Annotated in this window: 45 protein-coding genes, 1 tRNA gene and 1 riboswitch (1 of these 47 running past the window's edge); of the genes, 22 read left to right on the forward strand and 24 right to left on the reverse strand. The window is 73.8% G+C overall.

Going from position 1 to position 57671, the window contains the following annotated elements:
- Positions 1 to 347: 347 nt before the first annotated feature.
- The 11 genes from KBZ10_RS22440 to KBZ10_RS22490 all read right to left on the reverse strand — a co-directional run bounded on the left by KBZ10_RS22440 (position 348) and on the right by KBZ10_RS22490 (position 11389).
- Positions 348 to 1319 carry a Ppx/GppA phosphatase family protein gene (locus KBZ10_RS22440; protein ID WP_210989506.1) on the reverse strand — a complete coding sequence of 324 codons (972 nt, stop codon included), beginning with the start codon at positions 1317 to 1319 and terminating at the stop codon, positions 348 to 350.
- Positions 1316 to 1906: a DUF501 domain-containing protein gene (locus KBZ10_RS22445; RefSeq protein ID WP_210989507.1), complete on the reverse strand. Its 591-nt coding sequence runs from the start codon at positions 1904 to 1906 to the stop codon at positions 1316 to 1318. The genes KBZ10_RS22440 and KBZ10_RS22445 overlap by 4 nt, the downstream gene beginning before the upstream one ends.
- Positions 1907 to 2034: 128 nt before the next feature.
- Entirely contained in the window at positions 2035 to 2487 is a 453-nt protein-coding gene (locus KBZ10_RS22450) for a septum formation initiator family protein (protein WP_210989564.1), read from the reverse strand.
- A gap of 197 nt (positions 2488 to 2684) precedes the next feature.
- Positions 2685 to 3965: a phosphopyruvate hydratase gene (gene eno, locus KBZ10_RS22455; RefSeq protein ID WP_210989508.1), complete on the reverse strand. Its 1281-nt coding sequence runs from the start codon at positions 3963 to 3965 to the stop codon at positions 2685 to 2687.
- Between the two features lie 292 nt (positions 3966 to 4257).
- Positions 4258 to 4983 (reverse strand): transglycosylase family protein, encoded by a 726-nt coding sequence (locus tag KBZ10_RS22460; protein ID WP_210989509.1) that lies wholly within the window; start codon positions 4981 to 4983, stop codon positions 4258 to 4260.
- A 4-nt stretch (positions 4984 to 4987) separates the two neighbouring features.
- Positions 4988 to 5150: riboswitch (cyclic di-AMP (ydaO/yuaA leader) on the reverse strand.
- A gap of 301 nt (positions 5151 to 5451) precedes the next feature.
- Entirely contained in the window at positions 5452 to 6342 is an 891-nt protein-coding gene (locus tag KBZ10_RS30105) for a transglycosylase family protein (RefSeq protein ID WP_210989510.1), read from the reverse strand.
- Positions 6343 to 6457: 115 nt separating this feature from the next.
- Positions 6458 to 7771 (reverse strand): cytochrome P450, encoded by a 1314-nt coding sequence (locus tag KBZ10_RS22470; protein ID WP_210989511.1) that lies wholly within the window; start codon positions 7769 to 7771, stop codon positions 6458 to 6460.
- Between the two features lie 419 nt (positions 7772 to 8190).
- Positions 8191 to 8961 carry a lysoplasmalogenase gene (locus KBZ10_RS22475; protein ID WP_247702806.1) on the reverse strand — a complete coding sequence of 257 codons (771 nt, stop codon included), beginning with the start codon at positions 8959 to 8961 and terminating at the stop codon, positions 8191 to 8193.
- Positions 8962 to 9099: 138 nt separating this feature from the next.
- The gene (locus KBZ10_RS22480; RefSeq protein WP_210989512.1) at positions 9100 to 9534 is read right to left on the reverse strand and encodes a DUF6479 family protein; all 435 of its coding nucleotides are present in this window, start codon (positions 9532 to 9534) and stop codon (positions 9100 to 9102) included.
- Between the two features lie 28 nt (positions 9535 to 9562).
- A complete protein-coding gene (locus KBZ10_RS22485; protein ID WP_210989513.1) occupies positions 9563 to 10672 on the reverse strand; it encodes a MazG family protein in 1110 nt (369 codons plus the stop codon).
- Between the two features lie 75 nt (positions 10673 to 10747).
- Complete coding sequence (locus tag KBZ10_RS22490) at positions 10748 to 11389, reverse strand: SurA N-terminal domain-containing protein (protein ID WP_210989514.1); 642 nt, start codon at positions 11387 to 11389, stop codon at positions 10748 to 10750.
- Positions 11390 to 12199: 810 nt separating this feature from the next.
- Here KBZ10_RS22490 and KBZ10_RS22495 point away from each other — a divergent pair.
- From KBZ10_RS22495 to KBZ10_RS22505, 3 genes are all read left to right on the forward strand, one after another.
- Positions 12200 to 13276: an acyltransferase gene (locus KBZ10_RS22495; protein ID WP_210989515.1), complete on the forward strand. Its 1077-nt coding sequence runs from the start codon at positions 12200 to 12202 to the stop codon at positions 13274 to 13276.
- A 217-nt stretch (positions 13277 to 13493) separates the two neighbouring features.
- The gene (locus tag KBZ10_RS22500; protein ID WP_210989516.1) at positions 13494 to 14459 is read left to right on the forward strand and encodes a glycosyltransferase family 2 protein; all 966 of its coding nucleotides are present in this window, start codon (positions 13494 to 13496) and stop codon (positions 14457 to 14459) included.
- Between the two features lie 2 nt (positions 14460 to 14461).
- On the forward strand, positions 14462 to 15865 hold the full coding sequence (locus tag KBZ10_RS22505) for a polysialyltransferase family glycosyltransferase (protein WP_210989517.1): 1404 nt from the start codon (positions 14462 to 14464) through the stop codon (positions 15863 to 15865).
- Positions 15866 to 15985: 120 nt separating this feature from the next.
- Here KBZ10_RS22505 and KBZ10_RS22510 read toward each other — a convergent pair whose 3' ends face one another.
- Together KBZ10_RS22510 and KBZ10_RS22515 are read right to left on the reverse strand one after the other, a co-directional pair.
- Positions 15986 to 17587 carry a serine/threonine-protein kinase gene (locus KBZ10_RS22510; RefSeq protein WP_210989518.1) on the reverse strand — a complete coding sequence of 534 codons (1602 nt, stop codon included), beginning with the start codon at positions 17585 to 17587 and terminating at the stop codon, positions 15986 to 15988.
- Positions 17584 to 18321 (reverse strand): hypothetical protein, encoded by a 738-nt coding sequence (locus tag KBZ10_RS22515; RefSeq protein WP_210989519.1) that lies wholly within the window; start codon positions 18319 to 18321, stop codon positions 17584 to 17586. The genes KBZ10_RS22510 and KBZ10_RS22515 overlap by 4 nt, the downstream gene beginning before the upstream one ends.
- Before the next feature lie 404 nt (positions 18322 to 18725).
- On the opposite strand from KBZ10_RS22515, the gene KBZ10_RS22520 reads away from it, so the two are divergent.
- From KBZ10_RS22520 to KBZ10_RS22530, 3 genes are all read left to right on the forward strand, one after another.
- Positions 18726 to 19559 carry a DUF4190 domain-containing protein gene (locus KBZ10_RS22520; protein WP_210989520.1) on the forward strand — a complete coding sequence of 278 codons (834 nt, stop codon included), beginning with the start codon at positions 18726 to 18728 and terminating at the stop codon, positions 19557 to 19559.
- 51 nt (positions 19560 to 19610) lie between these two features.
- Complete coding sequence (locus KBZ10_RS22525; protein WP_210989521.1) at positions 19611 to 19883, forward strand: hypothetical protein; 273 nt, start codon at positions 19611 to 19613, stop codon at positions 19881 to 19883.
- A 432-nt stretch (positions 19884 to 20315) separates the two neighbouring features.
- Positions 20316 to 22394, forward strand: coding sequence for a neutral/alkaline ceramidase (locus tag KBZ10_RS22530; protein ID WP_210989522.1), 2079 nt, complete (start codon positions 20316 to 20318; stop codon positions 22392 to 22394).
- A gap of 138 nt (positions 22395 to 22532) precedes the next feature.
- Here KBZ10_RS22530 and KBZ10_RS22535 read toward each other — a convergent pair whose 3' ends face one another.
- On the reverse strand, positions 22533 to 25316 hold the full coding sequence (locus KBZ10_RS22535) for a cation-transporting P-type ATPase (protein ID WP_210989523.1): 2784 nt from the start codon (positions 25314 to 25316) through the stop codon (positions 22533 to 22535).
- 266 nt (positions 25317 to 25582) lie between these two features.
- Positions 25583 to 29128, reverse strand: a complete 3546-nt coding sequence (gene mfd / locus KBZ10_RS22540; protein WP_210989524.1) for a transcription-repair coupling factor — start codon at positions 29126 to 29128, stop codon at positions 25583 to 25585.
- A 196-nt stretch (positions 29129 to 29324) separates the two neighbouring features.
- Here mfd and KBZ10_RS22545 point away from each other — a divergent pair, with 196 nt between their 5' ends.
- Entirely contained in the window at positions 29325 to 29555 is a 231-nt protein-coding gene (locus tag KBZ10_RS22545) for a hypothetical protein (protein ID WP_210989525.1), read from the forward strand.
- The gene (locus KBZ10_RS22550; protein WP_210989526.1) at positions 29552 to 29953 is read left to right on the forward strand and encodes a type II toxin-antitoxin system VapC family toxin; all 402 of its coding nucleotides are present in this window, start codon (positions 29552 to 29554) and stop codon (positions 29951 to 29953) included. Before KBZ10_RS22545 ends, KBZ10_RS22550 begins: the two co-directional genes overlap by 4 nt.
- A 165-nt stretch (positions 29954 to 30118) precedes the next feature.
- Here KBZ10_RS22550 and KBZ10_RS22555 read toward each other — a convergent pair whose 3' ends face one another.
- From KBZ10_RS22555 to KBZ10_RS22565, 3 genes are all read right to left on the reverse strand, one after another.
- Complete coding sequence (locus KBZ10_RS22555; RefSeq protein WP_210989527.1) at positions 30119 to 30535, reverse strand: hypothetical protein; 417 nt, start codon at positions 30533 to 30535, stop codon at positions 30119 to 30121.
- Positions 30536 to 30809: 274 nt separating this feature from the next.
- Positions 30810 to 33374 (reverse strand): ABC transporter permease, encoded by a 2565-nt coding sequence (locus KBZ10_RS22560; protein WP_210989528.1) that lies wholly within the window; start codon positions 33372 to 33374, stop codon positions 30810 to 30812.
- Positions 33374 to 34204: an ABC transporter ATP-binding protein gene (locus KBZ10_RS22565; RefSeq protein ID WP_210989529.1), complete on the reverse strand. Its 831-nt coding sequence runs from the start codon at positions 34202 to 34204 to the stop codon at positions 33374 to 33376. Before KBZ10_RS22565 ends, KBZ10_RS22560 begins: the two co-directional genes overlap by 1 nt.
- 491 nt (positions 34205 to 34695) lie before the next feature.
- On the opposite strand from KBZ10_RS22565, the gene KBZ10_RS22570 reads away from it, so the two are divergent.
- Positions 34696 to 36420: an MFS transporter gene (locus KBZ10_RS22570; protein ID WP_374223401.1), complete on the forward strand. Its 1725-nt coding sequence runs from the start codon at positions 34696 to 34698 to the stop codon at positions 36418 to 36420.
- A 65-nt stretch (positions 36421 to 36485) separates the two neighbouring features.
- Here the strand turns inward: KBZ10_RS22570 and KBZ10_RS22575 are convergent, their stop codons facing one another.
- Complete coding sequence (locus KBZ10_RS22575; RefSeq protein ID WP_210989530.1) at positions 36486 to 37013, reverse strand: SUKH-3 domain-containing protein; 528 nt, start codon at positions 37011 to 37013, stop codon at positions 36486 to 36488.
- Between the two features lies 1 nt (position 37014).
- The gene (locus KBZ10_RS22580) at positions 37015 to 37539 is read right to left on the reverse strand and encodes a YwqJ-related putative deaminase (RefSeq protein ID WP_210989531.1); all 525 of its coding nucleotides are present in this window, start codon (positions 37537 to 37539) and stop codon (positions 37015 to 37017) included.
- Positions 37540 to 37955: 416 nt separating this feature from the next.
- Between KBZ10_RS22580 and KBZ10_RS22585 the strand changes: the two genes are divergently transcribed.
- From KBZ10_RS22585 to KBZ10_RS22595, 3 genes are all read left to right on the forward strand, one after another.
- Complete coding sequence (locus KBZ10_RS22585) at positions 37956 to 38963, forward strand: SMI1/KNR4 family protein (protein WP_210989532.1); 1008 nt, start codon at positions 37956 to 37958, stop codon at positions 38961 to 38963.
- Positions 38964 to 38968: 5 nt separating this feature from the next.
- Positions 38969 to 41488 (forward strand): SUKH-4 family immunity protein, encoded by a 2520-nt coding sequence (locus tag KBZ10_RS22590; protein ID WP_210989533.1) that lies wholly within the window; start codon positions 38969 to 38971, stop codon positions 41486 to 41488.
- 275 nt (positions 41489 to 41763) lie between these two features.
- Positions 41764 to 42957, forward strand: a complete 1194-nt coding sequence (locus KBZ10_RS22595; protein ID WP_210989534.1) for a cellulose-binding protein — start codon at positions 41764 to 41766, stop codon at positions 42955 to 42957.
- 228 nt (positions 42958 to 43185) lie between these two features.
- Here KBZ10_RS22595 and KBZ10_RS22600 read toward each other — a convergent pair whose 3' ends face one another.
- Positions 43186 to 44769: a sensor histidine kinase gene (locus tag KBZ10_RS22600; RefSeq protein ID WP_210989535.1), complete on the reverse strand. Its 1584-nt coding sequence runs from the start codon at positions 44767 to 44769 to the stop codon at positions 43186 to 43188.
- 154 nt (positions 44770 to 44923) lie between these two features.
- Between KBZ10_RS22600 and KBZ10_RS22605 the strand changes: the two genes are divergently transcribed.
- The 7 genes from KBZ10_RS22605 (at position 44924) to KBZ10_RS22635 (ending at position 50795) form a co-directional block, all read left to right on the forward strand.
- A complete protein-coding gene (locus tag KBZ10_RS22605; RefSeq protein ID WP_210989536.1) occupies positions 44924 to 45817 on the forward strand; it encodes a hypothetical protein in 894 nt (297 codons plus the stop codon).
- Between the two features lie 29 nt (positions 45818 to 45846).
- A tRNA-Gln gene (locus tag KBZ10_RS22610) sits at positions 45847 to 45918 on the forward strand.
- A gap of 115 nt (positions 45919 to 46033) precedes the next feature.
- Positions 46034 to 47497 carry a bifunctional UDP-N-acetylglucosamine diphosphorylase/glucosamine-1-phosphate N-acetyltransferase GlmU gene (glmU, locus tag KBZ10_RS22615; RefSeq protein WP_210989537.1) on the forward strand — a complete coding sequence of 488 codons (1464 nt, stop codon included), beginning with the start codon at positions 46034 to 46036 and terminating at the stop codon, positions 47495 to 47497.
- A 95-nt stretch (positions 47498 to 47592) separates the two neighbouring features.
- Positions 47593 to 48570 (forward strand): ribose-phosphate diphosphokinase, encoded by a 978-nt coding sequence (locus KBZ10_RS22620; protein ID WP_210989538.1) that lies wholly within the window; start codon positions 47593 to 47595, stop codon positions 48568 to 48570.
- Between the two features lie 261 nt (positions 48571 to 48831).
- A complete protein-coding gene (locus tag KBZ10_RS22625; RefSeq protein ID WP_210989539.1) occupies positions 48832 to 49425 on the forward strand; it encodes a 50S ribosomal protein L25/general stress protein Ctc in 594 nt (197 codons plus the stop codon).
- Between the two features lie 156 nt (positions 49426 to 49581).
- Positions 49582 to 50172: an aminoacyl-tRNA hydrolase gene (pth, locus tag KBZ10_RS22630; protein WP_210989540.1), complete on the forward strand. Its 591-nt coding sequence runs from the start codon at positions 49582 to 49584 to the stop codon at positions 50170 to 50172.
- 92 nt (positions 50173 to 50264) lie between these two features.
- Positions 50265 to 50795 carry a hypothetical protein gene (locus tag KBZ10_RS22635; protein WP_210989541.1) on the forward strand — a complete coding sequence of 177 codons (531 nt, stop codon included), beginning with the start codon at positions 50265 to 50267 and terminating at the stop codon, positions 50793 to 50795.
- A gap of 121 nt (positions 50796 to 50916) precedes the next feature.
- Here the strand turns inward: KBZ10_RS22635 and ppc are convergent, their stop codons facing one another.
- Positions 50917 to 53658, reverse strand: coding sequence for a phosphoenolpyruvate carboxylase (gene ppc / locus KBZ10_RS22640; protein WP_210989542.1), 2742 nt, complete (start codon positions 53656 to 53658; stop codon positions 50917 to 50919).
- 193 nt (positions 53659 to 53851) lie between these two features.
- Here ppc and KBZ10_RS22645 point away from each other — a divergent pair, with 193 nt between their 5' ends.
- Entirely contained in the window at positions 53852 to 54856 is a 1005-nt protein-coding gene (locus KBZ10_RS22645) for a fatty acid desaturase (RefSeq protein ID WP_210989543.1), read from the forward strand.
- Complete coding sequence (locus KBZ10_RS22650; protein ID WP_210989544.1) at positions 54853 to 55542, forward strand: TetR/AcrR family transcriptional regulator; 690 nt, start codon at positions 54853 to 54855, stop codon at positions 55540 to 55542. Before KBZ10_RS22645 ends, KBZ10_RS22650 begins: the two co-directional genes overlap by 4 nt.
- A gap of 81 nt (positions 55543 to 55623) precedes the next feature.
- On the opposite strand, the gene KBZ10_RS22655 is transcribed toward KBZ10_RS22650, so the two are convergent.
- Complete coding sequence (locus KBZ10_RS22655) at positions 55624 to 56451, reverse strand: trans-aconitate 2-methyltransferase (RefSeq protein WP_210989545.1); 828 nt, start codon at positions 56449 to 56451, stop codon at positions 55624 to 55626.
- A 155-nt stretch (positions 56452 to 56606) separates the two neighbouring features.
- Between KBZ10_RS22655 and KBZ10_RS22660 the strand changes: the two genes are divergently transcribed.
- On the forward strand, positions 56607 to 57104 hold the full coding sequence (locus KBZ10_RS22660) for a MarR family winged helix-turn-helix transcriptional regulator (protein WP_210989546.1): 498 nt from the start codon (positions 56607 to 56609) through the stop codon (positions 57102 to 57104).
- A gap of 40 nt (positions 57105 to 57144) precedes the next feature.
- Here KBZ10_RS22660 and KBZ10_RS22665 read toward each other — a convergent pair whose 3' ends face one another.
- Positions 57145 to 57671: the 3' portion of a TetR/AcrR family transcriptional regulator gene (locus KBZ10_RS22665; protein ID WP_210989547.1), read on the reverse strand. It continues 136 nt past the right edge of the window; only the last 527 of its 663 coding nucleotides appear in the window; its start codon lies off the right edge, out of view; its stop codon occupies positions 57145 to 57147.

The raw sequence follows: 57671 nt of genomic DNA on the forward strand, positions 1-57671 counted from the left end.
AACCGCAGTTCACGAACATCGCTGGAGAGCCCGTTGCGGTTAACGCCGCACGACGGGTTCGGGAGGAGGCCGCTGGGAAAAGGACCAGCCCTGCGGGCTGGCACCTCGCCCGGCGGCCCACCTCACGGTGAAGGTGACATGACCGCACCGAGGCCGGGCACCGTACGCTCACCGCCGGGTAGGCGCCGCACTGCGGTGCAGCGGACGCACGCTCACGCCCCCCATGACCGCCGCGCCGCCCCCGGTCCTCGCCGGACGCACGGTCGACACGGGCATCCCGCTTTCCCGAGCAGGGCCGGCCGGGCCGTCGCGCGTCCGGGCCCGGCGCGCCGGCACGGATCGACGGATCAGTCGCCCTGCCGGTTCTCCTCCACCAGGGACCAGGCGATGCCGTCCAGGATGTCGTGTTCGCTGACGACGACCTCCGCGGCGCCGGTCCGCTCCATGATCGCGAGCAGTACCAGGGCGCCCGCGCCGATGACGTCCACCCGGCCCGGGTGCATCACCGGGATCGCGGCGCGCTCGGCGTGCGTCGAGGCCAGCAGCCGCTCGGTGACCTCCCGCACCCGCTCCACGGGGATGCGGGAGTGGTGGATGGCCGCCGGGTCGTACTCGGGCAGGCCCAGGGCGATCGCGGCCACGGTGGTGACGGAGCCGGCCAGCCCCACCAGCGTGCGGGCCTCGCGCAACGGGACCGTCTCCCCGGCCAGGTCGAGCGCGGCCTCGATGTCGGCCCGTATGGCCGCGACCTGCTCCCGGGAGGGCGGGTCGGCGGCCGCGCCGTCCCGCACCAGATGGCGCTCGGTCATCCGGACGCAGCCGATGTCGACCGAGCGCGCCGCGCGGACCCGTTCGGCGCCGACGACGAACTCGGTGGAGCCGCCGCCGATGTCCACCACCAGGTACGGGACCTCCAGGTCCGGCCGCCCGGCCAGTTCCCGGGTGGCGCCGGTGAAGGAGAACTGCGCCTCCTGGTCCCCGGTGACGACCTCCGGTTCGACGCCGAGGATGTCGCGGACCCCGCGCACGAAGTCGTCCCGGTTCTCGGCGTCGCGGGAGGCGGAGGTGGCGACGAAGCGGAGCGGCCCGGCGCCGTGCGAGCGGATGACCTCGGCGTACTCGCGGCAGGCGGCGAAAGTGCGCTCCAGGGCCTCCGGCGCCAGCCGGCCGGTGCGGTCCACGTCCTGGCCGAGCCGGACGATCGTCATCCGCCGGTCCAGGTCCGTGAGGGCACCGGTGGCGAGGTCGATGTCGGCGACCAGCAGCCGGATGGAGTTCGTGCCGCAGTCGATGGCGGCCACACGGGTCGTGCCGGTCATGCGGTCTCTCCCTCGGCGGCGGTCTCCGGCCCCTGCCGCTCCGGGCCGGCGGCGGCCGGTTCGCACGGGCTCACGCACGGGCTCACGCACGGGCCCTTGCGCCACCACTCCGGGAGCAGGGCGATGGCCTCGTCACCCAGCGGGTTGACGCCCGGGCCGGCGGCCAGCGAGTGGGCGACCAGGACGTGCAGGCACTTCACCCGGTCCGGCATGCCGCCCGCGCTGGGGAAGCCCTGGAGGACCTCGACGGCGTCACGGCGGGCGATGTAGTCCTCGTGCGCGGCGCGGTAGGCGGCGGCCAGCTCCGGGTCCTCGGCGAGCCGGGCCGTCATCTCCTTCATCACGCCCTCCGCCTCCAGGGTGCCGATCGCGGAGGCGGCGCGCGGGCAGGTCAGGTAGTACAGCGTCGGGAACGGGGTGCCGTCCTCCAGCCGCGGCGCCGTCTCGACCACGTCGGGCTGCCCGCAGGGGCAGCGGTGCGCGATGGTGCGCAGGCCGCGCGGCGGGCGGCCGAGCTGTTCGCGGAACGCCGCGATGTCGGCTTCGGTGGGCGCGGTGGGCGCGGTCTGGGGAGGGGGCGTGTCCATGCCTGTGCGGATCTCTTCGGTCGGTTCGGGTGGGGAGGTTCGCCGGTGGGCGGGGCGGGAGGCGGGCGGGAAACGGCCGGGGCCGGCGCCCGGTGCGGGAGGACGGCCCCGCGCGTACGTCCGGTGCGTCAGCCGCCGGAGTCCGCCCGGTCGATGCCGCTCCACAGCTTCTCGTACCAGGGGAGGTCGTCGACGGCGTCCTGCCCGGTCTTCCCGCCGGCGCCGTCCGTGCCCCGCGGCACGACGTAGCCGGTCTCGCCGGGGCGTACGTAGTGCAGCCGCTCGCGCAGCTGCCGCTCGGCGTAGGCGTCGTCCTGCCAGCGCGCCTTGAGGTCGCGCAGGTCCTCGACCGCCGCGCGCGCCTCCTCGGCGCGGCGCTGCTGCTCGGCGATCTCCGACTGCTGCGAGACCCACTGCCGCATCGGATAGGCGAGGGCGACGACCAGCGAGCACACGACCAGCGCCAGCAGCGCCGCCCGGCCCGTCAGCCGGTTGCGGCGCTGGGGCCGGGCCCGGTAGACGCGGGCGGCGGCCTGCTCGCCGAGGGCCCGGAGCCGGGTCGCCGTCGAGCCCTGGGGCAGCCGGGAAAAGGCGGACGGCCTCGCCCCGCCACCGGCGGGGCCGCCCCTGTCGCGGTCCGTGGCCACGCTCGCCTCCCCTGTCGTCCGTTGCGTCACGTCCCCGGCCACGGTACGGGACCGGGCCGGGGACGTGACGCACTGACGTACGGCGGGCGGACGGCGCCGCCCTCCGCCGGAGCCGGGGCCGGGGCCGGGCCCTAGCGGCGGAACCGCGGGAACGCGGAGCGGCCGGCGTACACCGCCGCGTCGTCGAGGATCTCCTCGATGCGCAGCAGCTGGTTGTACTTGGCGACGCGCTCGGAGCGGGCCGGGGCGCCCGTCTTGATCTGACCGCAGTTGGTGGCGACGGCCAGGTCGGCGATGGTGACGTCCTCGGTCTCGCCGGAGCGGTGGGACATCATGCACTTGTAGCCGTTGCGCTGGGCCAGCTCGACGGCGTCCAGGGTCTCGGTGAGCGAGCCGATCTGGTTGACCTTCACCAGGAGCGCGTTGGCGGTGTCGCTCTCGATGCCGCGGGCGAGGCGCTCGGGGTTGGTGACGAACAGGTCGTCACCGACGATCTGCACCTTGTCGCCGAGCTTCGCGGTCAGGGTCTTCCAGCCCTCCCAGTCCTCCTCGTTCAGCGGGTCCTCGATGGAGACCAGCGGGTACGCCTCGACCAGCTCGGCGTAGTAGTCCGTCATCTCGGCGGCCGAGAGGGACTTGCCCTCGAAGGTGTAGGCGCCGTCCTTGTGGAACTCGGTGGCGGCCACGTCGAGCGCCAGCGCGATGTCCTGGCCCGGCTCGTAACCGGCCTTGCGGATGGCCTCCATGATGAGGTCGAGGGCCTCGCGGTTGGAGCCGAGGTTCGGCGCGAAGCCGCCCTCGTCGCCCAGGCCGGTGGAGAGCCCGCGCTCCTTGAGGACGGTCTTGAGGGTGTGGTAGACCTCCGCGCCCCAGCGCACCGCCTCGGAGAAGGACTCCGCGCCGATCGGGGCGATCATGAACTCCTGGATGTCCACGTTGGAGTCGGCGTGCGAGCCGCCGTTCAGGATGTTCATCATCGGGACCGGCAGCAGGTGGGCGTTCGGGCCGCCGAGGTAGCGGAAGAGCGGCAGGTCGGACGCCTCGGAGGCGGCGTGCGCGACGGCGAGCGAGACGCCGAGGATGGCGTTGGCGCCGAGCGAGGACTTGTCGGGGGTGGCGTCCAGGTCGAACATCGCCTGGTCGATCAGCCGCTGCTCGGTGGCGTCGTAGCCGACGAGCTCCGGGCCGATCTGCTCGATGACCGCGAGGACGGCCTTCTCCACACCCTTGCCGCCGTAGCGGTTCTTGTCGCCGTCACGGAGCTCGAGGGCCTCGAAGGCACCGGTGGAGGCACCGGAGGGGACGGCGGCACGGCCGGTGCTGCCGTCGTCGAGGCCGACCTCGACCTCGACCGTTGGGTTGCCTCGCGAGTCGAGGATCTCCCGGGCTACGACGACGTCGATGGACGGCACGAGCATCTCCTTCTGGGAATGTGACGCTGGATCGCAGTGTCTTCTCGCCGCGAACGGCTCTGCGGCACGAGCCTAACGGGCCCGGGGGCCGGGGTCGGCCGACCGCCCGTCCGGCGAGACGAAAAGACATCCGAAAACCGGCATTACGGGGGCAATCACCCCGGAGGCGGTGGCCCGAAGTGACACCCGGGAGAGCCGTGGCGGGCAGGACGGAAAGGCACCGGCCCGGCGCCACTGGGGTACGCCGGACCGGTGCCGTGCCGCCCGGAGCGGGCGGCCCTGCGGGAGCGGGTCAGCTCAGCCGGAGGAGCTGGCCGGGGTAGATGATGTCCGGGGCGTCGATCTTGTCCCGGTTCAGGGCGTAGAGCTTCTGCCAGCCGCCCTTGACCTCCAGGGCCTCGGCGATCTCGGAGAGAGTGTCGCCCTCGACGACCTCGTACTTGCCGTCGACCAGCTGGGGGGCGGGCCGTTTCTCCGCCCCGGCGGTCTCCGGCGTTCGGGGCGCCCCGTCCTCGTCCGGCTGCCCGGCTCGGGCGGGCGCGCCGCCGGCCCCTTCCCCGGGCGCTGCCTGCTCCTGCTCGCCGGCGTTCCGGTCGAGTCCGGTGAGCGGGGCGACCCCGGGGGCGGGGCCGCCGGCCTTCAGCCCGCCCGCCCCGGCGCAGGCCCAGGCGCCCGGCCCCTGCATGGCCAGCAGCCGTTCGGCGGTCGCGATCTGCTCTTCCTTGGTGGCCAGGTCGGCGCGCGGCGCGAACCGCAGGCCACCCGCGGCCTTCCAGCTGGACTGCTTGAACTGCAGTCCGCCGTAGTGGCCGTTGCCGGTGTTGATGTCCCACGTGCCGCTGGACTCGCACTGGGCCACGGCCTCCCAGGTGTCGACGGAGGCGGCGGACGCGGAATCGGCGGTGCCCACGAGCGGGATGGCCGCGGCGGTGCCGGCGGCGCCGGCGAACGTGACGATACGACGTGACTTGGGCGGGGCGGGACGGCGGTGCCTGCCCTTGTAACCGGTACGCAGCATGAAACGTCTCTCTCACCGACGCCTGCGAGGTGAGCTGTCGGGTTCGGGCTGTGAGCGGCCCTGCCGAGTGCTCCCGCACTGGGCTTCACCCCTAGCCGGTCGGCCCGCCGGGCGGTCTCGCGGCACTTACCTGGGTCCCCCGCTCCTGCCTACGGCGCTTGCGCGGCGACTGCCCTCCGGCCGCCGGCAGGACTCGGCGTGGCGGTCGGGGGTGCCCGCTGGCGGCGAGCGATAAGACGTTAAGCACATCGTCGCTGACGACGCATAACCCGACACACCGTCACTTTTCCCGCCGGAGGCCGCCCGTGCCGCTCGTTGTCGCAGGTAGCGGCCGACAACGGGCCAGGAGCCGAAGCCGGGGCCCGGGTTCATCCGAAGGGACGCAGCAACGCGCGCCGCTCCGGCCGGAGCGGGCCCCGCGTCGCGGAGAGCGGCCCGTCCGCGGGCCCGGGGTGGCGGAGGCGCGGGTCAGACCAGGGGCCGTGCGGACCACGTCGCGGCGTTCGCCGAGTACGTCCACTCCCCGGACACCGAGCGGTCGTCGGCCGCCCCGCCGTACACGGCCTCCGGCAGCACGGCGTAGGGGCCGGGCCGCTCCTCCGACGGGCGCTCCGCCCCGCGGTCGGCCGGCGCGTCGTCACGCGTGGCGTGGCGCCCGGCGCCCCGCTCACCGTCCCCGTCCCCGTCCCCGGCCTCCGCCGCGCTCTCCTCCGGTGCGGGCTCACCGCGGTGCTTGCCGCTCTTGGACGGGGCCTTCTCCCCGTCCGCCCCGGACAGTCCCAGATCGAGGAGGCCGCCCGCACCGGCCGCCTCCTCGTCCGAGGGCGCGGCGGACGGGGAGGACCCGCCGGACGCGGAGTCCCCGGCGCCGTTCGCACCGTCATCGGAGCCGCCGGTCTCCAGCAGTCCGCCGAGCAGACCGCCCGACTGCCCCCGGCCCTGCTCCTCGGCGGCCGCACCGGAGCCGGCGTCGGCCGCCTCGGCCTTCCCCGTGAGGCCCGCGTCCGCCCCGCACTTGGGCCAGGCGCTCGGGCCGACGGCCGCGAGCACCTTCTCGGCGACGGCGATCTGCGCGTTGCGGCTGGCCTGGTCGGCGCTCGGCGCGTAGTCCAGGCCGCCGTACTGCTCCCACGTCTCCTGGGTGAACTGCAGTCCGCCGTAGTAGCCGTTGCCGGTGTCCGCGCTCCACAGGCCGCCGCTCTCGCACTCGGCGACCTTGTCCCAGGTGGCGGCGTCGGCCGCCTGCGCGCCCGTCGCGCCGAGCAGCGGCATCGCGATCCCGGCGCCGGCCACGCCCGCCGTGACGAACAGGGCCGGGGCCTGGCGGGGCTTGCGGTGTCTGCCGTTGCCGGAAAGCATGGAGGGCCTTTCGTCGAGGGCCGAAGGTCGGGTCCCGCCGAAAAATAGCCGGACCCGGAGGCGCGTCACAAGTCGATGTAGTGGAGATCACGCGAAGATCACGAATGATGCCGCGTCAGGTCGAGTGCGTTTCCCCGGGGTCCGGTAGGGGCAGAGGGGCAAACTTCACCGGCAGGGTGCGCAGGCCGCGCATGATGAGTCCGCCGCGCCACCTCAATTCGGCCGGGTCGGCCGCCAGTCGGAGATCCGGGAGCCTGCGCAGCAGGGTGGCCAGCGCGATGCGCGCCTCCAGCCGCGCGAGCGGTGCACCCAGGCAGTAGTGGATGCCGTGCCCGTAGCCGAGGTGCGGGTTGTCGGCGCGGGAGAGGTCGAGGGTGTCCGGGTCCGTGAAGCGCGCCGGGTCGCGGTCGGCGGCGGCGAGCACCACCAGCACGGGATCGCCGGCGGCGACGCGCTGCCCGCCGATGACGACGGGCTCACTGGCGTAGCGCCAGGTCGCCAGCTCCACCGGGCCGTCGTAGCGCAGCAGTTCCTCCACCCCGGTCGCCAGCAGTTCCGTCTCGCCGGCCGCCAGCGAGCACTGGAGCCGGGCGCGCGGGCCGGGTTGGCGGAGCAGGGCGTACATGCCGTTGCCGATGAGGTTGACGGTGGTCTCGAAGCCGGCGAAGAGGAGGATGAAGGCCATGGCGGCGGCCTCCCCCTCGGTGAGGTGCTCGCCGTGGTCGCTCGCCCGGATCAGACCGGAGATCAGGTCCTCGCCGGGGCGGGCCACCGGGCCGAGCGCGGCGCGCTTGCGGTGGATCAGCTCGGCGAGGTAGTCGCGCATCCTCCGCACCGACCGGCCCACACCGCCGCGCGGCGCCCGGCCGCCGCCGGGTCCGGAATGGCGCATCATCATGCCCGCCCAGTCGCGGAAGTCGTCCTGGTCCTCGCGCGGAACACCCAGCAGGTCGCAGATCGCGTAGATGGGCAGCGGGAACGCGAACTCGTGGATGAGATCGGCCTCCCCGCGGGCGGCGAAACCGTCGATGAGCCGGTCGGTCAGCTCCTGGACGCGCGGCTCGAAGGCGGCCACCCGGCGCGGTGTGAACGCCTTGGAGACGAGGCGGCGCAGCCGGGTGTGGTCGGGCGGGTCGATGTTCAGCAGATGCGTCATCAGGTCCGCGCCGCGCTCCCCCGGAATGCCCGTCTTGCCCTTGGCGCGCGCCGTCCCGGTGTGGTGTGCGGGGTTCTTCGACAGCCGGGCGTCGGCGAGGGCCTGCCGCGCGTCGGCGTACCGGGTCACGAGCCAGGCCTCCACCCCGCTGGGCAACGTGGTGCGGTGCACCGGACTGTGCTCCCGCAGCCAGGCGTACACCGGGTACGGATCGTCGGCGAACTCCTTGGTGAACAGTTCCGGCGGGGACGGGACGGCGGTCTTCTCGGGCACGTGTCCGACCGTACCCGGCGCCCGGGCGGGGTCCGCGTGGTCCCTGCCCGGGGGGGGGAGCGGGGGCCGCCGCGAAGCGGGCTCGGCGCACACCCGGCCGTCCCGCCGCTGCGCGCGGCCGTGCCGACTGCGGCCTCCGCCACCGCCCGGTTCCCCCGGCGCGGACGGAGAGGCGCAAGCGGGGCGGGGCGGGACCGGCACCGGGCGGGACCGGCACCGGGCGGGGCCGGCAGCGGGTGGCCCGGCCCCCCACCCGCGGCCGGGGCACCGCCCGGCGGGGGCCGCTCCGGTGGGGAGGTGCCGTGGACGACGGAGCCCGCGACGGGGCGGGGCCGGCGAACCGCCGCGCCACCGCGGCGGGACCGCCGACCGCGTCAGCCGCGGCGGCCGCGGCGGTCACGTCGGCCGCGGGGGTCACGTCAGCCGGGCAGGGTGCGCTCCCGCTCCTCCCGGCGTTCCAGCCAGCCGGTGGTGATCAGGTACTGGCCCGCGAGATAGCCCGCCATGATCATGAGTTCCTGGCCCGGCACCTTGCGGCCCGCGGCCTGGAGACCGATCAGCAGGTCGGAGCCGACGAAGGCCACCGCCCCCGCGCCCACCTTGCCCCCGACCCCGAGACCGGCCGCGCCCATCGTCATCAGCGCCAGGCTGTAGCCGGCGACGGGCAGGCGCAGCTTCTTCTCCAGCCCCGGGGAGATGACCGCGTTGGCGGCCGCCCAGGCGGCCAGGCAGCCCAGGGCGGGCAGGGGCCGTTCGCGGATCGCGCGGAAGGCGCCGAGACCCGCGTAGCCCGTGGTGTAGCTGACCTGGGTGCCGAGGAAGGCCGCCATGCCGAGGAGGAAGGCGGGCTCGTGCTCGTCGAAGAGCAGGGCGGTGTCACCGGCGGTGGCACAGGCGAGGCCCGCGACCAGCGGTGCCGGCGCGGGCGTCTTCCCGTCGGGCCTGCGGCGCAGGGCGTGGGCCGCGAGGGCGGGCATCAGCAGCGGCTTGGCGGCGCGCTCCCAGCCGCGGGGGCCGCGCGCCACGGCTATCAGATCGGCGGCGGCCAGCGCGCCGAAGGCGGCGAGTGCGCCGCGCCCGTGGCCGTCGGGCCGGGTCATCCGGGCGGCGGCCCCGGCGGCCCGCCGCAGCAGTCCGGGCCGCCGGCCCGGCCGGCCGCCTCGTACATCGCTCCCACCGGTGATCGTCATGCCGGGCAGTCTCGCCGCCGGTAGACAGGGCGTCAACAGTCTCTACCGACGAGTAGGGGTCCGGTCGGCCGGTTCCGGCGGGCCGGCCCGCGCCCGCCCGGCTGCCGATGCCCGGCAAGGCAGCCGGACCGCGGGCTGTCAGCCCGTGCCGTGGCCGCTGCCGCCCCGGTCCCAGGTGGGACGCTGCGGCTCGGGCCCCCCGGCCTCGCCGGTGCCGGGAGCCTCTTCCTCGACCCCGTACGGGCCCAGCTCGTGCGGAAGATAGCGATGGCCGTCCCGGGGCAGTTCGGGCGAGTGGTCGCGATGCCCCTCGACCGCCTCGCCGTCGCCGGGGGCGTCCTGATGCCCCGGCCCGTGGTCCGGTGGCGTGGTGTGGCCGTACTCCTGGCGGGTCTGCCAGGCGCCGGCCCGCTGCTGCGGGCCCTTGGGAACGCCGGGCTCGCGTGCCTTCATCCTCCGGCCGAACCACACGGCCGCGATCAGGGCCGCCACGAGTGCCAGCCCGATGAACAGCGGACCGAGGCCCACCAGGAAGTCGTCCTCGACCGCGAATTCCAAGCTCAGCAGGTTCATGGCCGCCGGGTACCCCTGCGGAGGGGGATCAATCGGACGGCTCGGCCGCCCGGATCGCGTCCCGGTAGGCCCGGGCCACGGCGCGGAGCGCGGACTCGGGATCGGTGCCGGCCGCCTCGGCGCGCACCGCCAGGGCCAGCAGCGCCTCGCCGAATCCGTCCCCGTCACCGGCGGCGGACGGGAGGGGCACCTCCAGCCCGGCGGTCCGGACCCGGGAGGCCAGCTTGGCGGCCAGCGCCAGCGCGGGCTGCCCCAGCGGAACGCCCTCGGTCACGGACGCGCGCCGCTTCTCGGCCGCCTTGGTGCGCAGCCAGTGCGCCTTGACGTCCTCGGGGGTCTCGGCGGCCTCGTCGCCGAAGATGTGCGGATGGCGGTGGACGAGCTTCTCCACAATCGTGCCCGCCACGTCATCGATGGAGAACGGCTCCTCCTCGTCCTCCTCGGCGATCCGCGCGTGGAAGACCACCTGGAGCAGCACATCGCCCAGTTCCTCGCGCAGCGCCTCCCGGTCGCCCTCCTCGATGGCCTCGACCAGTTCGTACGCCTCCTCGATGCCGTACTTGACCAGGCCCTCGCTGGTCTGCCGGCTGCTCCACGGGCACTCGGCGCGGATGGTGTCCATGACCTGCACCAGGTCCAGCAGCCGGGCGCCCGGCAGGTCGTACGAGGCGGGCAGCAGTTCCAGCTCCGGCATCCGGACGCGGCCGGAGCCGGCCAGCCGGGCCAGCCCGTCGGTCAGCCGCGGATCGCCCTCACCGGACGGGACGACGACGACCGTGCGGCCGCCCGCCCCGGCCCCGGCGGCGGCACCCGTCCCGGCAGCGGCGTCGTCACGGGCGCCGCGCGCACCGGCACCCCTTGCCTCGTCCCCCGTGCAGTAGGCGACCAGCTCCTCGGCGGCCGGCGGCTCCCCGCCCGCCTCCACGGCGATGCCGGCCTCCCGCAGATACGGCAGCTGGGGGTGGTCCGGATCGGGGCAGAGCACGCGGTCGGCAGTGCGCAGGGCGCTCCAGGCGGGCCAGGACAACAGCCCGGGCGCCACCCGGTGGCTGGTGGTCAGCAGGACGATACGGCCGGGGGCCGCGCTCTCGGAGGGGGCCGGGGCGCCGGGCCCGGCCCCCGTTGTCGCGTCGTTCACGGAACCGAACGTAACGCACCGCCCGCACCGCCCACCGGGCCTCCCCCGCACCGCCGGCGGCGGGGACCCCGGCGCTCAGGACTGGCGCGCCGCCTGCTGCTCCGGCCGCAGCCAGGGCTCCTGGACACTGTCGAGCAGGACCTGCTCGTCGTTCCACGTGCCGAAGCGCGGGTTGACGTCGATGCCCATGCTCTCGGACGCCTTCCGCAGGGCCCCGACGACCTTCTCCTGCCCCTCCGGGGTGGTCCGGTCCGCCCCCAGGCTCTCCGCCAGCTTGTCCATCAGGACCTGGTTGCGGAGCGTGTCCTCCAGCTGGTCCGGGCCGATGGAGTACTGCTGGAGCCACATCTCCCGCAGCCGCTCCGCACCCCCCGCGGCCCTCTCGGCCTGCGTCCTGATCCGCTGGACGTCGGCGCGGCTCGCGCTCACCCCGGCGTCCTGCGCGGCCCGCGCCAGCACCTTGTCGAAGATCATGCTGTTGAGGGTGGAGCGGCTGAGCCGGCCCGTCCCCTTGATCAGCTGGTCCGCGTCCTCGGACGCGCGCTGCGCCTCCCGGACGTCCCGGGCCTGCGCCTGTACCTGGGACACCGTGATCCTGTCGCCGTCCACCACGGCCGCGGCCCCCGGATGAGCGTCACTGCCGCACCCGGTGAGCAGCGGAGCCGCGGCGAGCAGCGCGACGGCGGTGACGGACAGCGCGGACCTGCGGCGGTGCATTGTGCCTCCCGGCGGTGGGGCTCCCGGCGCCCGTCGGGCGGGGAGCGTGGGCCATGCGGCGGTGCGTGGGCGGTGGGCGTGGGCGGTGCACGGTCGGTGCGGTGATCGATATTAGGCAGTCGGGGCGGCGGGAACCAGCACTTCTTCCGGACTGCTCCGGCGGCGGCCGACCGCTCCGGGGCCACCGCCGGAGGCGATCGCGCCGCGGTCGTCCCGCGGGCGGGGCGGCGGTACGGCGGACTCGGGCACATGGCAGCGGGCCACGCGGGGCCGGGGCCGGTTGGCGTGTGCCGGGGCCGGGGCCGGGGGCCGGGGCCGGGGGCCGGGGCCGGAGCCGGGGCCGGAGCCGGGGCCGGAGCCGGGGCCGGAGCCGGGGCCGGAGCCGGTTGGCCGGAGCCGGAGCCGGTTGGCCGGGGCCGGGGCCGGTTGGCCGGAGCCGGTTGGCGTGTGCCGGGTCCGGGGGCCGGGGCCGGGTCGCCGGGAGTTCGCCCGGTGTTCCCCTCCGCGTCCGCCGGCCGTCGCCCGGGGGTGGGAGTCTCGCCCTTCGGCGTGACCCCACGGGCCCGGCGGGCGCCGTGAGCCGCCGGCCCCCCTATCTCCGCCCCGCTTCCCTCCAGGTGATCCGTGCCCTCCAACGATGTGACGTCCGGCCGCGCCCCCGCACCGCGCCCCGCGGCAGCCGCGGTCGCCGCCGCGGTCGCGGAACCGTCCGGGCGAGCGGAAGAACAGCCCGGGCCCGGGCCCGGCCCGGGCGGAACGGCCGTCGCGTCCGGCGGCCCCGCCGGGTCCGCCGCGCCGGGCGGGTCCGCGGTGTCCGGCGCCCCCGGCACGGCTTCGGCCGCGCCCGCGGCGGCCGCGTCTCCCGCGGCCCGCGAGCACCGGTACGACATCGACCTGATCCGGCTGCTCTGCTCCTGCGGCGTGATCCTCGGCCATGTCGGCTCCGCCTTCATCGCCGCCGTGGGCCGCCAGGAGGCCGGAGGGCCCGCCGCGTACTGGGCGGGGATGAGCGCCGACGCCGTCAGCCGGTTCGCGGTGCCCATGTACTTCGCCATCGCCGGCTGGGCCGTGCTGGTCGGCGCGCCGCCCCGGGACGGCCGCCGCGTCCGGCAGCGGATCGTCAAGATCGGTGTGCCGCTGGCCGTCTGGACCGCGGTCTACCTCGCCTGGGGACGGTGGCGCGGCACCAACGAGGACCCCATCGGGGAACTGGCGCTGGAGTCCGTCTTCGCCTCCGTACGGCCCGCGTACCACCTCTGGTACCTCTACACCTACCTGCCGGTGATCACCCTGCTGGCCTGCGCCGCCCTGGTGCGGTCGGGCCGGCGCCCGTGGGGCCTGGGGGCGGGGCTGCTGGTGCTGGCCGCGGCACCGCAACTGATGGCGGACATCGGCGAGTTCACGGGGTGGGAGATGCCCCGGTTCGGCTGGGGGTTCGTGGTCTACCAGCTCGTGTACGCCGTCCTGGGCGCCCTGCTGTTCGCCCTGCCCGCGGGTGCCCTGGGCAGGCGGCGGGCCCCGTGGGTGGTGCTGGCCGTGCTCGCGCTGTCCGGCATCCTCTGGTACCAGCACGCGGTGCACTACGTCATCCCCAACGCCCATCTGCTCGTCGCCCTGTTCATGGGCGGGGTGCTGCTCTCGCTCCACCGGGTCCGCGTCCCGGAGCGGCTGCGGCCCGCGCTGGGGAAGCTGGCCGCGGCGGCGTACGGCGCGTACCTGGTGCACGTGCTGGTGATCGACGTGCTGGCGCACCCGTTCGTCACGGCGGGGCCGGGCCCGCTCCGCGCCGGTGCGCTCACGGTTGTGCTGACCGCGGCCACCATCGTGCTGTCGTTCGGGGCGAGCCTGCTCTGGGGACGGCTGCGGCTGCGGCGGTGGCTCGGCTGACCCTCTCCGCCCCGCGGGGTGCCGCACCGCACGCCCCCGTACGCGGCGGCCGCACCCGTTCCGTCCACCGGCTCCGCCACCTCGGCCGCACCCGGCGCACCCGGCGCACCGATCCGACACCCGGCGTTCACGCCGCGCTCCCCCGGAGGCCATCCGGGAGGGCCGCCGTTTCCCCTACCGTCCCGCTGACGACACCCGATCGCGACAAGGCAGACAGGTGACCAAGCTCTCCGTCATAGTTCCCTGCTACAACGTCCAGCAGTACCTGCCGGACACCCTGCGCAGCCTGGCGAACAACGCCGGGGAGCACATCGAGTTCATCCTCGTCGACGACCACTCCACCGACGCCACCGCGGAGATCCTCGACCGCGCGCGGCGTGAACTGCCCCGCGCGACGGTCATCCGGCAGCCGGAGAACGGCGGCATCTCCCGGGCCCGCAACACCGGGCTGGAGGCGGCGAGCGGCCAGTGGATCACCTTCCTCGACGGCGACGACTGGTACGGCCGCGGCTACCTCGGCGATCTGCTGGCCGCCGCCGAATCCCTCGGCTGCGACTTCGTCCGCACCGACCACGTCCAGTCCACGGGGAAGGACCGGGTGGTGCGCCGCGCCCCCGCCGCCGTGCGGAACGCCGTCGGCAGCCCCCGGGACGCCGTCAACCCGCCCCATATGGAGACGATGGTCGACTACCCGTTCGTCTGGGCCGGGATCTACCACCGCCGGCTGTTCGAGAACGGGGCCCTCCGCTTCGACACGGGGCTGCGCACCGCCGAGGACCGGCTGTGGACCTGGCGGCTCCACCTCGCCGCCGAGTCCTGCGCGACCGTCGGCCTGCTCGGCGTCTTCTACCGGCGCGGCCTCACCACCTCGCTCACCCAGATCCTCGACGAGCGCCAGCTCGATTTCCTCCCCGCCCACGACGCGATGCTCGACCTGGTGCTCGCCGACCCGGAGCGGGACCGCTTCCTCCCCAAGGTGGTGCGCACCTACTGCGCGCTGATCGCCTTCCACCTGGCCAAGGCGGACCGGTACGAGCCCCGCGTGGCGCGGCGGCTGAAGCGTGAGGCCGCCGCCGCGCTGGGCCGGATGCCGGCGGACGTCCTGGAGCGGACCCTCGCCGGCATGGGCCCCGAACGCGGCCGGCTGCTCGGCGCCCTGCGCCCGACCCGGAAGGCCGCCTGACCGTGAGCGCCACGACCACCCAGCTCTTCCAGGTCTCCACGCTCTACGGCGCGGCGACGCTCGTCGCGGCCCTGGAGGGCGGCCAGTTCGGCCCCCGGGAGGACGTCCGCCGGGTGCTGCTCGTCTCCCACAACGCGGCGGTGCCGGAGACGGCCGTGCGGCTCCCGGAGATGCGCGGCTGGGACCGGCTGGCGGCCCGCTTCGACGACGTCGTCGACTGGAACGCCGCCATCCGCCCGCACCATCCCAGCAGTTGGTCGCCGGCGGCGAACGACGCCGAGATCTGGCAGCGCCTCTTCCGCCACTCCTGGCGGCTGGGGGACGGGCCGGTGGAACTGGCCGTGGAGTCGGTGCAGGTCAGCCCGGCCCGGGCGCTCGCCACGATCTTCGCCGAGAGCACCGTCGACGTCTACGCCGACGGCTTGATGAGCTACGGCCCCACCCGCAACCCGCTGCCGGGCCCGCTCGCCCGCCGCATCCGGCGGCTGCTCCACCCGGACCTGGTGCCGGGGCTGCGGCCGCTGCTGCTCTCCGAGTACGGGGTGCCGGCCGAGCTGGTGCCGACCGGGGTGCTGAAGAAGGTGATCGCGGAGACCGGCGGGCCGGAACCGGGCGCCGGGCCGGGGTCCGCGGCCGCGGACCCCGCGGCTCCGGGCGCCCCCACGGCCGTCCTGCTGGGCCAGTACCTCGCCGCGCTGGACATCCTCACCCCCGCCGAGGAGGAGGCGCTGCACGAGCGGATGCTGCGCGGTGCCGCCGCGGCCGGGCACCGCTCCGTGCTGTTCAAGCCGCATCCCACGGCCCCCGCCCGCTACTCGAGGGCGCTGGAGAAGGCCGCCGCGGAGGCCGGGGTGCGGCTGACCGTCACCGACACCCCGATGCTTGCCGAGGAGTTGTTCCGCGGCGGCGGGCTCCGGCTGGTGGTGGGCTGTTTCTCCACCGCGATGTTCACCGCCGCCGTCTGCTACGGCATCCCGGTCGCCCGGGTCGGCACCGAGTTGCTGCTCGAACGGATCGCCCCGTACGAGAACAGCAACCGCGTGCCGCTGACGATCACCGACCGGCTGATCCCGGAGATCGGCGAGTTCGCCGCCGGGGCGCCCGAACCCCCGGGCGCGCGCCCGGACACATGGGACGTGGACGGGCTGACGCCGCTGATCCGCACGGTCGGGTTCTGCATGCGCCCGGAGGCATATCCGTGGCTGCGGGCGGAGAGCGCGGCCTGGCTGGAGGCCCGGCTCGGGGAGGACACCGGGCGGTACTTCAAACGCCGCCGGCTGACCGCCCTCGGCCTGCCCGGGAGGACGGAGCATTCCTGGCCGGGCCGGCAGCTCCGGCGGGTCGCACGGGTGGCGAGAGCGGCGCGGGGGGCCCGCCCCGCGCGGGGCCGGCGTCCCCGGCCGTAGCGGCGCCCCGGGCGCGGGCGGAACCGAGGGGGCCCGTGCACCCGCCCGGGACGCGGGCGGGCGGACCCGGGGCCGGTCGCCCCGCCGGAAGCCGCCCCGCCGGAAGCGGCCGCGCAGCGGTCAGCCGAGCCGCACCTGGCGCTGGCGGTCGAGCACGCGGCGCAGTTCGCCGGCCATCGGGTGGTACGGGCCGTACATCCGCTCCACGTCACCGAGCAGCCGCGACTGGGTCTCGTGCGCCTCGCGGTGGGCGCCGACCGCGTGGAGCAGGGCGCCGATGCGGGAGCGGATCTCCAACGGGAGGGCGGGCGCGGCGGCGTCCTGCTCGAAGTACGGGAGTACGGCACGGTATTCGGCGATGGCGGCGGAGGCCTCGCCGAGCTGCTCCAGGCACTGCGCGGCCTCGTAGCGGAACTGCAGCGCCTCGCGGTGGGCCTCCGCCCCCGGTCCGGCGGAGGTCTCGGCGGCGAGCCTGCGCAGCTCGGGCAGGGCGCGGCGGTACTGGCCGTCGTCGAGGAGTGTCGCGGCGTACTGCTTGCGCAGGCTGCGGACGACGGGCGAGTGCTCGCCGTGGTGCGCGACGGCCAGCGGGAGGACGGAGCCGAGGACGTCCACGGCCTGGGTGAGGCGGCCGGCGTCCAGCAGCCGCTTCACCTCCTCGACGGCGTCCGCGATGGCGGTGCGGCCGGTGCGCTGCGGGGCCGGTGCGCCGGCCGTTCCGCCGCCGGGCGCGCTGCGCGGGTCGGGGATCGCGGCCGCGGGCGCGGGCAGCCCGGCCGGCGGGGCGGGGAGGGCGCCGGCCCGGTCGGGCCACGGGGCGTGCGGGCGGAGGAAGGGGCGGGTGGGGTCGAGCGGTCCGGGCGGGCCCGCGGGCGCCGCGGGGCCGGCGGCCGGCAGCAGCGGCGCGAGGGCCTGGTAGACCTCCTGTGCTGCGGAAGGCCGGTGGCGCGGGTCCTTGGCCAGCAGCCGCAGCACCAGCGCCTCCAGCGGCTCGGGGACCTCGGCGCGCAGCTGGCGCACCGGCACGGGCGCGTCGTAGAGGTGCCGGTGGAGGACACCGAGCGAGGTGGACGCCTCGAAGGGGACCTGACCGCTGAGCAGTTCGTGCAACAGCACACCGAGGGCGTAGAGGTCGGTGTACGGGCCGACGGCGCCGCCCATCGCCTGCTCGGGCGCCATGTAGGCGGGGCTGCCGATGGGTGAGCCGGTGTGGGTGAGGCGGGTGGTGTCGGTGTCGACGGCGGCGGCGATGCCGAGGTCGAGGACGCAGACCGTGCCGTCCTGGCGGAGCATCACGTTCCGCGGTTTGAGGTCGCGGTGGACGATGGGTGCCGCGTGCACGGCGGAGAGCACGGAGCAGAGCTGGGCGGCCACGGAGACGGCCCACTGCCAGGGGTACGGCTCGTGCTCGGCGAGGTGGTCGCCGAGGTCGGCGCCGTCGATGTGCTGCATGACGAGGTAGAGGTCGTCGCCGTCGCTGCCCGCGTCGTGGACCGTGACCAGCCCCGGGTGGTCGACCCGGGCCGTGACCCGGCACTCGCGGAGGAAGCGGCGGCGCAGCTCCTCGGCCTCGGGGGCCCCGGCCATGCGGTCGGGGCGGAGCAGCTTCACCGCGATCCGGCGGTCCAGCCGCCGGTCGTAGCCCATCCACACCTGGCCCATGCCGCCCTGGCCGAGCAGCGTGGAGAGTTCGTAACGCCCGGCGATCACACGGCCGTTCACCGCGGGCCGCTCCCGTCGCCGGTGGCGTCGCCCTCTTCTCTGCGGAGCAGGTCACTGAGTTCGTCCAGCTCGGCTCGGACCCGTTGGATGCGCTGGGGCTGCGGGCGGACGCCCGGGGAACCCGCCGGAGGGCTCTGCGGGGGCGTGACCGCACCGGCGGGGCCCGGGACCGCGGGGCGGGCGGCGGTCGGTCCGGAGGCTGCGGGCGGCTGCGGGAAGCCGTACCCGGACATGCCGGGCGCGTGCTGCGGCGGCTGCTGCTGCGGCGGCTGCTGCTGCTGCTGCTGCGGAATGCCACCGGGGCGGGTCGGCATCCCGGCGGCCGGATAGGTCTGCGCCCCGGTCCCGGGCGGGCCGTAGGGGCCGGGCCCGGGGAGGCCGCCGGGCCCGGCCACGGCGACGGGCCGCCGGTGGTACTGGATATCGGCGACGAGGTAGTGGGCGACGACGGCGACGGTCATGACCAGCAGCCCGAGGGTCGCGACGTCCGTCCGCCAGTCCGTCTCCGGGTAGACGTCGACGATCACGAACCATGTGATCGTGAGCAGCAGCACCCCCCAGAACAGCGCCCAGTCCAGTGCCCTGCGGCGGAGGATGGCGATCCGCAGCATGGCCACCCACGCCAGCATCCCGAAGAGCAGCAGCGTCACCGCCACGAAGAGGACCCGCAGCGCGATCACGTTCCCCCCGTCCGGGGGGCGCGGCTGCGGCGGCACGGGAACGGGGCCGTACATGAATGCTCCTGGGGACGGGTGCCGGGAAGCGGCTCGAATTGAGCGTATACGGGGACTCCGACAACGCGGCACCGGTTGTAGAGATCCGGCTCACGATCCGGTCACGGCTGTGGCGTCCCCGGGACGGGCGGGCACCGCGGGCGGCCCGGACGGGCAGGGGGAACCGGACGGTCCGGTCCCGGACGGGACCGCATCCGGGCAGTTCGCCTTCCGGCGGCCCCTTCCCCCCGGGCCACTCGCCCCCGGCTCCCGGTCCCGGTCCAGGTCGCACCGTGAGGAGACGTGGAGAAGTACCCGCAAAGCAACAGGACAGAAACAGACATTGACCGAGTTCACAAACATCTGCTGTGATGACGCCACCACTTGATGAGCGATCGGCGCTCGTCGTGTTGAAAGGCTTCGCCATGTCTCAGCAGATGTACGGACCCCCGCCGCAGGCAGGCGCGCCCATGGCTCCGCTGCCGCCCCGCAACGGGCTCGGCATCGCGGCCCTGGTCCTGGGCCTCGTCGGCCTCGTCATGGGCGTCATCCCGTTCATGTTCTGGCTCGGCGCGATCCTCGGCGTCATCGCCCTGGTCCTGGGCCTCACGGGGCGCGGCAAGGCCAAGCGGGGCGAGGCGACCAACAAGGGCATGGCCACCGCGGGTGCGGTCCTCGGCCCGGTCGCCGTCGCCCTGTCGGTCGCCATGGGCGCGGTCACCGTCATGGCCGTCGACGACGCGGTGGACGAAATCAACAAGTCGGTCTCGGAGAGCAGGGGCAAGGGCGCCACCGCGAAAGACACCGGAAGCGGCGGCAAGGACAAGGCCGGGAAGGACGACGCGGCCGGTTCCGACGCCTCTGACGCCGAGACCTACGCGGCCGGTGACACGGTGGTCTACGACGACGGCGTCCAGGTGACCGTCTCGCGGCACACCGCCTACTCACCCGGCGAGTTCTCCATCGGCCACGAGAAGGGCAACAAGGCCTACAAGGTCACGGTGACCGTCGTGAACAAGGGCAAGGAGAAGTTCGACACCGCGCTCCTCACCGTCGACGCCCGCGCCGGCAAGGACGGCAAGACCGCCGAGAGCATCTTCGACGACAAGGTCGGCGAAGGCTTCAACGGCACGGTCGTGCCCGGCAAGACGGCGTCGGCGGAGTTCGCCTTCGACGCCCCGGCCGCGGCGAAGACCCTGGAGATCGAGGTCAGCCCCGGCTGGGCGTACAACAGCAGCCACTGGAACCTGAAGCTCTGACCCCCGTCTTCCCGCCGCAGGGAGCGGCGATCCCACTCCCCGGAGGGCTCCGTGCTCACCTCGCACCGGCCGTACACCGAACGCGTCACCATGGCGGTCCTGTGCGTCGCCGCCGCGGCGGGTCTGACGGCGCACGCCCCCGGCGGCGGGCCGGAGACGGTCCGCTCCCCCGCCTCCGGGCACGAGGACTCGCGGCACGGGGGCTCCGGGCCCGCGCACCGGGTGGACGGGCACCACCACTCCCCGTCCCCGCCGCCCCGGACGGCCGGGAACACCACCGGGAGAACCCGAGCCGGGCCGCCGCCGACGGCTCACACCCCGTGAGCGCGGACACAGCGGATACAGCGGACGCGGCGGACGCGGCGGACGCGGCGGACGGGCGGCGGAGACGGCGGCCAGGACGGACGGGGCGGAGCGGGGCGGCGAGCGGGACGCCGCGGCGGCTCCGGCCCGGGAGCCGTCCGTCCCGCTGCGGCGCCCGCCGGATGGCCGCCCCGCCCGCCGGCCCGACCGCGGCCGGGCGGCAGCCGGCGGCACCGGAGTCCGCGGAAGGGCCGGATCACGGCCCGGCGGCCGGTCTCCGGAACAGCCCGGCGACCCAGGGGTGTTACCGCGCGTAAGCCAACTCGGTCCTCCCTATTGACCCGCCAGTAACCACAGCCCCATTCTGAGCCCCAACCCTGGTGTGACGGGGCGCCGGACCGCCCCCGGCCGCCGGACCACCTCCCTCCCCACACTCCCCCGGGGGCTTGACGCATGCCGATACGGACCACTCGCTCCGCAGACCGCCACCCGCGCCCCGCGCGCCGCCCGCGCCGTGCCCGGGCGGTCGCCCTCACCGCCGCCGCGGCCACGCTCGGCTCGCTCCTCCTCGGCTCCGCGACCGCCGCCCCAGCGAGCGCCGCGGCCGACGGCTACCGCGTCGGGGTGGGCATCGCCGACATCACCGGCGAGGCCGCCGAGGTCGGCATGATGGGCTACGCCCGGCTCGACCAGGAGACCTCCGGCATCCACTCCCGCCAGTGGGCGCGCGCCTTCGCGGTCGCCGACGGCAGCGGCGGCCGCACCGTCTTCGTCTCCACCGACCTCGGCATGATCATGCAGGGGGTGCAGCAGGAGGTGATCCGCCGGCTCGGCGAGCGCTACGGCTCCCGCTACACCGACTCCAACGTCGTCCTCTCCGCGACCCACACCCACGCGGGCCCCGGCGGTCACTCCCACCACCTGCTCTACAACCTGACGATCCTGGGCCACAAGAAGAAGACGTACGAGGCCATCGTCTCCGGCATCGTCCGGGCCGTCGCCGCGGCCGACGCCGATCTCGCCCCCGGCACGGTGAAGATCGCCACCGGCGAGCTGGACGGCGCCAACGTCAACCGCTCCCAGGAGGCGTTCCGGCGCAACCCGGCCGAGGACCGGGAGCGCTTCCCGGACGGCGTGGACCGCTCGATGACCGTGCTCCGCTTCGAGCAGGAGGGCCAACCGGTCGGCATGGTGAGCTGGTTCGCCACCCACGCCACCTCCATGACCCCGGAGAACACCCTCATCAGCCCGGACAACAAGGGCTACGCCCAGTACCGCGTCGAGCACGACGTGAACGGCGTCGGCTGGGGCGAGCGCGGAAGGTTCGTCGCGGCCTTCCCGCAGTCCAACGCCGGTGACATGTCGCCCAATCTGCGCGAGGGCGGCGCCAAGGGCCCCACCGACGACGAGTTCGAGAACACCGAGATCATCGGAAAGCTCCAGGCCGACAAGGCCGTCGAGCTCTTCAACGGGGCGAAGGAGGAGCTGACCGGCCCCATCGCCCACCGCCAGCGCTACATCGACTTCTCCGGAGTGGAGGTCGGCCCCGCGTACACCGGCGACGGTCAGCCGCACACCACCTGCCCGGCGGCGCTCGGCCAGGGCTTCACCGCCGGCGCCGAGGACGGACCCGGCCCCGACATCGCCGACGAGGGCGAGCTCAAGCCGAACCCCCTGCTCACCGTCGCCGGAACGGTCGTCGCCCCGACCCCCGCCGCGGTGCGCGAATGCCAGAAGCCCAAGCCCGTCTTCATCACCACCGGCGTGCAGAAGCCGTCCTGGACCCCGCAGATCCTGCCCCTCCAGCTCGTCCGCATCGGCCAGCTGACGCTGACCGCCGCACCGGCCGAGTTCACCGTCGTCGCCGGGCACCGCGTGCTAGACACCGTCGCGGAGAAGCTCGGCCCCTCCTCCCGGCACACCGTCTTCGCCGGCTACTCCAACGCCTACTCCGGCTACGTCACCACACCCGAGGAGTACGACGCCCAGCACTACGAGGGCGCCTCCACCCACTTCGGCCGCTACACCCTCCCCGCCTACCAGCAGGAGTTCGCGAAGCTCGCCGCCGCCCTGCGCGCGGGCGAGCCCACCCCGAGCACCGTGCGGCCGCCGTGGCTGGGCGGCACCCAGCTCGACGTGAAGCCCGGCGTCGTCCTGGACTCCCCGCCGCTGGGCAAGCAGTTCGGCGACCTCGCCGAGCAGCCGGCCGCGGAGTACGCGCGCGGTGAACGCGCCGAGGCCGTCTTCTACACCGGCCACCCGCGCAACAACCTCCGCACCGAGGGCACGTTCCTGGAGGTGCAGCGGCAGACCGGCAGCGGCTGGCGGACGGTGGCGACCGACAACGACTGGTCCACCACCTACCGCTGGAAGCGCTCCTACGCGGCCGTCTCCACGGCCACCACCGGCTGGGAGATCCCGGCGGACGCGGAACCGGGCACGTACCGGATCGTCCACCGCGGCGACACCCGCGACCTCCTCGGGGAGATCGACGGCTTCACCGGTGTCTCCCGCACCTTCACGGTGAACTGACCCGCGCCCGGCGGCCCGCACGGCCCCTCCCGGGGCACGGCGCCCGCACTCCCGCCCGACGCGGGGGCGCGGGCGCCATGGCGTGCGCGCCCCGGCGCTCACCGGGGCGTGAACGCGGGACACGGCTTCTTCCGGCGGCTACACCCACTGCCGCCGCAGACGTTTGTCGACCGCGACGACAAGCGAGGCCAGGACGGCGATGCCGAGAATCCGGAGCCAGGTCTCCAGGCCGATCGGGGTGGTCTCGAACAGAGCGTTCATGCCCGGCACATACGTGATGGCGAGCTGGCCCAGCGCCTGCGCCGTGACACCGCCGACGATCCACTTGTTGCTGAACACGCCGATGTGCCACATGGAGCGGGTGAGCGAGCGGCAGCTGAACAGATAGAACAGCTCGACGACGACGAAGAGGTTCAGCGCGGCGGTGCGCGCCTCCGCGAGTCCGGCGCCCTCCCCCAGCTCCCAGGTGAAGAGCCACCAGGAACCGGCCACGAGAAGCGTGGAGACCAGCAGGACGCGGAAGGCCAGCGCGCCGGTCAGCAGCGGCCTGTCCGGATCGCGCGGCGGCCGGCCCATGATGCCGGCCTCCTTCGGTTCGAAGGCGAGCATCAGGCCGAGTGCCACGGCCGTGGTCATGTTGATCCACAGGATCTGGGTGGGGAGGATCGGCAGCGCGGAACCGAACAGGATCGCCGCCAGGATGACGAGCCCCTCGCCCATGTTCGTCGGCAGCGTCCACACGATGAACTTGGTGAGGTTGTCGAACACGCCGCGGCCCTCTTCGACGGCGGCCTCGATGGTGGCGAAATCGTCGTCGGTGAGCACCATGTCGGCCGCCTCCTTGGCAACCTCGGTGCCGCCCCGCCCCATGGCGATGCCGATATTGGCCTGGCGCAGGGCGGGCGCGTCGTTGACCCCGTCCCCGGTCATGGCCACCACATGGCCGCGCGACTGCAGCGCCTCGACCAGCCGGAGTTTCTGCTCCGGCGAGACCCGGGCGAAGACCCGCGCGCGATCCACCGCCTCCGGGTACTCCTCCGCGCTCAGCAGGTCCAGATCCGCTCCGGTGAGCACCTCCGCGGCGCGGCGGGAGCCGGCGTCCCCGGCACCGCCCGCGTCACCCCCGTCACCCCCGTCACCCGCGCGACCGGCGTCACCCGCCTCGCCGAAGAGACGGAGCCGCTCGGCGATGGCCGCGGCCGTCGCCGCGTGGTCCCCCGTGATCATCTTGACGGTGATCCCGGCGGTGTGGCACGCCCGTACCGCCGACGCGGCCGCCGGGCGCGGCGGATCGAGCATCGCCTGCAGCCCGGTCAGGGTGAGCCCGCCGTCCAGCGTCTCCTCCCCGAAGCCGTCCGGGTCCGCGTCCGCGCGCACCGCGGTGGCCAGCACCCGCAGCCCCCGGCCCGCCAGCTCCTCCGCGGCGCGCAGCACGGTGGCCGCGTCCAGCTCCCGCGTGGTGCCGCCCGCGGCCACCTGCCCGGTGCACAGCGGCAGAACCCGTTCCGCCGCTCCCTTGACGAGCACGACATGACCGCCGCCACCGCCACCGGCACCGGGATCGCGGTGCAGGGTGGCCATGAACTGCCGCTCCGAGCTGAACGGGACGGTGTCGGCCCGGGGGTACTCCCGCGGCAGCCCCGCCGGGTCGAGCCCGCCCTTGGCCGCGACGACGAGCAGCGCGCCCTCGGTCGGATCGCCGGCCAGCCCCCACCGCCCCTCCTCGTGGACCAGGGCCGCGTCGTTGCAGGCCGCCCCGGCCAGCAGAGTCCACCACAGCGCCGAGCGGGGCTCCGGGACGACCGCGGTGCCGTCCATTCCGTGGACGATCTCGCCCCGGGGCGCGTAGCCGGAGCCGGTCACCTCGTACGCGGCCCCGTCCGGGGTCCACACCGCGCGGACCGTCATCTGGTTCTCGGTCAGCGTGCCGGTCTTGTCCGAGCCGATGACCGTGGTGCTGCCCAGCGTCTCCACCGCCGGGAGCTGACGGACCACCGCCTTGCGCCGCGCCATCCGCGACACCCCGATGGCCAGCGTGATGGTCACCGCGGCGGGCAGTCCCTCGGGGATGGCGCCCACGGCCAGGGCGACCGCGGCCGTGAAGGTCTCCGCCCCGTCCTGCCCGCGCGCCAGGCCGATGCCGAAGGTCAGCACCGCCAGGGCCAGGATGGCCACCGTCAGCACCTTGCTGAACTGGTTGAGCTTCGCCGTCAGCGGGGTGAGCAGCGTCTCGGCGGAGCCCACCAGCCGGTGGATCGCCCCGAGTTCCGTCTCCGCGCCGGTGGCGACCGTGACACCGGTGCCGCCGCCCGCCGTCACCAGGGTCCCCGAGTAGAGCATGTTGCGCCGGTCGGCCACCGCCGCCGTGACGGGCAGCACCGTCTCGTCCTTGGCCACCGGCACCGACTCGCCCGTGAGCGCCGACTCGTCCACGCGCAGCGACACCGGCCGGATCAGCCGTACGTCGGCCGGGACCTTGTCCCCCGCCTCCACCAGCACCAGGTCGCCGGGGACCAGCTCCGACGAGGGCACCATCCGCTCACGGCCGCCGCGCACCACCCTGGCCCGGGTCCGCACCATCGACCGCAGGGCGTCCAGCGCCGCCTCGGCCTTCGACTCCTGCACGAAACCCACGATCGCGTTGACCACCACGACCCCGAAGATCACCGCGGAGTCCGTGTACTCGTGCAGCAGGGCCGTGATGGTGCCGGCGGCCATCAGCACATAGACCAGCGGGTGGTGGAACTGCCGCAGCATCCGCGTGAGCACTCCGCCGCGGGCCGCGGCGGGCAGCACGTTCGGGCCGTAGCGCTCCTGCCGCCGGGCCGCCTCCTCCTCGGCCAGCCCCCGGTGGGGGTCCGTCTCCAGCAGCATCACCACTTCGTGGGCCGCCAGTCCGTGGTGCGCCTCCGTGGGAGTCATCGCCGTCCCTCATGCCACGCCGCGGTACGGCCCGCGGGGCCACCGAGGCCCCGGTGCCGCCCCTGCCGCTTCCGGGTCCCTGATCCTTCGCCCCCATGCCCTTTCTACCCGCCCAAGCCCGGGAATCCCGGCAGCGGCCGGTGGCGCGCGTCACGGACACGGCCCGGGAAGGAGCCCGGCAACGGGACTGCCCGGCACGCGGGTTCGGCACCGGGCCACACCGCAGCTCCGTGCCGGGCAGCTCCGCCGTCACGGAAGCGCGGCCCTCAGGACAGCACCGTCGTCAGGAACTCCCCCGTCCACGCGAGCAGTTCACGGCCGGTCAGCGGCTTGCCGCCGATCCGGGCCGTCGCCGGGCGCGGTACCAGGACCTGCTGCGTGGCCGGTTTGATCACCGCGCGGGGGTGGAGCCGCTTCAGCCGCAGCTCCTGCGACTCCCGCAGCTCCACCGGGCCGAAGCGGATGCTGGAGCCCTGGAGCGTGATGTCCGTGACCCCGCAGGAGCGGGCGAGCATCCGCAGGCCGGCGACCAGCAGCAGGTTCTCCACCGGCTCCGGAAGCTTTCCGTACCGGTCCGTCAGCTCCTCGCGGACGGCGGCGATGTCCTCCTCGGAGTTGGCGGAGGCGATCGCCCGGTACGCCTGGAGGCGCAGCCGCTCGCCGGGCGCGTAGTCGTGCGGGACGTGGGCGTCCACCGGCAGCTCGATCTTGACCTCCAGCGGCGGCTCCTCCTCCACACCGCCCTCCAGGGAGGCGCGGTAGTCGGCGACGGCCTCACCCACCATCCGCACGTACAGGTCGAAGCCGACGCCCGCGATGTGCCCGGACTGCTCACCGCCGAGGAGGTTGCCCGCGCCGCGGATCTCCAGGTCCTTCATGGCGACGTACATCCCGGCGCCCATCTCGGTGTGCTGCGCGATGGTCGCCAGCCGCTCGTGGGCGGTCTCGGTGAGCGGCTTCTCCGGCGGGTAGAGGAAGTAGGCGTAGCCGCGCTCGCGGCTGCGGCCGACGCGGCCGCGCAACTGGTGGAGCTGGGAGAGGCCGAAGGTGTCGGCGCGCTCCACGATGAGGGTGTTGGCGTTGGCGATGTCGATGCCCGACTCGACGATCGTCGTGGACACGAGCACGTCGAACTTCTTCTCCCAGAAGTCGACCACGACCTGCTCCAGCGCGGACTCCGACATCTGGCCGTGCGCGGTGGCGATCCGCGCCTCGGGCACCGCCTCGCGCAGCCGCGCGGCCGCCCGGTCGATGGACTCCACCCGGTTGTGGATGTAGAACACCTGGCCCTCGCGGAGCAGTTCGCGGCGGATGGCGGCGCCGATCTGCTTGGTGTCGTACGGGCCGACGAAAGTGAGGACCGGGTGCCGCTCCTCCGGCGGGGTGGTGATCGTGGACATCTCGCGAATGCCGGTGACGGCCATCTCCAGAGTGCGCGGGATGGGCGTCGCGGACATGGTCAGCACGTCGACGTTGGCGCGGAGCTTCTTCAGCTGCTCCTTGTGCTCGACGCCGAAGCGCTGCTCCTCGTCGACGATGACGAGCCCGAGGTTCTTGAACTTCGTCTCGGAGGAGAACAGCCGGTGGGTGCCGATGACGATGTCGACGGAGCCCTCCCGCATCCCCTCCAGCACGGCCTTCGCCTCGGCGTCGGTCTGGAAGCGGGACAGCGCCTTCACCGTGACCGGGAAGGCGGCGTAGCGCTCGGTGAAGGTGCCCATGTGCTGCTGCACCAGCAGGGTCGTGGGCACGAGCACCGCGACCTGCTTGCCGTCCTGGACGGCCTTGAAGGCGGCCCGGACCGCGATCTCCGTCTTGCCGTAGCCCACATCGCCGCAGATCAGCCGGTCCATCGGGACCGACTTCTCCATGTCCTCCTTGACCTCGGCGATGGTGGTGAGCTGGTCGGGGGTCTCCGCGTACGGGAAGGCGTCCTCCAGCTCCCGCTGCCAGGGGGTGTCGGGGCCGAAGGTGTGGCCGGGGGCGGCCATCCGGGCCGAGTAGAGCCGGATGAGGTCGGCGGCGATCTCCTTGACGGCCTTCTTGGCGCGGGCCTTCGTCTTCGTCCAGTCGGCGCCGCCGAGCCGGTGCAGCGTGGGGGCCTCGCCGCCGACGTACTTGGTGACCTGCTCCAGCTGGTCGGTGGGGATGTAGAGGCGGTCTCCGGGCTGGCCGCGCTTCGCGGGGGCGTACTCCACCAGCAGGTACTCGCGGGTGGCGCCCTGGACGGTGCGCTGCACCATCTCCAGATAGCGGCCGACGCCGTGCTGTTCGTGGACGATGTAGTCGCCCGCCTCCAGGGTCAGCGGGTCGATGGTCTTGCGGCGGCGGGCCGGCATCCGGGCGCCGTCCTTGCCGGCGGTCTTCTGGCCGGTGAGGTCCGTCTCGGTGAGCACGGCCAGTTTGAGGCCGGGGTCGGTGAAGCCCTGGTCGAGGGTGCCGCAGGCGACGTGGACGACCGACGGGGCGATCGCCCCCGGTCCGTCGCCCAGCCCGTCCGCCAGCCGGGCGGGGATGCCCTCGCCGCTCAGCACCTCGGCCATCCGGGCCGCCGTGCCGTGGCCCTCGGTGAGGTAGACGGCGCGCCAGCCGTCGGCCAGCCAGCCCTTGGTGTCGGCCAGCGCGCGGGCGGTGTCGCCGCGGTAGCTCTCGGCGGCGCGCAGGCCCAGCTTGACGGTGTCCCCGCCGGCCTCCTCGTCGGCGGCGAAGGGGCTGACCGACCACCAGGGCATCCCGAGCTCCCGGGCCCGCTCCCGGACCTCGGCGATGCTGCGCAGGGAGGCCGCGCCGACGTCGATGGGCGCCTCGCCGGTGTCCGCCATGGCGGTGGCCGCCCAGGACGCCTGGAGGAACTCCTGGCTGGTGGCGACGAGATCGGCCGCGCGGGTGCGGACCCGCTCCGGGTCGCAGACGACCGCCATGCTGCCCTCGGGGAGGACGTCGACCAGCAGTTCCATCGCGTCGACCAGGACCGGCGCCAGGGACTCCATGCCCTCCACCGCGATCCCCTCGGCGATCTTCCCGAGGAGCTCGCCCAGCTCCGGGCGGGCTTCGGCGAGCTCCGCGGCCCGCCGCCGGACGTCCTCGGTGAGCAGCAGCTCGCGGCAGGGGGGTGCCCACAGGCCGTGCTCGGCGACCTCCAGGGAGCGCTGGTCGGCGACCTTGAAGTAGCGGATCTCCTCGGCCTCGTCGCCCCAGAACTCCACCCGCAGGGGGTGCTCCTCGGTGGGCGGGAAGACATCGAGGATGCCGCCGCGGACGGCGAAGTCACCGCGCTTCTCGACCAGTTCGACCCGGGCGTACGCGGCGGCGGACAGCGCCTCGGTGATCTCGGCCAGATCGGCGCTCTCCCCCTGCCGCAGGCTGACCGGCTCCAGCTCCCCGAGCCCCTTGACCTGCGGCTGGAGCACGGAGCGCACGGGGGCGACGACGACCTTCACGGGCCCCGCGGACGGGTCGTCGGCCGAGGGATGGGTGAGGCGGCGCAGCACGGCCAGGCGGCGGCCGACGGTGTCGGAGCGGGGCGAGAGCCGCTCGTGCGGCAGCGTCTCCCAGGACGGGTACTCCACGACCTCGTCCGGCGGCAGCAGGCAGCGCAGGGCGGCGGCCAGGTCCTCGGCCTCGCGGCCGGTGGCGGTCACGGCCAGCACGGTGCGCCCGGCGTCCCGGGCGAGGGCCGCCACGGCGAAGGGGCGGGCGGCCGGGGGGCCGACGAGATCGACGTGCGGACGCCGGCCGTCGGAGGCGGACCGCACCGCTTCGGCGAGCGCGGGGTCGCGGACGACGGCGTCGAGCAGACCGTGCAGGCTCATGGGGGCTCTTTCCGTCCCGGGAGGAGATGGGCAACGCGAAGGGCCCGGCACATCGCCGCTGCCGGTTGGGTACGGGCGGGCGGACGGTCCGGGTGAGGCTCTCAGCCTACGTCGCCGCACGGACAGCCGTGGCCGCGCGGTGGCGGGGGCGGGGGCGGGGTGGACACACCGGGCCGCATGGCACCACAATGGCGCCATGAAGCGGATCAATCTCCGGGATGTTCCCGACGAGACGTACCAGACGCTCGTCCGATGCGCCGAGGCCAACCGCCAGTCCCTCAACGCTTTCGTCGTCGACCAGCTGGAGGACCTCGCCAAGACCGCGAACCTGACCACCTTTCTGGACCTCTACGAGCCCCCCGCGGGCACCGGCATCAGCATCGAGGACGCCGTGGACGCCGTGCGCGCCGCGCGGGAGAAGGAGTGAGCCTCGCCATCGTGGACGCCTCCGTCCTCACCTCCTTCTACGCCGCGGACGACCACCGGCACGGAAAAATCAGGTCCCGGCTCGCGGCCGGCGACGCCCTGTACGCACCCGCGCACATCGACGCGGAGGTGGTGTCGGCACTGCGCGGCATGGCCCGGAAGGACAGGGAGCTGGAGACCGCCGTGCCCGCGGCACTGCGCCACCTCGCCGCGTTCCCGATCCGCCGCGTCCCCGTGTCGCGCCTCTTCGAGAGAATCTGGGAACTCCGCGGGAACGTCACCGCCTACGACGCCGCCTACGTCGCCTTGGCGGAGCAACTGGGCGGCCCGTTGATCACCTGCGACGCGAAACTCGCCGGCGCGGGCGGGACGCACTGCGTCTTCGACGTGATCGCCTGATCCTCCCGGAAGCCGGACCACCGTCACGGGCGGGGTGGTGTGCGAAGAGCTCCGGCCCCGGACACCACTGGGGCGTCCGGGGCCGGGGGCCGTGCTCTGCCGGGTCATGACCGCCGCCGGGGCGGCGGAGCGGCCGCCGGCGTGCGCGCGCCGGCCGGGGCCGCGTCAGTAGCGGTGGGCGTAGGCGCAGATCGCGTAGACGCTGATGCCGACGGTGCTGTAGTCGTTCTGCCGGCCCAGGCCGATCCAGCCGCGGCCGTCCTCGGTCGGGAAGCTGCCGACCAGGATCGCGTCCGCGCCCCGGGCCTCGGCACCGCCGCCGAGGACCCGCTTGCCGCGCGGGCACTCGGCGACGCGGCGCTGGAAGTTGGGCACGTTCTCGTTGGGCAGTTCGACGATCTCCCAGCCGCGCACCCCGCGGTACCAGTGCGGGTTCTCCGCTCCGGCCCGGTCCGCCGCGCCGGCCCGTTCTTCCGCGACCTCCGCGCGGTCGTCGGCGCCGGCCTGGCCGGCCGCCCAGCCGCCGCCCGCCAGCAGGGCCAGCGCCAGCGCTCCCGCGCTGAACATCCGCTTCTTGCGCATCCTGTGCTCCCTTCGATGACCGGTGTCCACCGGTGGGGCCGGGCCCTGGTGCGGGGCCGCGGGCGCCCAGTATCAAAACGGGACGATGCTCAACACACGGATGACACGGGGAAGAAGAGACAAAGCACCCATAAGCAACGTTCTTCATAAGAGCTGAGAGCAGGGTGGGCCGGCAGCGCCGGCGGGGGCGGAAACGGCGGAGCCGGAGAGGACGGAGCGGGCCCCGGACCACCCAGGGGTCCGGGGCCCGCTCCGCTCCGGGCGGCCGCGCACACTACTCCGTGGCGATGGCGTTCAGCACGTTCATCCGCCCGGCCCGGAACGCCGGGACCAGGGCCGCGATCAGTCCGACCAGCGCCGAGCCGAAGAACACGGTGATGATCGTCGGCCAGGGGATCTCCAGCACGCCCAGGCCCTCCAGGGACAGCAGCTGCTGGGTCGCCGCACCCCAGGCCATGCCCAGGCCGAGGCCGAGGCCCGCGCCGAAGAGGGCGATGACGACCGACTCCAGGCGGATCATGCGGCGCAGCTGGCGCCGGGAGAGACCGATGGCCCGCAGCAGGCCGATCTCCCGGGTGCGTTCGACGACCGACAGGGCGAGGGTGTTCACCACACCCAGGACGGCCACGATGATCGCCAGGGCGAGAAGCCCGTAGACCATGTTGAGCAGCTGGCCGATCTGGTCCCGCAGGGTCTCCTTGTAGTCGGCCTGGTCCCGCACGTTGTACTGCGGATAGTCCTTCAGGCTGTCCTTGAGGGCGGCGTACGCCTCGTCGGCCTTGCCCTCCTCCGCCTTGCCGAACATGATCATGTTCGCCGGCATCTCCCCCTCGGGGAGGTACCGCTCCACGGTGGCGATGTTGACGTACAGCGCGCCCTGGTCGACCGAGGTGTCCTGGGTGGTGATCGCCGCCACCTCCAGTTCCGCGGTCTTCCCGCCGACGAAGGCCGCGGTGACGGTGTCCCCGAGCCCGATGCCGTGGTCCTTCGCGAAGTCCTCCGGGACGGACAGGGAGTCTTCCCCGTACGCGGCGGAGAGCTCGCCCTCCACGGTCTCGACCCGCAGGTCCTCGGCGTAGGTCGGGTCGGCGGCGGTCAGACCGGTCTCGGTCTTCTTCCCGTCCGGCGTCGACAGTTCGACGCTGACGGACTTGTAGTCCGTGACGTGGGCCAGGCCGGGAGTGGCCTTGACCGCCTTCTCCGCCTCCGGGGTGATCAGCTGGCCGGTGTCGGAGCCGATGATGAAGTCCGCCCCGACCGACTTGTCGAGCTGTTCCTCGGCGGAGGCCACCATCGAGGAGCCGACCACCGACAGGCCCGCCACCAGCGCCAGGCCGATCATCAGCGCGGCGGCCGTGGCGCCCGTACGGCGCGGGTTGCGCAGCGCGTTCCGCTCGGCCATCCGCCCCACCGGCCCGAACACCCGCAGGACGACCGCACCGAGCACCCGCACCACGCCGCCGGCCAGCACCGGTCCGATCACCACGAAACCGACGAGGCTGAACACGATGCCCAGGGAGAGGAACCGCGCCCCCTCGCCCGCCTGGTCCGCCCGCGCGGCGAGCACGAGCCCGGCCGCGCCGATGCCCGTCAGGACCAGCCCCACCACGGCCCGCACCCGGCCCGTGCGGCCGTCGGCGGGGGTGCCCGCGTCCCGCAGGGCGGCCATCGGCGAGACCTTCCCGGCCCGCCGGGCCGGGAGGTAGGCGGCGACGACGGTGACGACGACGCCGAGCGCCAGGCCGACCAGGGGCGTGGCCGGCTTGACGGTCAGGTCGGAGGTGTCGAGGTTCATCCCGACCATGCCCATGAGTTCCATCAGGCCGACGGCGATCCCGATGCCCGCGCCGATCCCCAGCAGCGAGCCGATCAGGCCCAGCAGCAGCGCCTCGATGAGCACGGACCGGTTGACCTGCCTGCGGCTGGCCCCGATGGCGCGCATCAGGCCGATCTCGCGGGTCCGCTGGGCGACCAGCATGGAGAAGGTGTTGACGATCAGGAAGATGCCGACCAGGACGGAGATCCCGGCGAAGCCCAGCAGCGCGTACTTCATGAAGTCGAGGAAGCCGCCGATCTGCTCCGCGGCCGAATCGGCCACCTCGTCCTGCGTCTGCACCTCGAAGCCGCCGCCCAGTTCGGCGACGACGTCCTTCTTGAGCTGCTCGTCGGTCACGCCCTCGGCCGCGGTGAGCAGCACCTGGCTGACCCGGTCGGTGGAGCCGAGGAGTTTCTCCTGGGCGGTGGGGTGGTCGAAGAAGACCAGCGCGGCACCGGGGTTGGTGGCGGTGAACTTCGCGACGCCGCTGATCTCCGCCTCGGTGGTGCCCCGGAAGGAGATGACCTTGACCGCGTCGCCGATCTCCAGCTTCTTCTGGTCGGCGGTGTCGGCGTCGACGAGGATCTCGGCCGGACCGCGCGGCGCGCGGCCGGAGACGAGCTCCATCGCCTTCTCCTCCTCGGGCCCCCAGTCGGTGGCGATGGTGGGGGCGCCGGTGCTCGGCGAGAGGCTGTCGCCCTGGTCGTCGACGAGGGTGACGCGCTCGTCGTAGACGTCCACGAGCGCCTTCTCCACGCCGTCCAGCTTCTCCAGGCGGGCCGCCGTGGCCTCGGGGATGGCGGGCGCCTTACCGGTCTGCTGGGCGTTCTCCTCCGTCTTCGCCGAGACCGTGACGTCCGAGGCGGTCGCGGAGAACAGCTTGTCGAAGGTGGTGTTCATGGTGTCGGTGAAGACGAGGGTGCCGCAGACGAACGCCACCGACAGCAGCACCGCGATGGCGGAGAGCACCATCCGTCCCTTGTGCGCGAGGAAGTTGCGCAGGGAGGTCTTGAGGACGGTCATCACGCGCTCCCGCGGGCGGACGGGGCGTGGCCGGGCACCGCGTGGCCGGGGGCGTCGTCCGCCGAGAGGCTGAGCATCCGCTCCAGGACCCGCTCGGCCGTCGGGTCCGGCATGTCGTCGACGATGCGGCCGTCGGCGAGGTAGAGGACCCGGTCGGCGTAGGCCGCGGCCACCGGGTCGTGGGTGACCATCACGATCGTCTGGCCCAGCTCGTCCACGGAGCGGCGCAGGAAGCCCAGCACCTCGGCGCCGGCCCGGGAGTCGAGGTTGCCGGTCGGCTCGTCACCGAAGATGATCTCCGGGCGGGCGGCCAGGGCCCGCGCCACCGCCACCCGCTGCTGCTGGCCGCCGGACAGCTCGGTCGGCCGGTGCTTCAGCCGGTCTCCCAGGCCGACGGTCTCCACGACCCGCTCCAGCCACCCCCGCTCGGGTTTGCGGCCCGCTATGTCCATGGGGAGGGTGATGTTCTCCAGGGCGTTGAGCGTGGGCAGCAGGTTGAACGCCTGGAAGATGAAACCGACCCGGTCGCGGCGCAGTTGCGTGAGCTTCTTGTCCTTGAGGCCGGTGATCTGCGTGCCGCCGAGGTGGATCTCCCCGGCGGTGACGGTGTCCAGCCCGGCCAGGCAGTGCATCAGCGTCGACTTGCCGGAGCCGGAGGGGCCCATGATCGCGGTGAGGCGGCCGCGGTCGATGTCCACGTCCACCCCGTCCAGCGCCAGCACCCGGGTCTCCCCGGAGCCGTACGCCTTGACGACCTTGCGGGCGCGCGCGGCGACGACCGTATGTCCTCCGCTGCCCCCGGTCCTGGGATTCGATACAGCCGTTGTCACGGTATGTCTCCTCAGTCGTTACGAAGGGTTCCGGGGCCGCCGCGGGTCCTGGACGATCGGCGGTCCGCTGGCCCGGCGCCGCGGTTCCGGTGGTCCCGGCGGCCCCCCGCCGCCGGGCTCGGACGGTGCCGCGCCGGCCGGCCGCCACCAGCCTGCCGCCCCGGTCCGTCCGGCACGATGGGGTGAGGCGCCGTTCCCACGGTGGGGCCGGCCCCACCCCCGGGATCGGGGCCGCCCCCGCACCGCAGCCCACACTAGGCAGGGGGCGGCCCGCCCCTCGTCCTCCGGCGGTACGAAACCGCTCCTCCCGAGCGTACGGATCTCCCCCTAGGGGCCTCCCCCGGGCGGAGGAGCCACCCGCCCGCACCGGCCGCACCCGAGACCGCCGCCCCGGACCCCGGCACCTCCACCACCAGCCGGGATACCGCTTTCCCCGGGCCTGGCGGACATGAAAGTGTGCGTCGTACACGGACTTCGCGGGAGGAGGCACCATGAGCGGCACCGCCGACCGCGTCAGCCGCACCGGGGACGACGCCGAGGGCACCACCGGGGACGGCGTTCCGGGCGGCACGGGGGACGGCGTTCCGGGCGGCACGGGGGACACCACGGGCTTGGGCACCGGCACCGGCACCGGCACCGGCAACAGCACCAGCACCAGCACCAGCACCAGCACCGAGTCCGCCGCACCGGCACCGTCCGCGCGCCGCGGACCCGTCGCCGCCGCGCTGATGCTGGCCATGGCACTGGCCGCGCTGGACGGCACCGTCGTCTCCACCGCCGTCCCGCAGATCGTCGGCGACCTCGGCGGCTTCGCCTTCTTCTCCTGGCTGTTCTCCGGCTACCTCCTCGCCGTCACCGTCACCCTCCCCCTCTACGGCAAGCTCTCCGACACCTTCGGCCGCAAACCCGTCCTCCTCACCGGCATCGCCCTCTTCCTGCTCGGCTCCCTGCTGTGCGCCGGCGCCTGGGACATGGCGAGCCTGGTCGCCTTCCGCGTGGTCCAGGGACTCGGCGGCGGGGCCATCCAGGGCACCGTCCAGACCGTGGCCGCCGACCTTTATCCGCTCGCGCAGCGCCCCCGCATCCAGGCGCGGCTGTCCTCCGTCTGGGCCCTGGCCGCGGTGGCCGGCCCGGCCCTCGGCGGCCTGCTGGCCGGATACGCCCACTGGCGCTGGATCTTCCTGCTCAACCTGCCCGTCGGCGCGATCGCCCTCTGGCTCGTCGCCCGCCACCTGCACGAACCGCCGCGCGCCCGGAGCGGGCCGCCCCGCGTCGACTGGGCCGGGGCGCTGGGGATCTTCCTGAGCGGCGGGCTGCTGCTCACCGCGCTGGTCCGGGGCGGGGTGGCCTGGCCCTGGCTGTCGGCGCCGTCCCTCGGGCTGTTCGCGGGCAGCGCCGTCTGCGCGGCGGCCACCGTCGTGGTGGAACGCCGGGCCGCCGAGCCGGTCATTCCCGGCTGGGTCTGGCGCCGCCGGACCATCGCCTCCGTCAATCTGGCCCTGGGCGCGCTCGGCGTGCTGATGGTCGCCCCGACCGTCTTCCTGCCGACGTACGCGCAGACCGTGCTCGGACTCGGCCCGGTCGCCGCCGGTTTCGTCCTGTCCGTGATGATTCTCAGCTGGCCGGTGTCGGCCGCGCTCAGCAGCCACGTCTACCGGCGCATCGGCTTCCGCCAGACCTCGATGACCGGCATCGCGCTGGCCGGGCTGACGCTGGCCGCCTTCCCGCTCCTGCCCTACCCCGGCGAGCCCTGGCAGCCCGCGCTGCTGATGCTGGCGCTGGGCGCGGCCCTCGGGCTCTTCCAGCTTCCGCTGATCGTCGGGGTCCAGTCGACCGTCCCCTGGGCCGAGCGCGGCACGGCGACGGCGTCCGTGCTGTTCTGCCGCCAGGTCGGCCAGAGTGTGGGCGCCGCCGTCTTCGGCGCCGTCGCCAACGCCACGCTCGCCTCCCGCATCGGCGGCCCGCCGCCGGCCCCCGGGCCCGGGTCCCCCGGCACCTCCGGGGAGGGGGCCCCCGGCGCGCTCGACACCGTCTCCCGCGCCCTGGAGGACCCGGCGTCACTGACCGCCGCGGCGGCCGCCCGGCTGCGGCTGGCCGTGGACGCCGCCGTGGAGCACGTCTACATCGGCGCGGCGGCCGCGGCGGCCCTGGCCCTGCTCGCGCTGCTGCTCGCCCCGCGCCGTTTCCCCGTTCTCCCGGACGGCGAGCGCGACTGAGCGCGGGCGGACGGAGCCTCCCGGCCCGCCCGCTCAGGGGCGGCCGCCCCGGCCGGTGTGGGCGGTCAGCCCCCGCCGGCCACTGTCAGCCGCTCCGGGCGGCCGCCGGTGACGAGCGTGGTGAGGGCCGCCTCCATGCTGTGCCCCAGGAACCAGTCACCGGTGTGGTCGAGGCTGTAGACCCGCCCCTCGCTGTCGACGGCCAGGACCGCCCGGCCGCTGCCGGGGCCCTCCGGGCCCGGGCCCTCCTCGCCCAGCGGGGAGATCTCCGTGCCCAGCGCCCGCCCCAGATCGGAGAGCGTCCGCGCCAGATGCAGCCCGCACATCGGATCGATCAGACAGGACGTGGGCGCCACCTGGTGCCCCGCGGCGGCACCCGCGATCCGCAGGCCGCCGAACTCGGCCCAGGCCTCGACGGCCGCCGGGAACACGGTGTGCCGGTGGCCCGCCGGGGACACATGGGCGCGCAGGCCGTCGGCCCACGCCTCGGCCTGCCGGATGTCCCAGCGGCCCGGCCGCCAGCCCGCCTTCCGCAGGGCGGCGTCCACGGCGACCGGGAACCGGTCGGTGGCCGTACGGTCGAAGGCGCGCACATCAGCTCCTGTCCGGTGCGGACGCCGCCGGGTCGACGTGCCGTACGCCGAAGTGCGCCAGCAGCGCCGTGCACGACCGGCAGGGCGGCGCGTACCGGCCGTGCCGGGGGTCGCCGTCCTCACGGATGTGACGCGCCGTCAACTTGGCCTGCTTCAGGGCCTTCCGGGCCTCGCCCTGGGACAGCGGCCGGCGGGAGGCCCGCTTGCTCCGCGCGCCCTCGACCTCGGCCAGCTGACGGGACAGCAGCAGCGCCTCGGGGCAGCGGCCGGTGAATCGTTCACGCTGGGCGGTGCCGAGCCGGTCGAGGAAGTCCTGGACCAGCGGATGGAGCACCGGCGGCAGGTCACCCCGCCCCGCCGTGGCGGTGAGGGTCCTCCCGCGCACGGACAGCGCCGCGGCGACGGCGGGCAGGATGCCGTCCCGGCGGTGCCGGAGGACCGGCGGCCGTCCGGGGCCGGTGTCACTGCTCCATCTCAGCCGCGGGTCACCCGGCGGGGTTGCCGGGAGGTCCTGGGTGGCGCTCATTCGGTGCTTCCCCTCCTGTGCAATCCCCCTGGTTGCGGGGACAGCCTGCCAAACCGCCGGGGAAATCAGGAAGTCCGGCGGGTACCCTCCGCGCGTCGCACAACCGCAGGTCACCGGTGCGTGACAGCTCGTCACAGGAAAGACGACAGACCCCCCGAAAGGGTTATCCCAGCCCCCCGGGGACGGAAGCGCGGACGCTCCGCGAACACCGGTGCAACCCCCCGGAGGACACCGGGCCCCGCCCCGGGCATCCCCGGGCGGTGCGAACTCCGCCGCGACGGCCGCGCGCCCCCGCGGACCCACGCCGAAGTACCCCCGAACGGCCTAATCCCGCCCCCACCACCGGGCCGCAGCCCGCGCCCCCCGCCACCGCATAGGCTGTGCGCCAACATCGGACGCAGCAGGGGGCAACCGCCATGACGACAGGCCGGCCCGGGCTGGGGGCGCCTCCCAGCCCCCGGGCGGGGGAACACCCCGCGCCACCCAACACCGCCTACGCCGGGCAGACCGTGCACTTCCCGGACCCGGTCCGCGCCGCCCGGTACCCCGGAGGCGTGCGGATCGACGAGCACGGCCGTCCGGACTTCTCCCCCTACGCGCGCGCCGCCGCCGAGATCGCCGACCCCCCCGAGGGCTTCGGCGTCGACGAACTCCGGCTCACCGACTACGTGTCGGCCAACGCCGCCCTGCACGCCGCGGGCCACGAGCTCTGGGGCAGCCTCCCGCCGGTGGCCACCCCCCACGGCTGGACCTGGCACCACGTACCGGACAGCCGCCGCATGGAGCTCGTACCCGCCGAGGTCAAGGCACTGCTGCGGCACCACGGCGGACTGGCCACCGCCCCCGTCGACCAGGAGAAGCGCGGCACCCGCCCCCTGCAGGAGACCCGCCCCACCCACCTCGCGCTGCCCAAGGGCGCCCTGTCGGTCACCGAGGCCCAGGTCCTCGGCGTCGAGGAGGACCTCGGCTACCGGCTGCCCGGCGCCTACCGCTCCTTCCTCAAGGCGGCCGGCGGCTGCGCGCCGGCCGGCGCCGCGCTCGACGCCGGACTGGGCCTCCTCGTCGACCAGCCGTTCTTCACGGTGCGCGACGAGGCCGCCGTCAACGACCTCGTGTACGTCAACAAGTGCCTGCGCGACCACCTCACCAAGGACTACCTGGGCGTCGCCTTCGTCCAGGGCGGCGTCCTCGCGGTCAAGGTGAAGGGGTCGGCCCTCGGCTCGGTGTGGTTCTGCGCCTACGACGACGCCCGCGACCGCGACGGCCTCACCGTCCAGGAGCGCGTCGACCGGCTCCTGCTGCCCTGCGGCGACGACTTCGACGACTTCCTGCGGCGCCTCGCGGGCAGCCCGCCCGAACTGGAGACCGTGGCCAACCTGATGGTGGACGGCGGCTTCGCGTACGCCGTCCCGGTGGAGGGGTGAGCGCGATGGTGACCTTCGCACAGGCGCAGGAGCGCGCCGAGGAGTGGATCAACGGCGACGTCCCCGCGTACCAGCACCGCGAGGTGAAGGTGCGCGAGTTCGACCTGGGCTTCGTGGTCTGGGCCGAGGACCGCGAGGACGGGCCCACCTCGGACGGCGGCCGCTCCCGGCTCGTCATCGCCCGGGACAGCGGCGACACCACCCTGTGGCCCGCCCTCCCGGTCGGCGAGATCATCCGCCACTACGAGGAGCGGTACGGAGCGGTCCCCCAGGACACCGGCACCGCCCCGGCCGAACAGCCGCAGCGGGTCGATCTGGAGGCCACCTCCTTCCTGCTGACGCCGCCGCAGTGGCTGCAGGACGCCGCCGACCAGATCGGCATCCCGGACCGCAGGCGGGACGCAGCGGGGACCTCGGGCGCGGACGCGGGTGAGGGCACGGGGGCAGACGCGGGTGCGGGCACGGGTGCAGGCGCGGGTGTGCGCCCGGTCTCCGCCCCGGTCCCCGGCTCCCCCGCCGCCGGCCCGGGACCGGCCGCGGGCTCCGGCCCGGCCGGCACCGCGGGCCCGCACACCGGCGCGGGCACCGGCGTGGGCACCGGCGCAGGTGCCGCTCCCGGCCCGGGCACCGGCTCCGGCACGCCGTCCGGCGCCGCCCCCGCCACCCCGGTCAGCGGTGCGCCCGCCGGGGGCACCGCCTGGCCCGCGGCCGGCTCGGCGGGCGCCGCGGGCGTCACCGCTTCCGGAAACGACCACGGCCCCTCGGGCCGGGACGGCGCCTCCTCGGCAGCCCCGGAGGCCGTACCCGGCGTACCCGGCCCCGCCGCACCGCCCGGTGGCACCCCGTGGGCCGGCACCGACGTCACCGCAGGGCCCGACGACGCCTCCGTCGACCTCCCCGCCACCGTCTTCGCGCCGCCCCTCGCGAGCACGGCCGACGAGGACGGCACCCGGCAGCCGGGGCAGCGGGCCGACGACCGGACGGAACTCATGTCCGGGGGAAGCCAGTTGCCGCGCACCACGGTCGCTCCGGCCGTCGGTGACCCGGCCGGCCCGGGCGGCACCGGCGGAGGCCCGTCGGACGGTGCGCCCCGCGCCCCGCAAGCCCCGCGGCCCCCCCGGCCCCAGAGCACGGGCACAGCGCCCCCGCCGCCCGGCCCCCCGAGTGCCCCGGGCACGCCCAGCACCCCCGGAGCTCCCCCGCCGTTCCCGGCGCCCGGCGCCCCGGGCGGCGACGCGCACCACGCCCCCACCATGCTCGCCGGACCGGACCCCGGCACCCCCGGAGCACCCCAGCCCCCCGGACCGCCGGCCACGTCGGGAGCAGGCACCCCGCCACCCCCCGGACCACCCGGCGTCCCGGGCGGCGACCCGCACTACCAGGCGACCATGCTCGCCGGGCCCAACCCCGGCACCCCCGCCGCCCCCGGAGCACCCCAGCCCCCCGGACCGCCCGGCATGCCGCCCGGTGCCCAGGCGCCCCCGCCCCCGCCGCCGCCCGCCCCGGGCGCGTACGGCTACCCGCAGGCCCCGGCCGGCCCGCCCATGGTCGGCCCCGGCTACATGGCTGTCCTCCGCTACCGCGCCCAGGACGGTTCGGAGCAGCAGATCATCCGCCGCTCCGCTTACGGAACCCCGCACCCGGAGTGGCAGATCCTGCACGAACTGCGCGCACAGAACGTCCCGCCGCAGCAGGTGCTGGAACTCCACACCGAACTGGAGTCCTGCGATCTGCCCGGCGGTTACTGCGCCCGGATGGTCCGCGAGACCTTCCCGCAGGTGCGCGTCAGCCACACCGCCCCCTACGGCCGTGACCACGCCACACGCCGGCAGGGCGTGCGGCATCTGATCGAGCACCAGGGCGAGTTGCACCAGGTGGCCGACGGCCCGGCGCGCCCGGCGCCCAACCGGGTCCCGCTGCCGCACCCCGGTCAGGTGCCGCCGATCCCGCCGGTGCCCGTCGAGGGCCTCGCGCACGAACTGGCACAGTCCTTCGGCCCGCAGGGGCTGTTCCGGTTCGACCAGCACGCGGTGTCCCGGCAGGGCGTGCCCGATGTCGTCGCGCAGACCCTGGTGTGGGCCGGACTGCCCGTGGACTTCGGCCCGTTCTTCTGGGCCCAGGCCCAGCCCGGCCGCCCCGTGCCGACCCTGGCCGAACTGGCGGCCGAACGCGGCGTGCAGCCCGCCCCGGACGCCGGCTCGTACCTCGTCATGGGCAGCGACTTCGGCCGCCAGCTGTGCGTGCAGTACGGCACGGCCAACATCGTGGCCGTCCCCGTGGAGGCCGGGCCGGGCGGGCAGCCGGTGCCCCCGCAGTTCGTCAACACCGGACTGCCCGAGTTCGTCCGCTGCATGGCCATGCTCGGCCGCATGTGGCGGCTGCGGTACGGGCTGACACCCGAACAGGCGGGCCGCTGGACCGTCGACTTCCAGGCCCAGTTGGTCGCCCTCGACCCCGCCTGCCTGTCCTCACCCGAGAGCTGGTGGTCCGTCATTCTCGAACAGATGTGGGACGGACTGCTCTGACCCCGGCGGCCCACCGCCCTCCGCACCCCGGCACGCCGCCGGACGCCCGGACAACTCCGGGGCGCCCGGCGGCGTTCCGCCGCCCGCGCCCGCCCGCACCCCTCACCGGCCGCCGGACCGCACGGACCCCGTTCCGGCTTCGCGGCGGATGCCGCATCCTTGAACAGGGACGGAAGGGCGGAGTGTCGCGTTATGAGCACCTGACCCGCATCGGAAAGATATGCGCCCGAGCGGATCTCACATTCGGGACGAAAGGGCTCAAAATGAATGCGTCTGTGTCACCCCACGGGATCGCCACCGTACGCGGCCACCGGCGCGGTTACCGGCCCGAACAGGTCAACCGCGCCATCGCCGAACTCACCGGAACACGCGACGAAGCCCTCGACCGGGCCGCACAACTCGCCACCCGCGCCGAGGAGATCGACACCGAACTCACCCGGCTGCGCGAACACGCCGCACAACTCCCCCCGCAGACCTACGAGACCCTCGGCGCCCGCGCCCGCGAACTCCTCCTCACCGTCGAAGCCGAGGCCGCCGAACTCCGCGCCCGCGCCGAGACCACCGCCCAGACGATCCGCGAGGAAGCCGAGCAAACCGCCCGCGCCCTCCGCGACGCCGCCCGCGTCGACGCCACCGCGCTCCGCAAGGAAGCCGACCACTGGGCCGAACAGGCCCTCGCCGCCGCCCGCGAAATCGCCGCCAAGACCCTCACCACCGCCCGCCGCGCCGCTCAGGAACAACGCTCCCAGGCAGCCGCCGCCCTGAAGGAAGCCCGCGAACGGGCCGCCCGCCTCCACGCCGAACAGGAACGCGAACTCGCCGCCCGCCAGGCCGACGCCGACCGGCAACTCTCCGCAGCCAAGGCCGCCACCGAGAAACACGTCACCGAACTGACGGAACGCGCCGAAACCGTCCTCTCCCGCGCCCGCGACACCCACGCCGACGCCGAGGACGCCGCCCGGCGCGAACGCGACGAGGCCGAAGCCCGCGCCGCCGAGATCATCGCCCAGGCCCACGCCCGCCGCGAACGCGTCGAACGCGAAACCGAACGCGCCCTGCGCGACCACGCCACCCGCCGCGACGCCCTGCGCGCACAGATGGAACACATCCGCACCAGCCTGGCCACCATCACCGGCCGCGGCACCCGCCGCGACACCGACCGCACCCAGAGCCCCACCACCGAACACCCCCGGGGCCGGACCGGCACCCCGGCCACCGAACACCCCCAGGCCCGCACCGCAACCCCCGCCCGGGAACGCACCGCGGAGAACACCGCACAACAGACCGGGCACAGCACCGCCGAACGCGACCGGGACCACACCCCGTCCCGCGACAGCCGCCCCCGCACGCCGAACCGCGAAACCGGCCCCGACGCCCGCCCCGACAGCGGATCCGTCCCCGCACCTGCCCCCGCCCCCGCCCCCGCCCCCGGCACCGGCACCGGCACCGGCACCGGGAAGTCAACCTGAGCCGAACCGCCCCCCAAGCACCGGAACCGAGCAGGTACCCCGCCGGCCGCCGGACCGGAACCCGCCCCTGCGCCCCCGCCCTGTGCCGCTGCCCACCCCCGGCCCCGCCGTTCCGGACACCAGCCCCGCGGAACACGTCTCCCCGCCGGCCCTCGCGGAAACGCGGACCCCACCGCAGGACCGCCCGAACAGACCGGCCCCGGCAGCCGGAACCGCCCCGGCCGGCTCTCAGCCGCTCCGGTCCGGAAGCACCGCCGACACCCGGAACCCCCCCGCCTCCGTCGGGCCGAACACGAAACCGCCCCCCAGCGCCGTCACCCGCTCCCGCATCCCCACCAGCCCATTGCCCCCACTGGGCAACCGCACGTCCGAGCCGCCCTCCGCCGCCGGACCGTTCTCCACCAGCACCGCCACCTCGGACTCCCGGTGCGCCAACCGCACCCGGATCTCCGCCCCCGCGGCGTGCTTGTGCACATTGGTCAGCGCCTCCTGCACCACCCGGTACGCCGTCCGCTCCACCCGCGGATCACGCTCCCGGACGGCCTTCCCCTCCACCGAGAACTCCACCGCCATCCCGGCCGCCCGGGACTCCCCCACCAGAACCTCCAGATCACCCAGCCCCGGCCCCTCGGCCGGCTCCCCCGCCACCGACGGCCGCGGCACCGACCCGACCGCCACAGCCGCCCCCGGCCCGGCCCCCCGCGCCTCCACGGACGCCACGGACCCGGCCGCCACGGGCACCCGCCCCGCGCCCCCGGCCCGCCCGGCACTTCCGGCGTCCCCGCCGACTCCACCGCCTCCGTCACCCTCCGGAGCGGCGACCATCCGCCCCGCATCCGGACCGGACGCCCCGTCGGACGAACCCGCGCCGGAACCCCCGCCCCCACCCGGCCCCGCACCATCCGACCCCGCGCCATCCGAACCCGCACCACCCGGCCGCACGCCCGGAGCCTCATCCGGACCCTGCGCCGACGCCGGACCCGACCGCAGTACCCCCAGCATCTCCCGCAGCTCCGTCAGCGCCTGCCGCCCCAGATCGCCCACCAGACCGGCATTCCGCACCGCCCGCTCCGGATCCTTCACCGCCACCGCCTGCAGAGCCGCCGCGTGCACCACCATCAGACTCACCCGGTGCGCCACCACGTCGTGCATCTCCCGCGCGATCCGCCGGCGCTCCTCGTCCCGCGCCCACTCCGCACGCTCCTCCGCCCGCTCCGCCAGCAGCGACAGCTCCCGCTCCAGACCGTCCGCCCGCTCCCGCAGACTCTCCACCAGCCGCCGCCGCGCCCCCACGTACAGCCCCAGGAACACCGGCGGCGCCGTCAACCCCAGCGACATCAGCACCGGCGCCAGCACCACCAGCCAGTCCGGCGCCACATAGTCCTCACGGCTCAGATCCCGCTGGAACTGGATGAACGTCACCAGCAGCGTCCCGGCCATCGACATCCCCGCCAGCACGGCCGTGATCCGCCGCGGCACCTCCGAGGCCGCCAGCGTGTACAGGCCCACCAGCCCCAGCAGCAGCCCCATCTCCGCCGGCGACACCGCCACCGCCACCAGCACCACCGCGATCGGCCAGCGCCGCCGCACCAGCAGCACCGACCCCGCCACCACCCCCAGCAGCACCCCCAGCGCCACCGGAATCCGCGCCTCCCCGGCGAACGCGTACCCCTCCGCCGCGCACTCCGCGACCGATACCACCGTCAGCGCGACGTCCAGCGCCATCCCGCGCCGCCGCTCCCACCACCACGGCCCCGCGGACGCGCCCCGCACGCCGGGTTCCGCGGCTCCTACTACCCCCGATGTGGTCATAACGTCCACCCTAAGGCCGTACCCCCGGGATCCCGGGGCGGGGCATCCACACAATCCGGACTCGAACACGGTCGATTTCCCCGACTTCCACCCGAACTATTGAATCGCCCGGATTTCCGCCCAGCCGCACACACGAACGGCCGACCCTGATCCCATGACCGACGTACGACGCCGCGACGGCGATGGCACCGGCGGGCTCCGGGACGGCTCCGCCACCTTCGAGGAACTGCGGGAACAGGCCGTCGCACTGCGCAGAGAAGGACTGAGCCGCAGGCAGATCCGCGACCGGCTGAAGGTGCACAACAACAACCTGCTCAACCGCCTGCTCGACGGCGAGCCCCCACTGGAGTGGACGAAACGCCCCAACGCCAAGGACGACTTGCGGGCGGCGGCCCGCGAGATGCGCGCGCGAGGGATGACCTACGACGAGATCCAGCTCGAACTGGGCTGCCCAAAGAGCTCGATCTCGCTCTGGGTACGCGACCTGCCGAAGCCGGAACGGCCTCCCAGGACCCCGGTCGAGGCATCCGCAGCCGCGAAGAAGAGCCGAGAGGCCGCACTGCACCAGCGGAACTTCGAGCGTTGGCAGACGAAGCTCTCGGCCGCGAACGAGATCGGAAACCTGTCCCGACGAGAGCTCTTCCTGGTCGGCGTCGGCCTCTACTGGGCCGAGGGCGCGAAGGACAAGCCGTACGACCGGCGCGAGAAGATCGTCTTCGTCAACAGCGATCCGGACATGGTTTCCACATTCCTGGCCTGGCTGGATCTCCTCGGTGTAACGCCCGGGCGACGGCGCTACACCGTCAACATCCACGAGTCGGCCGACGTCGGCCGCGCCGAGCACTTCTGGCTGGAGCGAACGGGCGCCACTCCGGACCAGTTCGGCAAGACGGCCCTGAAGAAGCACAGCCCGAAGACCACCCGGAGGAACACCGGCGCCGATTACCACGGCTGCCTCGCCATCCGCGTGAACGACAGCGCGGACCTATACCGTCGCGTCGAAGGCTGGTGGTACGGCATAGTGGTAGCGGCCGGACGGACAGCCTAGCCAAATGTCCGAATTGGCCGCATGCGCTATCCGCTGTGGTGTAATAGGTAGCACTGCTGGTTTTGGTCCAGTATGTCCGGGTTCGAGTCCTGGCAGCGGAGCTGAGCGCAAGCCCTCACGGGCCCCGGCCGCAAGGTCGGGGCCCGTGCGCGTTCCGGGCGGAAAACGCCCCGGTATCCTGCGGGTGTCCACCATCCGAAGCCGAAGGGCACACCCGTGAGCGCCAATCGCCCGGCAGCCGTCGTCGTCCTCGCCGCGGGTGAGGGCACCCGTATGAAGTCGGCCACTCCCAAGGTCCTGCACAGCATCTGCGGCCGCTCCCTCGTCGGGCACGTCGTCGCCGCCTCCCGCGAACTCGGGCCCGAGCAGCTCGTCGTGGTCGTCGGCCACGCCCGTGAGCAGGTCACCGCGCATCTCGCGGAGATCGACCCGGCCGCGACGACCGCCGTGCAGCACGAGCAGAACGGCACCGGGCACGCCGTGCGGATGGGGCTGGAGTCCCTGGCCGCGGCGGGCCGCGCCGCCGAGGGCACCGTGGTGGTCGTCTGCGGTGACACCCCGCTGCTGACCGGGGCCACGCTGCGGAGCCTCGCCGGCACCCACGCCGCCGACGGCAACGCCGTGACCGTGCTCACCGCGGAGGTGCCGGACTCCACCGGCTACGGCCGGATCGTGCGCGACCCGGCGGACGGCGCGGTCACCGCGATCGTGGAGCACAAGGACGCCACGGACGAGCAGCGCGCGATCACCGAGATCAACTCGGGGGTCTTCGCGTTCGACGGCCGGCTGCTGGCGGACGCGCTGGGCAAGCTCCGCACGGACAACAGCCAGGGTGAGGAGTACCTCACCGATGTCCTGGGGATTCTCCGCGAGGCCGGGCACCGGGTGGGCGCGGCCGTGGCGGCCGACCACCGGGAGATCCTGGGGATCAACAACCGGGTGCAGCTGGCGCAGGCGCGGCGGCTGCTGAACGACCGGCTGCTGGAGGCGGCGATGCTCGCCGGGGTGACGGTGGTCGATCCGGCGACGACATGGCTGGACGCCACGGTGGAGTTCGAGCCGGACGCGGTGGTCCACCCGGGGACGCAGTTGCACGGTGCGACGCGGCTGGCGGCGGGCGCGGAGGTGGGTCCGGACTGCACGCTGACGGACACCTCGGTGGGTGCGGGCGCCCGGGTGGTGCGGACGGTCGCGGACGGGGCGGAGATCGGCCCGGAGGTGTCGGTGGGCCCGTACGCGTATCTGCGGCCGGGGACGCGGCTGGCGCGGCGGGCGAAGGCGGGCACGTTCGTCGAGATGAAGAACTCGCGGATCGGCGAGGGCTCGAAGGTGCCGCATCTGTCGTATGTGGGTGATGCGACGATCGGTGAGTTCACCAATATCGGGGCGGCCAGCGTCTTCGTGAACTACGACGGTGAGAGCAAGCACCGCACGACGGTCGGCTCACATTGCAAGACGGGTTCGGACAACATGTTTGTGGCTCCTGTCACCATCGGGGACGGGGCGTACACGGCCGCGGGGTCGGTCATCACCCGTGATGTGCCACCGGGTTCGCTGGCCGTGGCGCGGGGCCAGCAGCGGAATATCGAGGGCTGGGTGGCGCGGAAGCGTCCCGGGAGCGCTGCCGCGCAGGCGGCTTCCGCAGCTCAGGAGGAGGGTGACGGGGCCAGGCCCTCGTGACCGGGTGCGCCGCGCTGGGCGTACCGTGAGAACTGCACCCAAAGTGCGCCCCCCGTTCCCCCAGAGTTTTATGTCGCTGCCAAGGAGACTGTGCTGTGACCGGGATCAAGACGACCGGCGAGAAGAAGCTGATGCTCTTCTCCGGCCGCGCCCACCCCGAGCTCGCCGAGGAGGTCGCGCACCAGCTCGGTGTCGGCCTGGTCCCGACGAAGGTGTTCGACTTCGCCAACGGTGAGATCTACGTCCGTTATCAGGAGTCGGCGCGTGGCGCGGACTGCTTCCTGATGCAGAGCCACACGGCTCCCATCAATAAGTGGATCATGGAGCAGTTGATCATGGTCGATGCGCTGAAGCGGGCGTCGGCCCGGAGCATCACCGTGATCCTGCCGTTCTTCGGCTATGCCCGGCAGGACAAGAAGCACCGGGGCCGGGAGCCGATCTCGGCGCGGCTGATCGCGGATCTGCTGAAGTGCGCGGGTGCGGACCGGATTCTCACGGTCGATCTGCACACGGACCAGATCCAGGGCTTCTTCGACGGTCCGGTGGACCATCTGTTCGCGCTGCCGGTTCTCGCGGATTACGTGGGGGCGAAGGTGGACCGCTCCAAGCTGACGGTGGTGTCTCCGGACGCGGGCCGGGTGCGGGTGGCCGACCGCTGGTGCGACCGGCTGGGCGCGCCGCTGGCGATCGTGCACAAGCGGCGGGACAAGGACGTGGCGAACCAGGTCACGGTGCACGAGGTGGTCGGTGACGTGAGGGGCCGGATCTGTGTGCTGGTCGACGACATGATCGACACGGGTGGCACGATCACGGCGGCCGCGGACGCGCTGTTCGCGAACGGTGCGGAGGACGTCATCGTGACGGCGACGCACGGGGTGCTGTCGGGCCCGGCGGCGGACCGGCTGAAGAATTCGAAGGTGAGCGAGTTCGTGTTCACGAACACGCTGCCGACGCCGAGCGAGCTGGAGCTGGAGAAGATCACGGTGCTGTCCATGGCGCCGACGATCGCTCGCGCGGTGCGTGAGGTGTTCGAGGACGGTTCGGTGACGAGTCTTTTCGAGGAGCAGGCCTGACAGGGCTTGAGGGGCGGCTGTTGGTGGCGGTGCGGGGCCGCCGCTGAGGGCCGCCGGTGATCGGTTTGGGGGCGGCCTTCCCGCCGGGTAGACTCGTGGAGTTGCTCGGCGAGGGAGGCCGCACTCGTGTGCGGTGTCCGTTATCGACGCGCTCTTCGTAGCAGGTCTGTCGTGGGCCGGGTGACGGCCGTCAGATCAGATCCGTACGGGTGGTGGGCCGGTTTCCGGTGCCGTCCGGTACGCAGTACGAGGAGTGCAGCCATGGCTGAAGTGAAGATTCCCGCCGAGATCCGCTCGGAGTTCGGCAAGGGCGCCGCGCGCCGTCTGCGCCGCGAGGAGAAGGTGCCGGGTGTCGTGTACGGCCACGGCGGCGAGCCGGTGCATGTGGCGCTTCCGGGCCACGACCTGATGATGGCGCTGAAGACGCCGAACGTTCTGATCCGTCTGGCCACGGAGGGCGGCAAGAGCGAGCTGGTCATTCCCAAGGCGGTGCAGCGTGAGGCCATTCGCGGCTTCCTGGTCCACGTCGACCTGCTGGTCGTGAAGAAGGGCGAGACGGTCACGGTCGACGTTCCGGTCCAGACCGAGGGTGAGCTGGCTCCGGGCGGCAACCTTCTGGAGCACATGCTCGACGCGCTGCCGGTGGAGACCGAGGCCACGCACATCCCGGAGGCGTTCACCGTGTCCGTGGAGGGTCTGGGGGCCGGCGCCTCGATCCTGGCGAAGGATGTGACGCTGCCGAAGGGTACGGCGCTCGCGGTGGACGGCGAGACCGTGGTTCTGCAGGTTGTCTCCGCGCAGGCCGAGGCCCCGGCCGAGGGCGAGGGCGAGGAGGGCGAGGGCGGGGAGGCCTGAGCCTCCGTCGCCCGGCCCGCGCGCGGCGCCGCGCTGTGACCGCCGCCCCGCTCCGCTGGAGCGGGGCGGCGGTCGTGTATCCCTGGACCCGAAACCCGAGTAGCGGAAGAGCCCGTGGACCGGCGGGAGCCGGCAGACCCGGCAGGAGAGACGTAGATGAGCGATGTGGACGGTCCGTGGCTGGTCGTGGGCCTGGGCAACCCGGGGCCGCAGTACGCGGGCAACCGGCACAATGTCGGTTTCCTGGTGGCGGATCTGCTCGCCGGGCGGCTGGGCGGGCGGTTCAAGGCGCACAAGGCGCGGGCGCAGGTCGTGGAGGGCCGGCTGGGGGCGCCGGGGCCGGGCAGCCGCCGGGTGGTGGTCGCCAAGCCGATGTCGTACATGAATCTGTCGGGGGGCCCGGTGTCGGCGCTGCGCGATTTCTACAAGGTGCCGGCGGAGCGTGTGGTGGCGGTCCATGACGAGCTGGACATCGACTTCGGGGTGCTGCGGCTGAAGCTGGGCGGGGGCGACAACGGTCACAACGGGCTGAAATCGATCACCAAGGCGATGGGGCCGGGGTATCACCGGGTGCGGTTCGGCATCGGGCGGCCGCCGGGTCGGATGGATGTGGCGGCGTTCGTGCTGAAGGACTTCTCGGCGGCGGAGCGCAAGGAGCTGGACTATTTCGTGGACCGGGCGGCGGATGCGGTGGAGTGCCTGGTCGAGGAGGGTCTGGAACGGGCGCAGAGCACGTACAACGGCTGACGGGGGCACCTTTCGCCGCCTATCGGGACAGTGTCCCGCAACCGGGGAGCGGCGGTTGACCGGGTGGTTTCCCATGGCCAAGGATCGCCCGCATGGCTCCGACGAAGTCCAAGCGCCGTCCCGCCGTCCGCCGGGCGGGTGAGAGTGCCTACGGGCTGCTGCTGGCCGGTAAGCAGGCGTTGATGGCGGCGGTGGCTCTGCTGGTGCTGACGGCGGGGGTGTACACCTCGTGGGACGCGGCGCAGCACGCGATGCTGACCAAGGGGCGGGAGCGCGGCACGGTGACCATAGAGCGCTGTGACGGGGATGTGTGCGAGGGGCGGTTCGAGCCGGCGGAGGCCTCCGGGGCGCCGGCCGAGGGGGAGGCGGAGCAGCGGACGGTGACGGTGGTGGAGGCCGCCGGCCGGAAGCGTGGTGAGCGGTTGCCGGTGGCGGTGAAGCCGGGTACGGACGAGGCGGTGCGGACGGGGCTGGGCGGCGTGCTGCACGCGTGGATCCCGTTCGCGGGGTCGTTGCTGCTGGCGGCGCTGGTCGTGGCGGGCGGGCTGCGGATGCGCCGTACGGCGTGGGGGCTGGGGCTGGCGGGTGCGGCTCTGCTGGGCGGGGCGTTTCTGACCTTGTGACTGTGGCCTTGTGACTGTGGCCTTGTGACTGTGGCCTTGTGACGTCGTGAGCCCGTGGCCGGTGGGTGTGCCGCCGGCGCGTGGTGCGGCCGGGTGGGCCGCCGGGGGGCGGCCGGGGTTGTCAGCCGGTGTTGCGGAGGCCGGCGGCGACGCCGTTGACGGTGAGCAGCAGGGCGCGGGAGAGCAGCGGGTCGGGCTGTTCGCCCGCGGCGGCGGCCTTGCGCTGCCGGTCGAGCAGGGCGACCTGGAGGTAGGAGATCGGGTCGAGGTAGGCGTCGCGGATGCGGAAGGTCTGCTGGAGGACCGGGTTGGAGTCGAGCAGCCGTTCGCCGCCGGTGATGCGGAGGACTTCCCGGACGGTGAGGTCGTGTTCGGCCTCGATGGTGCCGAAGACGTGCCGGAGGTCGTCGGGGACAAGGGTTTCGACGTAGTGCCGGGCGATGCGCAGGTCGGTCTTGGCGAGGGTCATCTCCACGTTGGAGAGGAAGTTCCGGAAGAAGTGCCAGCGCTGGAACATCTCGTCCATGACGGTGTCGAGTCCCGCTTCGCGGGCGGCCTTGAGGCCGGAGCCGACACCGAACCAGCCGGGGACGATCTGCCGGGACTGGGTCCAGCCGAAGACCCACGGGATCGCGCGGAGTCCGTCGAGGCCGGCGCCGCTGTCGGGCCGGCGGGAGGGCCGGGAGCCGAGGTGGAGTTCGGCGAGCTGGTCGACGGGGGTGGAGGCGAAGAAGTAGGCGGGCAGGTCGGGGTCGTCGACGAGGCGGCGGTAGGCGCTGTGGGCGGCGTCGGAGACGGTGTCCATGGCCGCGTCCCAGCGGGCGAGGGCCTCGTCGGACTGGCGGGGGGCCGTGTGCAGGGCGGAGGCCTGGAGGGTGGCGGCGACGGTGAGTTCCAGGTTCTCCCGGGCGAGGGAGGGGACGAGGTACTTGTCGGAGATGACCTCGCCCTGTTCGGTGACCTTGATCTCGCCCTCCAGGGTGCCCCAGGGCTGGGCGAGGATGGCGTCGTGGGAGGGGCCGCCGCCGCGGCCGACCGTGCCGCCGCGGCCGTGGAAGAGGCGGAGCCGTACGCCGTGGCGGTGGGCGACGTCGCGAAGGCGGCGCTGGGCGCGGTGGATCTCCCACTGGCTGGTGGTGATGCCGCCGAACTTGGAGGAGTCGGAGTAGCCGAGCATGACCTCCTGGACGTCGCCGCGGAGGGCGACGAGCCGCCGGTAGGAGGGGTCGGCGAGCATGTCGTCGAGGATGACGTCGGCGGCGCGGAGTTCGTCGGTGGTTTCCAGGAGCGGGACGATGCCGATCTGGGCCCAGCCGGCGTGGAGGTCGACGAGGCCGGCCTCGCGGGCGAGGACGGTGGCGGCGAAGACGTCGTCGGCGCCCTGGCACATCGAGATGATGTACGACTCGATGACCTCGGGCCCGAAGCGTTCCTTGGCGTCGCGGATGGTCTCGAAGACGCCGAGGGTCTTGGCGCCGGCGGCGTCGAGGGGGGCGGGGCTGGGGGCGAGCGGGCGGCGGGAGCGGAGTTCCTTGGCCAGCAGCTTGGCGCGGTAGTCGCGCGGCATGTCGGCGTAGCGCCAGGATTCCTCGCCGAGGCGGTCGAACAGCTGGCCGAGGGTGTGGTGGTGGGCGTCGGCGTGTTCGCGGACGTCCATGGTGGCGAGCTGGAGGCCGAAGGCGGCGAGGGTGCGGATGGTGCGGTCGAGGTGGCCGTCGGCGAACAGGCCGCCGCGGTGGGCCCGGAGCGATTCCTGGATGAGGACGAGGTCGGCCAGGAGTTCGGAGGTGCCGAGGTAGTCGCGGCCCTCCTGGTGGGGGGTGCCGGTGGCGAGCCGCTGCCGGGTGTTGAGGAGCTTCTGGCGGATGGCGGTGGCCTTGAGGCGGTAGGGCTCCTCGGCGTTGAGCCGCTTGTAGCGGGGGCTGATGCCGGGGAGCCGCTCCAGGTCGAGGGAGAGGGAGTCGAGGAGTTCCTGGGTGGCGCCGGTGTAGCGGATGGAGTTGGAGAGGAGGCCGCGGAGTTCGTCGATGAGCCGGAGGGCGTCGGTGATGCCGTGCTCGTGCTGGAGGATCAGCACGTCGCGGGTGACCTCGGGGGTGACGTTGGGGTTGCCGTCGCGGTCGCCGCCGATCCAGGTGCCGAAGGTGAGGGGGCGGGTGCCGGCGGGCAGCTCGACGCCGACCCGCTCCAGCTCGGCGGAGAGGTCCTCCAGGACGTCGCCGACGGCTTCGGCGTGCAGTTCGTCGAGGTAGTAGATGGCGTTGCGGGCCTCGTCGGCGGGTTCGGGGCGGACGACGCGGAGCTCGTCGGTCTGCCAGACGAGGTCGATGTTCTCGGCGAGGCGCAGGTCGTGGCGGCGGCGGTCGCCGCTGCCGCTGCCGACGGACTCCTCCAGGAGGGCGGCGATGCGGCGGAGCTTGTTGAGGACGCTGCGCCGGGCGGCCTCGGTGGGGTGCGCGGTGAAGACGGGCCGCACGTTGAGGTTCTGGACGGTCTGGCGCAGATGCCCGGGGTCGGCGTCCTTCAGCCGGTCGGCGGTACGGGCGAGGAGGCCGCCCTCGGCGGCGCGGCGGGCGCGCAGCTCGCGGCCCCGGTGCACCTGCTCGGTGATGTTCGCCAGGTGGAAGTAGGTGGAGAAGGCCCGTACGAGCTTGCCGGCGGTGGGCAGGTCGGTCTCGCCGAGGAGCTTGGCGGCGGCTTCGCCGTCCGTGCGGGTGAGGGCGCGGACGCGCTCGACGAGCTCCAGGAGCTCGGCCCCCTCCTGGCGGACGAGGGTCTCACCGAGGAGGTCGCCGAGACGCCGGATGTCAGCGCGCAGCGGTGCGTTGTCGTCGGTCTCGGGGGTGAGGTCGGCACTGCTCACAGGTGCGGCTCCTTGCGTGGATGAGCACGATGGGCGGGGTGCGGACCGCGCTGTCCGGCGCCCACCAGGATAGGTGCCCGGCGCACCACGTTATCCACAGGCCATTGACCCCGTGGGGAGCACTGCCATACTTACGATGCCGTAGGTTACGCATCCGTAGCCATGCCCCCAGTTCGGTGAGGGACTCCCCCGCATGACCCCACGTTCCGATGTGATCGACGACGCCCCGCAGTCCGCCGTCACCCCTTCTCCCGTTCCGTCCGCCACCCTCGGTGGTGACAGCAAGAGGTCCATCGAGCAGATCGCGCTGCTCCTGTTCATCACGGTGCCGTTCCTGGCGCTGGTCGCGGCGGTGCCGCTGGCGTGGGGCTGGGGGGTGAGCTGGCTGGATCTGGGCCTGATGGTGTTCATGTACTTCCTCGGCTGCCACGGCATCACCATCGGCTTCCACCGCTATTTCACCCACGGGTCCTTCAAGGCCGCGCGGCCGCTGCGGATCGCCCTGGCCATCGCCGGGTCGATGGCCGTGGAGGGCCCGGTGGTGCGCTGGGTGGCGGACCACCGCAAGCACCACAAGTTCTCCGACGCCGAGGGCGATCCCCACTCGCCGTGGCGGTTCGGTGAGACCGTCCCGGCCCTGATGAAGGGGCTGTGGTGGGCGCACATCGGCTGGATGTTCGACGAGGAGCAGACGTCGCAGCAGAAGTACGCCCCGGATCTGATCAAGGATCCGGCGATCCGCCGGATCTCCCGCCAGTTCATGCTGTGGACGACGGTGTCGCTGGCGATCCCGCCGCTGGTCGGCGGGCTGGTGACCTGGTCCTGGCAGGGCGCGGTGACGGCCTTCTTCTGGGGTTCCCTGGTGCGGGTGGCGCTGCTGCACCACGTCACCTGGTCGATCAACTCCATCTGCCACGCGGTCGGCAAGCGGCCGTTCAAGTCGCGGGACCGCTCGGGCAACGTCTGGTGGCTGGCGGTGCTGTCCTGCGGCGAGTCCTGGCACAACCTGCACCACGCGGACCCGACGTCCGCCCGGCACGGTGTGATGCGCGGCCAGGTGGATTCCAGCGCCCGGCTGATCCGCTGGTTCGAGCTGCTCGGCTGGGCCCACGATGTCCGGTGGCCGAGCAAGGAGCGGGTGGAGTCCCGGCGGAAGACCGGTAACTCCCGTGAAGACGAGGCCGCGAAGGCGGCATGATTGAGCATGTGGCGAGCGATGGAAGCAGTGGCGAGAAGAGCAAGACCCCGGGTCCGGGTGGCCGGCGCGGCCGACGCGTACGGATGACGGGCAAGGAGCGCCGCGAGCAGCTGCTGGACATCGGCCGCACGCTGTTCGCCGAGAGGGGCTTCGAGGGCACGTCGGTGGAGGAGATCGCGGCGAAGGCCGGGGTTTCCAAGCCGGTGGTCTACGAGCACTTCGGCGGCAAGGAGGGGCTCTACGCGGTGGTGGTGGACCGGGAGATGCGCAAGCTCCTGGAGATGGTCACCAACGGCCTGACGGCCGGGCATCCGCGGGAGCTGCTGGAGCAGGCGGCGTTCGCCCTGCTGGACTACATCGAGACCTACACGGACGGCTTCCGGATCCTGGTCCGGGATTCCCCGGTGGCCCAGTCGACGGGCACCTTCGCCTCGCTGATCAGCGATATCGCCACACAGGTGGAGGACATCCTCGGGCTGGAGTTCAAGGCCCGCGGCTTTGATCCGAAGCTGGCCCCGCTGTACGCGCAGGCGCTGGTGGGGATGGTCGCCCTGACGGGCCAGTGGTGGCTGGACGCGCGGAAGCCGAAGAAGGCGGAGGTCGCCGCCCATCTGGTCAATCTCGCCTGGCACGGCCTGGACGGCATGGAGCAGAAGCCCCGGCTGATAGGTCACCGCAAGAGCTGAACGGTTTCCCGCCGGGCCGGGGCCGGGCCGGACGTGCCGCCCCGCCCCGGGGCTGTGCTTGCCCCGGGGCGGGGCGTTTCCTCATGTGTCCCGTTTCCGGGCGACGGCGAAGATCCGCCGGAACGGGAAGACGGTGCCGTGCGGGCCGGGCGGGTAGGCCTTGCGGAGCAGGTCGCGGTACTGGCCGAGGAACGCGGTGCGGGCGTCCTCGTCGTCGGCGAGCGCGGTGAGAACGGGGCGGAGCGCGGTGCCCTTGACCCAGTCGAGTACCGGGTCCTCGCCCTGGAGCAGCTGTATGTAGGTGGTCTCCCAGGCATCGGTCTCGCAGCCGAGGCCGGTGAGCTGGGTGAGGTACTCCCACGGTTCGTAGATGTGGACGTAGCGGCGGCCGTGGCGGCCGATCCGCTCGCGCCATTCCGGGGTGTCGCAGAGATCGCCGAGGATGGCGTGGCTGGGCGAGGTGAAGTTGCCGGGGACCTGTAAGGCGAGGGTGCCGCCGGGGGTGAGGGCGTCGATCCAGGCCGGGAAGGACTTGGCGTGGCCGGGCACCCACTGGAGGGCGGCGCTGCTGACGATCAGGTCGTAGCGCTCCTCCGGTACCCAGTCGGCGGCGTCGGCGTGCCGGAAGGAGAGGCTGCCGCCGCCGGGGGTGGGGCCGGCGTGGCGGGCGGCTTCGGCGAGCATGTCAGGGGAGTTGTCGTAGCCGGTGATGCGGGCGTCGGGCCAGCGGCCGGCGAGGAGCGCGGTGATGTTGCCCGGGCCGCAGCCGAGGTCGGCGATGCGCGCCGGGCGGCCGTGGGCCGGCAGGTCGGGGATGCGGGCGAGGAGGTCGTGGAAGGGCCTGGTGCGGTGGCCGGAGTGGCGGAGGTACTGCTGCGGGTCCCAGGTCGGACTCTGGGGTTTCTGCATCGTGGGAACCTCTCGGTGCCGGTGCGGTGGGTGAACGGGGAAGTGCTGTCGGGCCGATCGATGCCCGTGTCACGTGCCCGCCACGCATTATCCTCGACATCGAGATATTTGACATCAAGAGACTTCATGTCGACAGACCTACTACACTGATCGGTATGGAGGACGAGGTCGATCGGCTGGTCGGGGCCTGGCGCCGGGAGCGCCCGGACCTCGACGTGGAGCCGCTGGAAGTGCTCAGCCGGATCAGCCGGCTCGCGCGCCATCTCGACCGCGCCCGGCGGCTGGCCTTCACCGAGCACGCCCTGGAGTCCTGGGAGTTCGACGTCCTCACCGCGCTGCGCCGCGCCGGGGCGCCGTACCAGCTCTCCCCCGGCCAGCTCCTCACCCAGACCCTGGTGACCTCCGGCACCATGACGAACCGCATCGACCGGCTCGCCAAGAAAGGTCTCGTCGAGCGGCTGCCCGACCCCAGCGACCGGCGCGGAGTCCTCGTCCGGCTCACGCCCGAGGGCCGGGACCGCGCCGACCGGGCGCTCGCCGGACTGCTCACCCAGGAACGGGCCATCCTCGCGGAACTGTCGCGCGAACAGCGCCGCGAACTCGCCGGGCTGCTGCGGCGGTTGACGGCGCCGTTCGACAACGTGCCCGGCTGAGCGGGTAGCCGGGCCCCCGCCGCCGCGACCGGCCGCGGCCTCAGGGGGCGGGCTGCCGCTCCTCGCGGACCGCCAGCTCCCGGAACCAGCTCACCGGCGGAAGGTCCAGGTCCGCCAGGCGCACCGGGCGCGATCCCCGCCGGGCGCCGACCTGGGCCAGCACGAGATCCGCGTGCACCACGGCGACCTCGTCGAGATCCAGCTCGCCCTTCTCCGAATACCAGTAGGCGACGCCCGTGCACATCGCGAGCAGGGCCAGCCGCGTCACCCGGACGTCGGGCACCAGCAGGGTGCCGTCTGCGGTGCCGTCCGCGAGCTGGCGCGCCCACATCGCCTCGTACTCGTCCCGCAGGGCCACGACGGCCTGGCGGGACTCCTCCTTCAGGGCCCGCAGCTCCCGGTCGACCACCAGCGTCTCCGTGCGGCGCAGGCCGTGGGCGAAGACGTGCATGACGGTCAGCCCCGCCAGCCGCTCCACGGGCGAGGCGGCCTCGGCCAGCACGGTGCGCGCATCGGCGTTGAGCCGCCCCAGGGACTCCCGCATCAGGCGGACGAGCAGGTCTTCCT

The sequence above is a fragment of the Streptomyces sp. F63 genome (assembly GCF_018070345.1).
Taxonomy (GTDB): domain Bacteria; phylum Actinomycetota; class Actinomycetes; order Streptomycetales; family Streptomycetaceae; genus Streptomyces.

Bases quoted from the DNA above. Each gene is read 5' to 3' on its own strand.
- KBZ10_RS22645 (WP_210989543.1), top strand. From the start codon at position 53,852: ATGACCCCACGTTCCGATGTGATCGACGACGCCCCGCAGTCCGCCGTC.
- KBZ10_RS30105 (WP_210989510.1), bottom strand. From the start codon at position 6,342: ATGCTTTCCGGCAACGGCAGACACCGCAAGCCCCGCCAGGCCCCGGCC.
- KBZ10_RS22555 (WP_210989527.1), bottom strand. From the start codon at position 30,535: ATGCGCAAGAAGCGGATGTTCAGCGCGGGAGCGCTGGCGCTGGCCCTG.
- KBZ10_RS22535 (WP_210989523.1), bottom strand. From the start codon at position 25,316: ATGACTCCCACGGAGGCGCACCACGGACTGGCGGCCCACGAAGTGGTG.
- KBZ10_RS22605 (WP_210989536.1), top strand. From the start codon at position 44,924: ATGACCGACGTACGACGCCGCGACGGCGATGGCACCGGCGGGCTCCGG.
- KBZ10_RS22655 (WP_210989545.1), bottom strand. From the start codon at position 56,451: ATGCAGAAACCCCAGAGTCCGACCTGGGACCCGCAGCAGTACCTCCGC.
- KBZ10_RS22445 (WP_210989507.1), bottom strand. From the start codon at position 1,906: ATGGACACGCCCCCTCCCCAGACCGCGCCCACCGCGCCCACCGAAGCC.
- KBZ10_RS22460 (WP_210989509.1), bottom strand. From the start codon at position 4,983: ATGCTGCGTACCGGTTACAAGGGCAGGCACCGCCGTCCCGCCCCGCCC.
- KBZ10_RS22660 (WP_210989546.1), top strand. From the start codon at position 56,607: ATGGAGGACGAGGTCGATCGGCTGGTCGGGGCCTGGCGCCGGGAGCGC.
- KBZ10_RS22560 (WP_210989528.1), bottom strand. From the start codon at position 33,374: ATGACCGTCCTCAAGACCTCCCTGCGCAACTTCCTCGCGCACAAGGGA.
- KBZ10_RS22570 (WP_374223401.1), top strand. From the start codon at position 34,696: ATGAGCGGCACCGCCGACCGCGTCAGCCGCACCGGGGACGACGCCGAG.
- KBZ10_RS22480 (WP_210989512.1), bottom strand. From the start codon at position 9,534: ATGAACCTGCTGAGCTTGGAATTCGCGGTCGAGGACGACTTCCTGGTG.
- KBZ10_RS22520 (WP_210989520.1), top strand. From the start codon at position 18,726: ATGTCTCAGCAGATGTACGGACCCCCGCCGCAGGCAGGCGCGCCCATG.
- KBZ10_RS22440 (WP_210989506.1), bottom strand. From the start codon at position 1,319: ATGACCGGCACGACCCGTGTGGCCGCCATCGACTGCGGCACGAACTCC.
- pth (WP_210989540.1), top strand. From the start codon at position 49,582: ATGAGCGATGTGGACGGTCCGTGGCTGGTCGTGGGCCTGGGCAACCCG.
- KBZ10_RS22490 (WP_210989514.1), bottom strand. From the start codon at position 11,389: ATGCACCGCCGCAGGTCCGCGCTGTCCGTCACCGCCGTCGCGCTGCTC.
- KBZ10_RS22635 (WP_210989541.1), top strand. From the start codon at position 50,265: ATGGCTCCGACGAAGTCCAAGCGCCGTCCCGCCGTCCGCCGGGCGGGT.
- KBZ10_RS22475 (WP_247702806.1), bottom strand. From the start codon at position 8,961: ATGACGATCACCGGTGGGAGCGATGTACGAGGCGGCCGGCCGGGCCGG.
- KBZ10_RS22650 (WP_210989544.1), top strand. From the start codon at position 54,853: ATGATTGAGCATGTGGCGAGCGATGGAAGCAGTGGCGAGAAGAGCAAG.
- KBZ10_RS22530 (WP_210989522.1), top strand. From the start codon at position 20,316: ATGCCGATACGGACCACTCGCTCCGCAGACCGCCACCCGCGCCCCGCG.
- KBZ10_RS22545 (WP_210989525.1), top strand. From the start codon at position 29,325: ATGAAGCGGATCAATCTCCGGGATGTTCCCGACGAGACGTACCAGACG.
- KBZ10_RS22590 (WP_210989533.1), top strand. From the start codon at position 38,969: ATGGTGACCTTCGCACAGGCGCAGGAGCGCGCCGAGGAGTGGATCAAC.
- KBZ10_RS22515 (WP_210989519.1), bottom strand. From the start codon at position 18,321: ATGTACGGCCCCGTTCCCGTGCCGCCGCAGCCGCGCCCCCCGGACGGG.
- mfd (WP_210989524.1), bottom strand. From the start codon at position 29,128: ATGAGCCTGCACGGTCTGCTCGACGCCGTCGTCCGCGACCCCGCGCTC.
- KBZ10_RS22600 (WP_210989535.1), bottom strand. From the start codon at position 44,769: ATGACCACATCGGGGGTAGTAGGAGCCGCGGAACCCGGCGTGCGGGGC.
- KBZ10_RS22585 (WP_210989532.1), top strand. From the start codon at position 37,956: ATGACGACAGGCCGGCCCGGGCTGGGGGCGCCTCCCAGCCCCCGGGCG.
- KBZ10_RS22580 (WP_210989531.1), bottom strand. From the start codon at position 37,539: ATGAGCGCCACCCAGGACCTCCCGGCAACCCCGCCGGGTGACCCGCGG.
- KBZ10_RS22625 (WP_210989539.1), top strand. From the start codon at position 48,832: ATGGCTGAAGTGAAGATTCCCGCCGAGATCCGCTCGGAGTTCGGCAAG.